We start from the raw sequence: 57671 nt of genomic DNA, 5'->3' as shown, positions 1-57671 counted from the left end.
TGCGTTGCGCATCGACGGTCGCCACTTTCACGCCATCCGGGCGGAACAGCAGCGCGTTACCGGGCAGCGTAAACGGTGCCGCGCCCGTGCCCAACGCGAAATGCACTTGCGCGTAGGCGCCCGGCAGCAAATCGCCATTTCGATTGTCGACATCGACCTCTACCAGCATCGTGCGTTGTTGCGGATCGACGGCGCCCGCGGTGCGCGCGACAGTGCCCGGATAATGTTTCGACGGCGTTTCGGTCAGCGTCAGAAACGCGTTCTGCTGCGCACGAACCTGCTGCGCGTACGCCTGCGGCACATTCACATAAACGCGCAACCGGTCCGCCTGCGCGACGTGGAACAGCTCCTTCGCCGGGCCACCGGAACTACCCGCGTCGATCAGCGCCCCAACATCCACATTGCGCGCCGTCACGATGCCGTCGAACGGCGCATAGACCTTCTGGAACGACTGCGTCTTCTCGAGCCGCGCCACGTTGAAGCGCGCGGCGTCGAGCGTGGCTTTCTTCGCGAGCATGTCGCCGACTTTCTCGTCGGTTTCCTGCTTCGAGACCGACTTGCTTTTCAGCATGTCGGTCCAGCGGTCGGCGGTGCTTTTCGCGAGCGCATAGTTGGCGTTGGCGTTCGCCAGATCGGCGCGGGCCGCGCGCAGTTGGTCGTCCACCTCGGGTGTATCGATTTCCGCCAGCAGCTGGCCGTTTTTCACGTGCGCGCCGATATCGGCGTACCACTTCTTCAGATAGCCGTTGGTGCGCGCGTAGATCGGCGTGTCGAGAAAAGCCTGCACGTTGCCGGGCAGCACGAGATCGAGTCCGGCCGTCGACTTCTGCGGCTGCACGACTTCGACGCTCGTCTGGCTCGTATGCTCGGCATCGCGTTCGAGCGCCGCGTGTGCGTCGTGGCGCGACCAGATACCTTGCGCCGCCAGCGCGATGACCGCCACGGCGACCGCGACGCCGATCCAGCGTGCGCGCTTCGCTTTGGCCGGATCGTGCGTGGTGCCGGAACGCTCTGGACGTTGTCCTTCCATCAAACTTCCCCTGTAGAGATGCGTGGGCAGTCCAGGCTGCCTCTTATACTGCCCGCCAATGCGTTCGCGATGACGAAGATGCTCTGCATCACGGCTTCCCCACCACGTGCTCAGCCGCGCGCAAGCGACGTGCCGCGAGACGGCGGTAGATCATCGAAAACACCACCGGCACGAAAATCAGCGTGGCCAGCGTGCCGATCGTCAAGCCGCCGATCACCGCGCGCCCGAGCGGCGCATTCTGCTCACCGCCCTCGCCGAGACCGATCGCCATCGGCACCATGCCGATCACCATCGCGAGCGCCGTCATCAGCACCGGACGAAAACGCGTGAAGCCCGCTTCGATCGCCGCGCGCGTCGCGTCGCCGTGTTCGAGCAACTGCTCGCGCGCGAAGCTGATCACGAGAATCGAGTTGGCGGTGGCGATGCCGATACACATGATGGCGCCCGTGAGCGCGGGAATCGACAGCGTGGTGTGCGTGAGAAACAGCATCCACACGATGCCCGCGAGCGCGCCCGGCAGCGCGGTGATGATGATGAACGGATCGAGCCAGGACTGGAAATTCACCACAATCAGCAGATACACCAGCAGGATCGCGAACACGAGGCCCGCGAACAGGCCCGAAAACGAATCGTTCATGGTCTGCACCTGGCCGCGCACTTCGATGGTCGAGGTTTTGGGCAGATCGGCCTTGGCGTCGTCGATGATCTTGCGGATGTCGTCGGACACGCCGCCCAGATCGCGGCCGTCGGCGGTGCCGAAAATATCGATGGTGGTCTGCGCGTTGTAGTGCGTGAGCGTCGCGTTGCCCGCTTCGCGCCTCATGGTGGCGAGCGAGCCAAGAATGTTGCTGCGGCCGTTCGCGTTCAGTGGAATGTTCGCGAGGGATTGCAGCGAATCGATCGTGTATTGCGGCGCTTCCGTGATCACGTTGTAGCTCACACCATTGCGCGGATTGAGCCAGAACGTCGGCGTGGTTTGCTGGCTGCCCGACAGCGTGATCAGCAGATTGCTTGCGATATCGCGTTGCGAAAAGCCGGCTTGCTGCGCGCGCGTGCGGTCCACGTCGATAAAGATGCGCGGCAAGTCGGCGGGCTGCTGGATGCGCGCATCGACGAGACCGGGCACCGTGCGCAGCCGATTCAGCAACTTCGCGGCGAATACGCGATTGCCGGCCACGTCACGGCCAACGATCTGAATATCGATCGGCGACGGCATGCCGAAGTTGAGCGTTTGACTCACGATATCCGCGGGCAGAAAAGCGAACTGCACGCCGGGGAATTCGTCGGTAAGCGTGCGTCGCAACGTGCGCACGTAGCGCGCGCTCGGATGATGATCGGGATTGAGGGTGATCAGCACGTCCGCATCCGAGGTGCCGATCACGCCGGTGTTGCTGTACGAAAGGTTGATGCCCGAGACCGGCAAGCCGATGTTGTCGATGATCGAATGCAGCTCGCCCGGCGGTATCAACTGACGGATTCGCATATCGACACGATCGGTCACCACGGCGGTTTCCTCCACCCGCATGCCGGTTTTCGCGCGCAGATGCAGCGCGATGGTGCCTGCATCGACCGCCGGAAAAAAGTCGCGGCCGAGAAACGGCATCAGCAACATCGACGCTCCGCAGCAGACCAGAAACAGAGTCACGAACAGGCCCGGCCGCGCGACGCGCGCTTCGAGAAACACGCGATAGCGCTCGCGCAAGCGCGCGAAGCCGCCTTCGAATGCGTAGTGCACGCGCATGAACGGATTGCGCGTTTGCGCCGGCGCGTGATGCAGATCCGCCGGCTTGTGGTGATAACGCAGCAGGTATTTCGCGAGCGTCGGCACGAGCGTTCGCGAGAAGAAGTAGGACGCCAGCATCGCGAACACCACTGCCTCGGCGAGCGGAATGAACAGATAGTGCGCGACGCCCGTCAGCAGAAACATCGGCACGAAGACGATGCAGATGGACAACGTCGACACCAGAGTCGGAATGGCGATCTGATGTGCGCCGTCGAGAATCGCCTGCTCGAGCGTCTTGCCCTGCTCGAGTTGATGGCTGATGTTTTCGATCGCCACGGTCGCGTCGTCCACCAGAATGCCGACCGCGAGCGCGAGCCCGCCGAGCGTCATGATGTTGATGGTTTCGCCGAGCAGGGACAGCGCGATGATCGACGTGATCATCGACAGCGGAATCGACACGGCGATGATCAACGTGGCGCGCCAGTTGCCGAGAAACAGCAGAATCATCAGACCGGTGAGGCAGGCGGCGATCAGCGCTTCACGCAGCACGCCTTGCACGGAAGCACGCACGAACAGCGACTGATCGGCAACGGGATCGATATTCAGCGAAGCGGGCACGAGATTGCGCAGCGTCGGCATCATGGACTTGATGCGGTCGACGATTTCGAGCGTGGACGTGTTGCCGCTCTTGTTGATGGTCAGCAGCGCCGCGCGCTGGCCGTTCACGCGCACGATATTGGTTTGCGGCTGGAAACCGTCGCGCACGTGAGCGACGTCGCGAATATAAACGGTGCCGTTGGCCGTGGATTTGATCGGGATATTGTTCAGGCCTGCCAGCGAATCCGGACTACCGTTCATTTCCACCGAGTATTCGGTCGAGCCAATTTTCGCGGTGCCCGAGGGCAGGATCAGATTTTGTGCGGTGACTGCGTTGACCACATCCATCGGCGAAAGATTGCGCTCCTGCAGTTTGCGCGAATCGATATCGACCATGATCTGGCGCTGCTTGCCGCCGTACGGCAGCGGAGCAGACGCGCCCGGCACGGTGGCGAGCTGCGTCTTCAGGAAGTTGTTGCCGAAATCGTATAGCTCCTGCTCGGTGAGCGACGCGGACGACAGCGCGAGTCGCAAGATCGGCACGGTCGAGGCGTTGTAGCGCAGGATGTTCGGCGGCGTGATGCCGGGCGGCAGCGAGCGCAATTGCGTTTGCGACAATGCCGTGACTTCCGCCAGTGCTTCGTCGATATTCGCGTGCGGCTGGAAAAAGATCTTGATGACGGCGATGCCGTTCAGCGAGGTCGACTCTGTGTGTTCGATATCGTTGACCGCCACCGACAGCCCGCGCTCGTAGTTCAGCACGATGCGCTTTTCCATCTCGTCGGCGGGCAGGCCGTTATACGACCAGATCACCGAGAGCACGGGAATGTCGATATTGGGGAAGATGTCGGTGGGGGTGCGCAGGATCGTCAACGGTCCGACGATCAGCAATAGCAGGGCCAGGACGACAAACGTATACGGGCGCCGCAGCGCGAGACGAACGATCCACATGACTAGTCGAGCCGCTCAAGGCCGCGCAAGGCTGCGCCATCCAGGTGACCGATGAGGTGAACAAGACGCGCACCCCAGCGGTTCGGGCAGGCCGGCGCGGCGGTCCGATCGAGCAAATGGTCTAGTTGGTGCACGTTTTTGATATCTCACCCCGGCAGGGTTTATGATGGTCTCGTTGCGACGCGTTACGCTCCGAATCATCGGTCCAGCGCGCTGTAATGGGAATAGGGCGAAACAAGGGGTAAAGAGCCTTGAGTTCGCGTTTTCCTCGGCCCCGCAAAACGGGAACAATAATTCGAACCTTTCACGCGTATCACGCGCAGCAGATTGGGTGCGTATGCAACGTTATCGGCGGAGCGACGCTTTTATCATCACATTGACCGGCGCGAAATCATAAAGCCGGCTATGGGAGAAACGGGGAAACATCATGCAAATCGGTTCGATTGTCCGATCGGTGCATATCGCGGTGCCACAAGGCGCGCGCGGGATCGTCATGCGCATTCTCGGCGACATGGCCATGGTGGCGTGGTATGCCGGCGAGCCCGGCGTTTCGCAGCACCTGAATACTGAACCCTTTTTCCTTGAAGACCTGATCGATACGGGCGAGCAAGTCCGACCGTCGAGCGCGCAGATCCATTGAAGGCAGTTTGAGTGCAAGCCGTGTGCAAGTTGTAAGCAGCGGGTCGTTCCCGCAGTTCGTTCCGCTTGTGAGCCGTCGCCCTCGTCTTTGACGGCGGCGCGGCGCACAATGCGGGCATGAACGACGACATCCTCGATCCACAGGACAGCGCGAACAGCGCTGTGCCTTTCGCCCGGCTCAAGCCGGAAATCGTGCTCGACGCGCTCGACAGCGCGCTCAGCACAGTCGGTGTGCGCACCGACGGCCGTATGCTCCCGCTCAATAGCTACGAGAATCGCGTGTACCAGGTGGGCGTGGAAGACGGGCCGCCCGTGGTCGCGAAGTTCTACCGTCCCGAGCGCTGGAGCGACGCTGCCATCCTCGAAGAACATGCTTTCGTTGCCGATCTCGCCGCGCGCGAGATTCCGGTGGTGGCCGCGCGTGCCCTCGATGGCCGCACGCTGCATACCTTCGACGGCTTCCGTTTTTCCATCTTCGAGCGGCGCGGCGGCCGCGCGCCGGATCTCGACCGGCGCGACACGCTCGAATGGCTCGGGCGATTCATCGGCCGAATCCATGCGGTCGGCCAGACGCAGAATTACGCCGAACGTCCCATGCTCGACATCCACACCTTCGGCTACGAACCGCGCGACTTTCTGCTCGCACACCGTTTCGTGCCGGACGATGTGCGCACCGCGTGGGAAACAGTGGTGAATCTCGCGCTCGAAGGCGTGGAGCGCGCGTTCGAACGGGCCGGTGACATCCACATGTTGCGCATGCATGGCGACTGCCATCCGAGCAATGTGTTGTGGACCGACGCGGGGCCGCACTTCGTCGATTTCGACGACAGCCGCATGGGACCGGCGGTGCAGGATTTGTGGCTGTTGCTGCCGGGCGAGCGCGTCGAAGCGTCGCGTGCGCTGGCGGATCTGCTTGCCGGTTATGAGGACTTCTGCGACTTCGAGCCGCGCGAACTTTATCTGGTCGAAGCGTTGCGCACGCTGCGGCTGATTCATTATCAGGCGTGGCTCGCGCGTCGCTGGGACGATCCGGCTTTCCCCGCGGCGTTTCCGTGGTTCAACACGCAGCGTTACTGGGAAGAGCGCATTCTCGAGTTGCGCGAGCAACTCGGCGCGATGCAGGAAGGGCCGCTCTGGCCCGTTTGAGCGCGTGCGTTCTGACGCAGGCGCTCACGGCGCCTGCGCAGCAACACTCGACGACTCCACCAGCGTCGATCTGACGATCACCTCCGCTCGCACGTCGCGCCCAATCGCTTCGATCGCGGGACGCATCTGCGCGAAGTCTTGGGGCGTGCAGACGTCGCTATCGAAATGCGTGACGCCCTCGCGGGTCATCGTGACGACGTTGCTGAGCGAATCGAACGTGTACTGCGACTGGAAATCGACGAAGCGATCCTGGGTCCGTTTCGCCTCCGGCATGTCGAGCACGCGAAAATTGGCGGGCAATTCGATGCGCGCGCGTTCGTGCAATGCCAGGTTGTGACAGACGAACGGCTGCGTGCGCTGACGCTCGCCGAGCCAGTAACGCGTATCCGCTGCGAAGCCGCCGGCCAGACTCGTCAATGCTGGAATCGACGCCGCCGCGCCCGGCACCACGAGACTTTCCAGCGTGCCTTTCATCGTAATGACGAGCGGGCCGTCGGCGACACCGAGGTCATTGGTGGTGAGCGTCGCGGTGCCACGCAGGTTTGCGCTGCGCAGTTCCGCCTGAATCGACTCCTCGCGTTGCGCGGGCGTCTGCGTGCGCAACATCGCGCGCGCCTGTTCAGCCGAAGCGCCCGCCGCTTCCAACCGGTACGTGAAGCTCGCCGAGCCATCCGGTTCGACCTTGATCGACAGATCGGTGCTGCGTGTCATGAACGCGGTTGCCGGCGTGCGCGAGAGCACGCCCTCGCCGACGAGCACGGTGGGCCGGTTCATATCGGACGACGGCAGAAAACCGAACTCGGTATTCGCGGCGGTCGAGTCAACGTATTGCTGCAAATCCGGCAGCCACGTAATGATGTGATTGATGACGCCGTAGCCCGGCACGCTCGGCAGCGTGTAGATCGTGCCGCTGCTGATCAAGGCCGGCTCGTTGCGCACCCCGGCCGCGTCGAGCAGCGCGCCATACAGCGCCACGTGATCCTTGCAATCGCCGTAGCGGTTCGCGAGCACCGCGCTCGCGCTGTGCGGCACGACCGCGCCGCGTCCGACGTTGATCGCCACGTAGCGCACGTTGCGGCGCACCCAGTCGTACAGCGTCTTGGCCTTGTCGCGCGGCGTGCGGTCCTGCGCGGTGAGTTGTTGCGCGAGACGCGTGACGGCGGCGTCGTGCGCGCTCGGGTCCACGGCCGATTCGCGGTAGGTCGCGGCGAACGCGGCGTAGTCGGGGAAGGTCGAGACCATCAGCCGGTCGCCATACGAAACGTATGCAACCGAGCCGCGCTCCAGCCGGCTGAAGTGCGCCTTGTCGTAGTGATATTCGTAGCGCGTGCGGCCGTCGCGCGTCACGGGTTGCACGACGATGAAACCACGCGCGTCGGCATAAAGCGGCTTGTCGGCGGGCAGATCGTAGATCAGACGGAAGTTGTGCGTCGGCGCGAGATCGGGTGGTGTGAAGTCGCTGAATTCGCCGGGCACGATCGGCTGCTTCTGCGTCTTGCGATAGGTGAGACGCACGCGCGCGCCCGGTTCGACGGCGGGGAACACGATCACCTTTTCCTGGATGTCCTGGAACATGGGCGCGTCGAACGAGCGTGCTTCCTGAACATTGCGGATCTGTTCGGGCTGCACGTCGTGACGCACGCCGTCGGCAGTGATCGTGTAGGCCTCGAGGATCTGCACATCCGCCATGTTGCGGTTGAACCAGACGTATTGCTGCGCGACCCGCGTGACGCCGGCCTCGTTATTCACGTGCAGCGTCATCGAAACGAGCTTGGTGAAGGAGCCGTCGGCGTTGACGGTGAAGGTTTGCATCTCGCCTTCGTTGGTGTACGGATCGTCCAGTTTGGCCGGAACGCCCGCGCCCGCGCCGTGGATGCCGGCAAGCCAGCCGAGAGATGCAAGACAGACCAGGAAGGAGAGGCGCATGGCAGGCTGGTATCCGAACGTAACGTTGACGGGATCGCCGGTTAGGGTCGGTTTGCGCCGCGTAGATGTCAAGCGGATGCCGCGCGTAGCGATTGAACAAAATTCAAACGCTACAAGCCGCCCCGCCGGAAGCCGCGATTTCGCGCGCCGCCTTCGCGCCTTCGACCTGAAGCAAGGTCGGCAGCGAAACGCCGTTCTTGGCCGCCGTCACCTCGGCGAGAATCGACACCGCGATTTCGGGCGGCGTGCGGCTGCCGATATAAATCCCGACCGGTCCGTGCAAGCGGGCCAGCTCCGTATCGTTCAGATCGAACTCTTTGAGACGCTCGCGCCGCGCCTGATTATTCCTTCGCGAACCCAGCGCGCCGACGTAAAACGCCGGCGTTTTCAGCGCTTCCATCAGCGCGAGATCGTCGAGCTTCGGGTCGTGCGTCAGCGCGATGACGGCGCAGCGTTCGTCGAGCTTCATCTCGATCACGGTGTCGTCGGGCATGGTGCGCACGATCTTCGTGCCGGGGATGTTCCACTCCTCGGTGTACTCCTCACGCGGATCGCAGACGGTGACCTGGTAATCGAGCCCCACCGCGATATTGCACAGATAGCGCGACAACTGTCCCGCGCCGATCACGAGCATGCGGTAACGCGGACCGTGAATAGTCAACAGACGCTCGCCGTCGAAATGCACGCCGTCGGTTGCCTGCGCGTTTTCGATCCGCGAGGCGCCCGTCGTCATATCCACTTCGCGGGCCACGAGCCGCCCGTTCTCCACCGCGTTGCAGAGTTCGGCGATGCCGCTTTCCGGTGTCAGCGGTTCGAGCACCAACTGGATCGTGCCGCCGCACGGCAGGCCGAAGCGATGCGCTTCTTCCGCCGTGATGCCGTACTTGACCGCTTCCGGCCGCGTCTGCTCGATACCGCGCTGCCGCACGCGGTCGATCAGGTCGTCTTCGATGCAACCGCCCGATACCGAGCCCACCACGAGTCCATCGTCGCGCACCGCGAGCATCGCGCCCTCGGGACGCGGCGACGAGCCCCACGTCTTCACCACCGTCACCAGTAGCGCGCGATGTGCTTCTTCCAGCCAGCGAGCGCTGGACTTCAGGACTTCGAGATCCACGCTGTCCATGATTTCTTCCTTTTCGTTGCGTCGCCGCCGGACTCGCCGTCCGTGGCCTCATTCGATGCTGTATTGTGCGGCACCGCTTCATCTGCTGCATTTTCCCCGGCGTCCGGGGTCGCAGCGCCCTCACTGCCGCCGCTGACGTGGGCGCCGAAGCGTTTGAAGAATTCACCTGCAATTTTACGCGCGGCGCCGTCGACGAGCCGCGAGCCTATCTGCGCGAGCTTGCCGCCGACCTGCGCACTCGCCGTGTAACTGAGCTTGGTAGCGGCCTCACCGTCGGCTTCGAGCGAGACGTGCGCGTTGCCCTTGGCAAAGCCCGCGGCGCCGCCCTGGCCTTCGAATACGATGCTGTACGAGTTTGGCGCCTCGATGTCGGTCAGTTGCATGCGCCCCTTAAAGCGCGCCTTGACCGGCCCGACTGCGGCGCTCAGCGCCACCACATAGGCGTTTTCGCCGTCGGGGTCGATGCTTTCGCAACCCGGAATGCAGGCGCGCAGGACCTCGGTATCGTTCAGCGCGTCCCATGTGCGCTGCTGCGAAACGGGCAGCGTATGGGTTTCGGTCAATTCCATGATGTCGCTCCTGCGGTGCCCATGACGCCGGCACTGCGACGTGGCGCGCGCGTGAGTTGCGCGAGGTCGCGGCCGAACGCTGTCAGGCTGTCTAGATTATGAACCGGACGATGCGCGTCGACATAGGGCAGGATCGCCTGCACGCCGCGCGCTTTCGGGGAAAAGCCGCTGAAACGCAGCAGCGGATTGAGCCATATGATGCGGTGTGCGAAGCGGCGCAGGCGGGCCATCTCGGCGTCGAGTACGTTGATCGCTTCGTGATCGAGGCCGTCGGTGACGAGCAGCACCGTGGCCCGTCCGGTCAGCACGCGCCGCGCCCAGCGGCGGTTGAATTCGGCGAGCGCCGCGCCGATCCGCGTGCCGCCCGACCAGTCGACCACCTGCTCGGTGAGGGTCGCGATCGCCACGTCGGGATCGCGCTCGCGCAGCGCGCGCGTCGCGTTGGTGAGCCGCGTGCCGAACAGAAACACCTGCAAGCGTTCGCGCGACTGCAGCAGCGCGTGGCAGAAATAGAGCACCGCGCGCGAATAACTGCTCATCGAACCGGAGATGTCGAGCATCAGCACGAGCGGCGGTTTGCGCTCGACCACCGCGCGATACTTCCACACGGTCCAGTCGCCGCCCGCGCGCACCGCGTGCCGGGCGCTCGCGCGCAAGTCCGCATGCGTGCCATGCGACGCGGCTTTCAGACGACGCGTCGGCTCGGTGGCGAGCGGCAGACGCTGGCCGCGAATCAGATGACGCAAGGTGCGCCATTCATCGGCGGAAAGGGTGTCGAAATCGCGATGACGTAAGCGCTCTTCCGCGCTGAAGGTGACGTGCGCGTGCAGTTCGTGTTGCTCGGTTTCCTGCTGCGCTTTGCTATGCGGTGAGTTCGGCGCGCGCACGGCGAGCGCGTCGGCGAGACGGTTGTTGCGTTTGGGTGGCGGCAGGCCGTCGCGGACTTTCGGCAGAAGCAGCGCGCGCAGCTTGCCTTCCCAATCGGGATCGCGCCAGAACAGGTCGAATGCCGCGTTGAACAGATCGCGCTCGTCGGGCGCGGAGACTAGCGACGCGGCGAGGGCGGCGCGCACGTCGTCGCGGCGGCCGAGGTCGATCCAGTGCAGCGCGGCGAGCGCATCGACGGCTTGCGCGGGCGACATCGGCAAACCGGCGCCGCGCAGCACGCGCACGAAGTGGACGACGTTGCGGGCGAGCGTGGGCGTGTCGCCGAGTGGCGAGGCGGCGGTCTCGCCAGACGAGGCCGCCGCCACAACCCGTTTGCCGGGCTGGCCGATGCGTGAGCGATCGCCAGAAGCGTCGCGACGGCCGGCGTCGAGCCGCGGGCTATGGCCCGAGGCGTCGTCGTTGCCCGCGTCGATGGAGTTCGTCATGCTGGCTATCGAGGCGCCGCAAGACACTGCGCGATTTGCCCGGCATCGACGCGGGCCAGATCGTCCTGATACTTGAGCAGCACGCCGAGCGTGTTGTGCACGGATTGCGGATCGAGTTCCGTCACCGATAACGCTTCCAACGCGCGGCACCAGTCGATCGTTTCGGCGATACCAGGTGCCTTGAACAGATCCATGCCGCGCAGCCGATGCACGAAATCTACCGCCCGCCGCTGCAATTCCGCCGACGTTTGCGGCGCGCGAGCGGCAACGATCTCCAGTTCGCGATCGCGCTCGGGGTAACCGATCCATTGATACAGGCAACGGCGCTTCAGCGCGTCGTGTACTTCGCGCGTCCGGTTCGAGGTCATCACGACGAGCGGCGGCTGCTCCGCGCGAACCGTGCCGTATTCGGGAATCGATACCTGGAAGTCCGAAAGCAATTCCAGCAGAAAGGCTTCGAACGGTTCATCGGCACGGTCGATCTCGTCGATCAGCAACACGCGCCGTGCACCGGGATGATTTTCATCCGGCATCAACGCTTGCAGCAACGGTCGCTTCAGCAGGAATTCGCCGCGATACAAGGTGTCGTTATCGGGACGTTCGCCGGCGGCTTCGGCGAGACGCAGCGCCATGATCTGCCGCGGATAGTCCCACTCGTAGAGCGCGCTTGCCGTATCGAGACCTTCATAACATTGCAGGCGCAACATCGAGGTGCCGAGCATGCCCGCCGCAGCCTTGGCGAGCTCCGTCTTGCCGACGCCCGGCTCGCCTTCGACGAACAACGGCCGCTCCATGCGCAGCGCGAGATACAGCGCGGTCGCCAGTTCGCGGCTGGCGAAATAGCTTTGGGCGGCGAGTTGAGCGAGAGTGTCGTCGATTGAAGCGGGCTGCATGGTGTTCCTGAATCTGCGCAATGAAGCGATGCCAACGAAGCCAAGCCGCAGTCACGCACGGGAGCAAATGCGGCTGATGTGACCTGCGAGAGCGCAGATCACATCAGCCGCGAACAGCGAGGAAACGCTAACCGTTCGCCTTCGTCACCGCGCGCGCGGCCAGCACCGGAATCAGATGCGCGCGATAGTCGGCGCTCGCGTGCATGTCGGTGTTCAGATCGGCAGCCGACACGGTCACACCGCGGGCGGCTTCCGGCGTGAAGTTGGCCGAAAGCGCGCTCTCCAGTTCCGGCACACGAAACACCGACGACGCCGCGCCCGTCACCGCCACGCGCACACCGCTCGCAAACTTCGCGACGAACACGCCGACCAGCGCAAAGTGCGAAGCAGGGTTGCGGAATTTCTCGTACGCCGCGCGCTCGGGCACTGGAAACTCCACCGCGACGATCAGCTCGTCGGGCGCCAACGCCGTTTCGTACATGCCGACGAAGAAGTCGCTCGATGCGATGCGCCGCCGATCCGTGACGATGGTCGCGTCCAACCCCACGGCTGCCGCCGGATAACACGCGGCCGGGTCGTTGTTGGCGAGCGAGCCGCCAAGGGTGCCGAGCGCGCGCACCTGGCGATCGCCGATGTGCGCGGCGAGATCCGCGAGGCCCGGCAAGACACGCCGAAGTTCCGCGTGATCCGCCACATCGGCGTGACAGACGGCGGCGCCGATCGTCACCGTTTTTGTGTCGACGGTGATCGACTTCAGCGCGGGGATGCGCGTCACGTCGATCAGTTGCGACGGCTGCGCGAGACGCAGCCGCATGGTGGGCAGCAGGCTTTGACCGCCGGCCAGAAACTTCGCGTCACTGTCGGCGGTGAGGCTGGCGGCGGCCGCTTTGGGATCCGTCGCGCGTTGATACTCGAATGAATACATGTCGAATGCTCCGCTCAGGATCTCAATGGGGTTGCTTGGCCGCGTGAATCGCGGACCACACGCGATGCGGCGTCGCCGGCATTTGCAGGTCGGTCACGCCGAGCGGCGCGAGCGCGTCGAGGATCGCGTTGATCACCGCCGGCGGCGAGCCGATCGCGCCCGCTTCGCCGCAGCCTTTCACGCCGAGCGGATTGTGCGTGCACGGCGTGCCCTTGACGGTTTCGACGGTGAAGTTCGGCAGATCGGACGCATGCGGCATCGCATAATCCATGTACGAGCCCGACAGCAATTGGCCGCTCTCGTTGTCGTACACGCAGCGCTCCAGCATCGCCTGGCCGATGCCCTGAGCGAGCCCGCCATGCACCTGTCCTTCGACGATCATCGGATTGATCACGTTGCCGAAATCGTCGACCGCGGTGAACTGCTGGATCCGGCACACACCCGTTTCCGGATCGACTTCGATCTCGCAGATGTACGCGCCGGACGGATAAGTGAAGTTGGTCGGATCGTAAAACGCGCTTTCTTCGAGGCCCGGTTCGAGCACGTCGAGCGGATAGTTGTGCGGCACGTAGGCGGCGAGCGAGATGTCGGCGAACGCCTTGGTGCGATCCGTGCCTGCCACGCGGAATACGCCGTCCTTGAACTCGATGTCTTCCGCCGCGGCTTCGAGCAGATGTGCGGCGATCTTCTTCGCCTTGGTTTCGATCTTGTCGAGCGCCTTCATGATCGCCGAGCCGCCGACCGCGATCGAACGCGAGCCGTACGTGCCCATGCCGAACGGAATGCGGCCGGTGTCGCCGTGGACGATCTCGACGCTTTCCAGCGCGATGCCCAGCCGGTCAGCCACCACTTGCGCGAAGGTCGTCTCGTGTCCCTGGCCGTGACTATGCGAGCCCGTGAACACGGTGACCGACCCGGTGGGATGCACGCGAATCTGACCGACTTCGAACAGGCCGGCCCGCGCGCCCAACGCGCCCGCTATATTCGACGGTGCGAGACCGCATGCCTCGATGTAGCACGAGTAGCCGAGGCCGCGCAGTTTGCCGTTCTTTTCGGATTCCTGTTTGCGCGCTGCGAAGCCTTTGACATCCGCGAGTTCGAGCGAACGGGCGAGGATGGTTTCGTAGTCGCCGGTATCGTAAGTGAGGCCGACCGGCGTCGCATATGGAAACTCGCGGATGAAGTTGCGGCGGCGAATCTCCGCCGGATCGAGTTTCATCTCACGCGCGGCCGTTTCCACCAAACGCTCAACGACGTATGTCGCTTCGGGGCGGCCCGCGCCGCGATAGGCATCGACGGGAACGGTGTTGGTGAAGACCGCTTTTACTTCCGCGTAGATCGCGGGCGTGGCGTACTGACCGGCGAGCAGCGTGGCGTACAGAATGGTCGGCACGCTCGACGCGAACGTGGACAGATACGCGCCCATGTTGGCGGTCGTGTGGATACGCATGCCGAGGAACTTGCCGTCCGCGTCCATGGCCAGTTCGGCCTTGGTCACGTGATCGCGGCCGTGCGCGTCCGAGACGAACGCTTCTGAGCGCTCGGCTGTCCATTTCACCGGACGGCGGATTTTCTTCGACGCCCAGGTCAGCGCGACGTCTTCCGCGTACAGGAAAATTTTCGAGCCGAAGCCGCCGCCGACGTCCGGCGCGATCACCCGCAGTTTCGATTCCGGCAGCGACAGCACGAACGCGGCCATCAGCAGGCGCTCCACGTGCGGATTCTGATTCGCGACGTAGAGCGTGTAGCTGTCGTCCTGCACCGAATAGCTCGCGTTGACCGCGCGCGGTTCGATCGCGTTCGGGACCAGACGGTTATTGACGATGTCGAGCGTGGTGACGTGCGCGGCTTTGGCGAAGGCGGCGTCGGTGGCGGCTTTGTCGCCGTGGCCCCAGTTGTAGCAGATGTTGTCCGGCACTTCGTCGTGCACGGCCGGTTGACCGGCGTCGGCCGCATGCGCGGTGTCCACCACGGCCGGCAGCACGTCGTAATCGACTTCGATCAGTTCGGCAGCGTCTTTCGCGGCCTTGATCGAATCGGCGATCACGAGCGCGACCTGATCGCCGACGTGACGCACTTTCGTGTGCGCGATGATCGGATGCGGCGGCTCGTTCATCGGCTTGCCGTCGGTGCTATGGATCAGCCACCCGCACGGCAGGCCGCCGACGTTGTCCGCCGCCATGTCCGCTCCAGTGAAGATCGCGACCACGCCGGGCGACTGTTTGGCCGCGGCGGTGTCGATGCTGTTGATCTTCGCGTGCGCGTGGGGCGAGCGCAGGAATATCGCGTAAGTCTGCTGGGGCAGGACGATGTCGTCCGTGTACTGGCCGTTGCCGGTGAGGAAACGATAGTCTTCCTTACGTTCGACGGAAGCGCCAATCAGGTGAGTGTCGGGTGCGTTCATCGTCGGCTCCTCAGGCGTTGGCCGGTGCGGTGGCTTGCGCGTTGGCATTTGCCGCGTCGGCGGACTTCATGCCCTCGGCGCCTTCGAGCACGGCTTTCACGATGTTGTGATAACCCGTACAGCGGCACAGATTGCCGTCGAGTTGGGCGCGCACGTCGTCGCCGGTGAGATCCGGTTGGCGTTGGACCAGTGAGACCGCGCTCATCACCATGCCGGGCGTGCAGAAGCCGCACTGCAGGCCGTGGCAGTGTTTGAAGGCCGTCTGCATGGGGTGGAGTGCGCCGTCTTTGGCGAGCCCTTCGATGGTGGTGATTTCCGCGCCTTCCGCTTGCACCGCGAGCATGTTGCAGGATTTGATCGCGCGTCCGTTCAGGTGGACTGTGCATGCGCCGCATTGGGCCGTGTCGCAGCCGATGTGCGTGCCTGTCAGGCGGAGTTGGTCGCGAAGGAACTGGACTAGCAGGGTGCCAGGGTCGATTGACGCGCTGATGGGCGCGCCGTTCACCGTCAGACTGATGCTGATCGCCATGAAGTTGTCTCCTTGATGGGGTGAGACCGGACCTTTTGCTTTTTCTTTTGTTGCCTGTTTCGCGGGGTCCGATTGGGGTGCTTCGGTTTTTTATAAGGCTGCCGAAAAGTAAAGCACAAATTGGGCTGGGGCGCTATGAGGGGTTTTTTGCGCGGGGCGCTTTTTGGTTGTGATTCTAGGGTGTTGGCCTTTCCTTGAATTCTTTGAGGCGTATTAGCGTTGCCCCTGTGCGAGGCAATGCTAATAGATCCCACTGGTGCCCGCCGACGTCCACCCAAAAACCGCAAACCCCACTGTCGCCTTGCCTGCAAACTAGCTCGACGAACGAAGCCTAAGTTGGTAGAGCGCCACCGTGCAAACCGGAAACCGGACTTGCCTATCCCGGCAGTTTTTCCGAGACAACCCACACAACCGGATCGGACATCGAGCACTCCACCGAGCCGGCCCGGCTAGATGTGATGACTTCGATCGACCGTCCGCCGTGCTCGTGAAACGTAATGTCATAGACATCACGCCAAAGACCTTTGCCGATCTTCTCCGAGGCAACGCGAACCGCATGGGTTTTCGATTCGTCCAGCCTGGCCGGATCGGTTATCCCCGCGTTTTTCAGATACACGATTGCGACATTAGTGGGCCAGCTCTTGCATCCGAGGGGCGAGCCCGCGAAGCAGAGGGCGGGGGCCGCCAGTGCGAGGGCGGCAACGAACGGAAGTATCTTCATTGCGTTACGATCAGCGTGTGATCGCCGCTCGCCCATATGTGTTGACGGTTGTTCATGCCGGCAATGATGCAGCCATTTGAAGCCTGTCCCGGATGGACGCTACTATCGCCGTGAATCAGAAAACCCGAGCGGCCGAACGTGACCGTACCCGTTTGTGGGGACAGCCGCAGTGTGTAAGGTCCGGCATGCGGGTGCGTGAACGGCGGGCCTATTGTCCATGCGCCGCGAGGAATCGGGCCGATACCTTCCTGCATTTGCGCAGAGGGATTATTTTTTCCCGGCCCGACCCCAGAGTATGCGGCGGGCGTTAACGAGTTTCCATCATGAGATATAACGCCAGTCGCCTGGCTGTACTTCCACGCCATTTGCCAGCCTCATTTTCAAGTGAAAGTCGCGATACTACTGGCTCTGGCGTCTCAAAAATGCAATTAATCCAGAATTTGGCGGTTAGCAATGCGTGGGCGTATTTAAGATATGCCATTTGATTCAATCATGAGCCACGCGTCGATTAAACGGTTAGCCGCATCAATCGATGCTCCAGCGTTCACACCCGGTTACGACTGCTGGCCTTCTCATTCTCGTGTAACGCATTTAGACGAGCTATGAAAAGGCCGCCACCCGAAAACAAGAAAACCGTCTCCCGCGTGGAGTGAACAAAATCACTTACTCAACTTGGAGTGCCGCCGAGAATAGCCAAAATAAATCACCATCCCAACCAGCAACCAAACCACAAACGCGACCCACGTAACAGCCTGAAGATTAACCATCAAAAACAGACAGGCGGCCACCGCCAAAACCGGCACAACCGGCACCCCAGGACACCGAAACGCCCTCGGCAAATCGGGGTGCGTTTTCCGCAAAACGAGCACCGCGATCGACACCATCGAAAACGCGGCCAGCGTGCCGATATTGATCAGCTCAGCCAACACATTCAACGGCACGAGCGCCCCGATCAACCCAAAGAAAATCCCAACGAGCCACGTAGTAAAAAACGGCGTAGCAAACCGCGGATGCACCCGCGACAGCCGCTCAGGCAACAACCCATCCCGCGACATCGCGAAAATCACCCGTGTCTGCCCGTAAGCCATCACCAGAATCACCGTCAGCATGCCCAGCACGGCGCCAAGGTCGATAAACCCCGCGACCCACTTCTCACCAGCAACCTGCAACGCATACGACACCGGATGCGAAATATTCGCAAATTGCGCCGACGGCACGATGCCAGTCACCACCGCGGCCACCGCTACATACAACACTGCGCAAACGCCCAACGACGCAATGATCCCGATCGGCAGATCGCGCTTCGGATCTTTCACCTCTTCCGCGGCGGACGACACCGAATCGAATCCGATGAACGCGAAGAACATCACCGCCGCTGCGCCGAACACGCCGTTCCAGCCGTTCGGCATGAACGGATGCCAGTTGGCCGGTGTGACGTGAAACACGCCCACGCCGATCACCAGCAACACCACCACGACCTTGATCGCGACCATGATGTTGTTGATCCGCGCCGACTCGCGCACGCCGACCGACAACAGCGCGGTGATCGCCATCATCACGAGGAAGGCGGGCAGGTTGAAGAGCGTGTCATGACCGGGCAACGCGCCCGGCGCCGCCGTCAGCGCGACCGGCAAGGACACGCCGAAGCCGGACAGCAACGATTGCAGATAGCCCGACCAGCCCACCGACACCGCGGAGGTGGCCAGCCCATACTCGAGCATCAAGTCCCAGCCGATGATCCACGCGGCCAGTTCGCCGAGCGTCGCATACGAATAGGTGTAGATCGACCCGGCCACTGGGATCGTCGAGGCGAATTCGGCGTAGGCGAGCGCGGCAAAGCCGCAGGCGATCGCCGCGATCAGGAACGAGATCATCAGCGCCGGGCCGGCCTGCACGGCGCCCGTGCCGGTCAGCACGAAAATGCCGGTGCCGATAATGGCGCCGACTCCAAGGAAGGTCAGGTCGAGCGCGCCGAGCGCTTTTTTCAGGCCGGCGTTCTGAGCACTCGCGGCGATCATGTGCTCGACGTTCTTTTTGCGGAACAGGGACATTGGCGGGGTCTCCAGTAGTGCACGCGTGTTGCGCGCCGAATGTCGGGAAAACCCGCGATTTTAACGGATGCATGCCCTTGCACCGTGCTGGGACGTGCATTTCAGGGCCGATGCGCCGGGCTGAAAATCTCCGGCAAAGATGATCCGCGCGGCGCGTTCGTCCGCGGGACGGGCAATGGCCGCAAAGCTTTCGCTCGATGCGCGGTCAGCCGGGCGGGAATCGCTTCCTGGCGGTGAGTTCCGGTAAGGGCAAGCTATTCGGCGACACAACGTCGCGCCGATGGCGAACGGCTGTCAGCCCGCCATCGCCGGATTCAGATCGATGAGCCGGTTGCTCATCACATAGAACGTCAGTTCGGCGTTATTGCGCAGCTTCATTTTCTCGAGCAGCCGGGTGCGGTACACGCTGACCGTTTTCACCGACAGCGAGAGCGCGACGGCAATATCCGTCAGCCGCTTGCCCGACGCGAGCATGCACAGCGTCTGATATTCGCGGTCGGAGAGCTTTTCGTGCGGCAACTGTTCGCCGTCGAAGGAAACGTAGTCGGCGAGCGCCTCGGCCATCGCCGGGCTCACGTATTTGCGGCCCGCCGCTACCTGCTTGATCGCGCTGATCATCTGCGCGGCGTCGACGGTTTTCGACAGGTAGCCGGCGGCGCCAGCCTTCAGGGCGCGCACGGCATACTGGTCCTCGCGGTACATGGAGAACATCAGCACGGCCGCGCGCGGCGCCTTGCGCTTCATGCGTTTGAGCACTTCGACGCCGTTCATGTCGGGCAGCGAAATGTCCAGCAGCACCACGTCGTAGGCGTGCCGGGCGGCGGCGTCGAGCGCTTCGGCGCCGCTTTGCGCTTCGGTGACTTCGCGCGCCACGCCGCGGTCGAGCAGCAACTGGCGGACGCCCTGGCGAACCACCGCGTGGTCGTCGGCGAGCAGAATGCGCAGACTCATGATGGCGTACTCACGATTGCAGCGCGTGCCGGGCCGCGCGTGGCGCGTGCGCCAGCATCGCGTCCCAGGCAAAACGCGCGCGAACGAGGGTGCCGCGCGACGCCTTGCCGTTCTCGTTGTTCTCGCTGCGCTCCGAACCGGCGCGCCGGGCGCTCACGCGCAGCGTGCCGTCGAAAGCCGCGCAACGCGCCTGCATACCGCTCAGGCCGAAATGGCGGAAATGGCTAAGGCGGCTGCCGGCGTTACGCGTGACGCCGACACCGTCGTCGCTGATGATCAGCGTGAGGTGACGGCGGCTGGTTTCGATCCGCACGTCGGCGGATTCGGCGCGCGCGTGCTTGGCGATATTGTTCAGCGCTTCCTGCGCGACGCGGAACACGGCCAGCGCGGCGTCGGCGGGAAGCCGCGTGAGACGCACGTCGGCGGCGCACACAAAGCTCGTGCGCAATTGCGTGCGTGCGGCGAAGTCGCCGGTCCAATGGGCCAGCGCGCCGACAATGCCGGACTCGAGCGACGGCGCATGCAATTCCGCGACAGCCTGGCGGCTGGCCTCGCACACGGCGTCGAGCGACCGGTTCGCCACGGCGAGCGCGGCGGCGCACTGCGGCGGCGCGTCGGCGGGCAGCCAGGTTTCGACGCCGGCAAGCGCGAAACGTGTCGCCGTCAGTTCGGCGCCGACGCCATCGTGCAACTCACGCGCCACGTGCCGGCAAGCGGCTTCCTGCGCCTGAACCAGCTCGGCCGAGAGTTCGCGCACCCGGGCGCGCAGCCGCGCAAGTTCCCGATCGGCCGGCGAAGTCAGCGCAACCGGCTCGGCCGCGGCGCGCGCGTCGAATCCGTCACGTGCCGGTGACGAAGCAAGAGGGGCGGTGAACGCGACAACAGTCGACGTATCCATGACTTTCCCTGTCAGGAAGCGCTGTGGACAGCGAAACGGGTGCGCATTAGCGGCGCGAAGACGAAAGAACGCATGTGGGTCTCTAGCCTCCAGGTGCAGGCCGTCGCACTTAGGGCGCAACGGCCGAATCGCTACAGTGTGACGTAACGAAATTTACATTCAGTAACATGGCGGTTAGGCCACGGCAGGCGGGTCAATTCGACTGATGATGCGCCGCGATGATATCTCATTAAAAGAAAAAATGCAGGCGTACCAAGGGTTAGCGCCCACATTTCACGCAATGGTTGATGAATTGCAACGCCCGACTTGTAGGAAGAATACCGACACCGAATGTCAGTCTGGCGACGCCAAATTGTAACTGGGCAAAAAAAAGGAGCCCGAAGGCTCCTTTTGCTGATTTGGCGGCGGCGCGCCGCGAAGATCGGAACGTGACTCAGCCGACGAAGGCCTTTTCGACCACGTAGTGACCCGGCGAGTTGTTGCTACCTTCCTGGAAGCCCGCGTCGTCGAGCAGCTTGCGCGTGTCGCGCAGCATGTGCGGGCTGCCGCAGAGCATGACGCGGTCATTTTCAAGCGAGAAGCCCGGCACGCCGAGGTCGGCGAACAGCTTTTCGGTTTCGATCAGTTCGGTGATACGGCCGCGGTTCTGGAACGGTTCGCGCGTGACGGTCGGGTAGTACAGCAGCTTTTCCTGAACCAGCTCGCCCAGATGCTCGTGCGCCGGCAAGTGATCCGTGATGTATTCCTTGTACGCCAGTTCGTCGACGAAACGGCAGGTGTGCGTGAGCACGACGCGCTCGTAACGCTCGTAAATGTCCGGATCCTTGATGATCGACATGAACGGCGCGAGCCCGGTGCCGGTGGACAAGAGCCACAGCGTCTTGCCCGGCAGCAGGTTGTCGGCCATCAGCGTGCCGACCGGCTTCTTGCCGATCAGGACTTCGTCGCCGACCTTCAGATGCTGCAAACGGGACGTGAGCGGGCCGTCCTGCACCTTGATGCTCAAGAATTCGAGGTGCTCTTCGTAGTTCGCACTCGCGAGGCTATAGGCGCGGATCAGCGGCTTGCCGTCGACTTCGAGGCCCACCATCGTGAACTGGCCGTTTTCGAAACGGAACCCCGGGTCGCGCGTGCAGGTGAAGCTGAAAAGCGTATCGGTCCAGTGATGGACGCTCAGGACGGTTTGTGAATTCAGGTTGCTCATGGCTTCTTGGATAGTGCGAAAACAAGGGCGGCCAGTCGTTTTGAGCCGGCCGGCACGGCAAGGGCGATGCTGCGCTCACCCATAAGGGAATCACGCGCAATCCGCTATTTTACCGCGCCCGCTGCCTGTGGGCTGCGGCGCGGCGGTTGAGCGTGGTAATGCGGGTTACCGGACCTGGAAGCGTCGGCGCCGGATGTCTTGGCGATCGGCGCCGCGGGATACGTTGGCGTGGTGCGGCTACGCGCTTCAGCAGGGGTGCGGCGATGGGCGAATGCCGCGCAGGGCGGCTGCCACCGGTTGTCCGGGATGCACCGGGTAGGCGCGCCGCACGGGCAACATTTTCAGGATCATACCGAAACCCGCCGTGCGCTGCAGCATTGACCCTGCTGATAAAACTGGCAAAAGCGTCACGAACGGTGAGGAAAAGGATCGTGGCGGGACACTCGAAGGGGGCGTGACGAGGCTTTTCCCAAGATGTTTTTGACCGTGCCGAGTTGGTACACAAGGGCGCGTTAGCGGCCGTCCGGTACGCCGAAATCCTAGTTGGAGTAAGGATTCGGCTGTTCGCCGTTTTAATTACTCCGAGATACGAGAAAGTGAAGCAACAAAACGGCGCCGCCCTCCAAGCCGTCACGCCGCCATTTCAAATGGATCAGCCAAGCCGCGCGCAATCGGTGCCAATCACGCCGGAGCCGCGACCCGTTTTTTCCCGCGCTGCTTCAACACGCGAGCCTGCAACACGATCACCAGCAGGAGGAACACGCCGCGAATCACCGACTGCCAGTACGCCGACAAGCTGATAAACCCCAGCCCGTTCTCGAAGTTCAGCAGGTTGAACACCAATCCGAGCAGCAGCACGCCGGCAATCGTCATCGCGATCGAGCCTTCGCCGCCGCTGAGCAATGTGCCGCCGAGCACGACCGCCGAGATCGCGAACAGCTCCCAGCCGACGCCTTCGTTGGGTTGTCCCGCGCCGAACTGCGCGGCGAGGATGACACCCGCCATGCCGGCGAGCAGGCCGCTCACCGCATACGCCATCACGAGAGTGCGGTCGACGTTCAGGCCCATTAGCCGCGCGGCTTCCTCGCTGCCGCCGATCGCGAGCGAATGCCGGCCGAAGCGCGTGCTGCGCAGCGCAAGCCAGCCGGCCACCGCCGCCACCACGGCGACGATGCCCGGAATCGGCAGTCCGAACAGATCGCCCTGGCCGAAGTTGCCGAAGTTCGACTCGGCGGCAATCGACACCGCATCGTTCTTGCCGAGCAGCAGCGCGACACCGTGCGCGCCGAGGCTTGTCGCGAGGGTGACGATAAACGGCAGGATTTTCAGGCGCGTGATGATCAGCCCATTGAGCACGCCGACCGCGAGTCCCGCTGCGCATCCCGTCAGCACGGCAACCCAGCCGCCGTACACGCTGGTCAGCGCGGCGACGACGCTCGCCAGCGCGGCCACCGCACCCACTGACAGGTCGATGCCGCCCGTGATGATCACGAACGCCATGCCGACCGAGATGAGCGCGAACATCGAGTTGTAGCGCCAGAACGACGTGATGTTGTACGCCGAGCCGAAATGCTCGTAGCGCACGAGGCCGAATACGACGAGCGCGGCCAGCGCGAGCAGGATAGGAAGGTTCTTTTTCATCGCTTCGAGTCCGGGATTTTCTCTGAGGCGCGTGATTTAGCGCGACTTAGCGCGAGCGCCGCTGCACATAAACCGCCGCGACGATAATTCCGGCCTTCACCACCAGCGCCGCGGCGTCGGGAATGCCGTGTGCGAGCAACGTGTAGCGCAGCAACTGGATAATCAGCGCCCCGATCAGGGTGCCGCCGATATACGCCTTGCCACCCGTCAGCGCCGTGCCGCCGACGGCAACCGCGGCAATCGCATCGAGTTCGACACCGAGTCCCACCACGTTCGCATCCGAGGACGAATTCACGGAGATCGAGATCAACCCTGCGAGTCCCGCGAGCGCCGCACAGAGCGTGTAGGCGATCAGCTTCACGGTGGCCGTCGGCACGCCGCACAGATAGGCAGCCTTTTCGTTGCCGCCGGTGATCAGCAGATACTGGCCGAACAGCGTCTTGCGCACGACCCACGCGAACAGGACGACCAGCGCCAGCATCAGCAGCACCTGAAACGGCACGCCCGCGACCTTGCCGAGCGCGATCCACTGGAAGGCGGGCGTATTGAACGCTTGCAGGCTGCCGTCGGTGACCACTTGCGCGATGCCGCGTCCGGCGATGAACAGCACCAGCGTCGCGACAATCGGTTGAACGGATAACCTCGTCACCAGCAAACCGTTGAACACGCCGCATAGCGCGGCGGCCAGCACCGGCAGCACGAACGCGAGCGCGATGCCGCCTGGGCCGGCAATGTTAAGGAATAGCATGGGTGCGAGCGCACCGGAGATCGCCATCGACGCGCCCACCGACAAATCGATGCCACCCGTTGCCACCACCAGGGTCATGCCGATGCCGACGATCACGATCGTCACCACCTGCGTCATGTTGACGTTGAAGGTTTGCAGCGACCAGAAGTGTGGCGTGAAGATCAGGTTGAAGAGCACCATCGCGAGCAGCACGATCACTTCGCGCTGCATGGCGAGATGACGCCATTTACGCACCGTCGTTGCCGCGGCGGCGGGCGGCGCGGCCGTCATCTGCTGGGCGGTTTCGCCGAGGCGCGGCTCGGTATGCAGCGATTCGGTGGGCAACTTAAGCGCCATGACGGTCGCCCCCCAACGCGTCTTCAATGTGTGCGGCATTTGCCGTTTGCGCGGCTTCGGCCAATTGCGAATGACCATCGCTGCCATAGGCGATGGCGTCCATGATCGCGGTCTCGCTCATGTCGGCGCCGTTCAGTTCGGCGACCGTGCGGCCGTCGCGAATCACCACCGCGCGATCGGCCACGGCCGTCAGCTCTTCCAGTTCGGAAGCGGACAGCAGCACGGCGAGGCCCGCATCGCGTAACTCGCGCACGATCTTCGCCACATCCGCTTTGGCGCCGACGTCGATGCCGCGCGTCGGTTCGTCGAGCAGCAGCAGCGAAGGCTCGGCGGCCAGCCAGCGCGCCAGCAGAACCTTTTGCTGATTGCCACCCGACAGTTCGCGGATCGGCTGATCGGCGGAACGCAGCTTGATGCCGAGCGACGCAATGAAGCGATCGACGATCGCCTGCTGCTTCTTCACGTCGACCACGCCGTTCTTCGCCAGGGTGCGCAGACAGACGAGCGTGAGGTTGTCGCGCACCGAGAGTTCGGGGACGATGCCCTCGGCCTTGCGGTCTTCGGTGAGATACGCAAGACCGCGCGAGATAGCGTCCTGCGGAGACTTCAATGCCACTGTCTCGCCGCCGATCGACAGCGAACCTTGCTCCAGCGGATCGGCGCCGAACATCAGACGCATGGTTTCCGTGCGGCCCGAGCCGAGCAGGCCCGCGAGACCCACGGCTTCTCCGGCGTGAACTTCGAGCGAGACGTCGCTCACCTTCGGGTGCGCGCTGAGCTGCGTGGCCGCGATCATCTGCTTGCCGCGCCGCGCGAGGTTCGCTTCGCGCGCCTCGGCGTCGTCCTGCACGACGGCGGCGAGCGTGCGGCCGAGCATCGTCGTGACGAGTTGCAGTTTGTCCATGTCCGCCATCGTGCTTTGCGCGACCGTTTGGCCGTCGCGCATCACCGTAACGCGGTCGCACAGCGCGTAAAGCTCGTCGAGCCGGTGCGACACGAAGATCACCGCGCGGCCGTCGTCGCGCAGCTTGCGCACCACGGTGAACAGCAACTCCACTTCGCGTTCGTCGAGCGATGAAGTGGACTCGTCCATGATGACCATCTTCGCGTCCGACGACACCGCGCGCGCGAGCGCCACCATCTGCTGGATCGCGGTCGAATAGCGGCCGACGGGCTTCTTCACATCGATCTGCAAACCGAACGATTCGAGCAGCGCGGCGGCGCGTTGCTGCACCGCGCGCCAATCGATCAGCCCGAAGCGGCGCGGCTCGCGGCCAAGGAAAATGTTCTCCGCCACCGAGCGGAACGGCACCAGATTGATCTCCTGATAGATCGTGCTGATGCCGGCTTCGCGCGCCTGTTTGGGCGTGCGGAAATCGACTTCGCGGCCTTCGAAGCGCACGCTGCCCGAACCGCGCCGATACGCGCCCGTCAGGATCTTGATCATGGTCGACTTGCCCGCGCCGTTCTGGCCGATTAGTGCATGCACTTCGCCGGCGGCGACGCTCAGATTGGCGCTGCGCAATGCGGGGACGCCGCCGAAGCTGATGCCGATGTCCTGCATCTCGAGTAGCGGCGAACGGGTAAGGGGAGAATGTGGCGTCTCTTTGCCGGATTCCGTCACGGATGTCCTCCTGATGCTGCCTGATTTGCCGCGTGCGCGCCACGCGCTGCACGTGCGAGCCAGTGTGGCCCTTCGTTCGGGCTCTGATGCAGGCGGTGTCGTCGAACCATGTTACGCCGCATAAAAGCGGAGCGACGGTTCGTGCTGCCACGAACGCGTCGCTCCGAACCCTTCCCGTCGCCCGCCCCCCGAGGAGACAGATTCGGGGCGGGGACGTCCTGCAAGGCAATCCCCAATCCCGATGTCTTAAGCAGGACTTGCTTCGAGGCGGGGGACTTCCTTCTTCGGGGCGCCGCCGGAGCGGGTAAGCGCTGCGCTACGGCACAGCGCTCAAACTTTAAAACCGCGCACGCGGCGCTGCTTCGCGATCAATAGCCGTACTGCATGTTCTGCTGCACGTTGCTCTTGTCGTAGAACTTGTCGGACACCTTGACCCACGTCGGGATCTTTTCGCCCTTCGCGTAACGCTGTGCGACGTCGCACGCGAGCGGGCCGAAGAACGGGCTCGACTGCACGCTCGCGCCGAGTTCGCCGGCCGCGATCGCGTCCATGCCGCCCTTGGTGCCGTCGATGGTGACGATCTGGATGTCCTTGCCCGGCTGCTTGCCGGCGGCCTTGATTGCGGCAATCGCGCCGAGCGCCATTTCGTCGTTGTGCGCGTAGACGGCGGTCACGTCCGGATGCGCCTGCAGCAGCGTTTCCATGACCTGGCGGCCCTTGTCGCGCGCGAAGTCGCCGCTTTGCGAAGCGATGATCGTCATGCCCGGGTTCTTCGCGATGATCTCGTCGAAACCCTTCTTGCGATCGTTCGCGGCTGACGCGCCGGTGGTGCCTTCGAGTTCGATGATCTTTGCCTTGCCGCCCGTCGCCTTGACGAGCCAGTCAGCGGCGCGGTGCCCCTGATCGATGAAGTCCGAGCCGATGAAGGTGATGTAGTCACGGCCTGCCTTGGCGACCGATTGATCGACATCGCGGTCGACCAGGATCACCGGAATGCCGGCCTTTTTGGCTTGCAGCACGACCGGCGCAAGCGGTTTTTCTTCGCGCGGCGGGAATACCAGCAGATCGACATGCTGCGCGATCATGTTCTGGATGTCCGACACCTGCTTGGAGTTCGAACTGTTGGCGTCGGTCATGACCAACTGCCAGCCGCACTTCGCGGCGATGTCCTTGAAGCTCTTGGTTTCCGCCAGACGCCACGGATTGTTGCTTTCGGTCTGCGCGAAGCCGACCTTCAGCGGAGTCTTGCTGGCCAACTTCGGCAGCGCGTCGTCGGCGTGCGCGGTGGCGACGCCAAAACCGATTGCCAGAGCCAGCAGCGAACCCGCCAGCGGACGAATCTGCTGCTTGCGCACGTGCCTGCGCGACTGCGTGTTGAGCGACGCCATGTCTTCCTCCAGTACCTGGTGAGGTAGGTGTATTTGCTTTTAATTTATTCTGCCGGCTGACGATGACCTGCCCTACCGGACGTGCCGATTATTCCACCCGGAATTATTATCGGTCAATCACTAATAATATTAATTATTGGCTTTTTTGCCTCGGTAATTACCCTCACCGAGCCGCGTTCGACGAGCGGACCGTCGAGCTTTACCATGCGATGCCGCACCGGCGCACCGGCGGCGCGGTTGTGTTCTTCCTGCAGCAAGGTCTCGACGGCCCAGCGTCCCAGTTCGTAGTTCGGCAGTACGACAGTCGAGAGCGGCGGATGTGTGTGGCGAGCGATTTCCTGGTCGTCGTAGCCGAGCACCGAAACGTCTTCGGGCACGCGCAGGCCGAGCTGCTTCAACGCTTCGATCGCGCCGATGGCGGTGAGGTCGTTGGCGCAGAAAATCGCGGTCGGCGGATTGGACTCGCGCATCAGCGAGAGCGTCAGTTCGAAGCCGAGGCCCGAACTCCAGTCGCCGTCGCGCACCATCTCCGGGGCGAAGGGTAAATCGGCGGTCGCGAGCGCGGTGCGGTAGCCTTTGAGGCGGTCCTTCGACGCGTCCTGCCAGGGTTCGCCATTGATGTAGCCAATGCGCCGATGTCCGGACTGCAGCAGATAGTCGGTGGCCAGATGGCCGCCGGCCACCTCGGCCGGCACCACCGACGAAAACCCGCCTTCGCCCGTGTAGCAGTTCAGCAGCACGGTAGGCACCTGCGACAGCGCCGCCGGCGGCGTCACCTTGCGCGTGTAGACGGTCGCGTAGATCACGCCGAACACGTGCGGATTCGACAGCGTGGTGTCCAGCACCTGCTTCTCGATGTCGGCGTTGCCGTGCGTCGAATAGACCGCCAGCATCTTGCCGCTTGCATAGGCGGCATCGCGCGCGCCGTCGATGTTGACGACCGGATGCGGACTCGTGGAGATCTCGTCGGCGAGATAGACGATCAGATTGCGTTCATCGGCCGAGGCCGACACCGGCTCGCGCAGCGAGAGCCGGTAGCCGAGATCGTGCGCGGCCTTCAGCACCTTGTTGCGGGTAGTCTCCGAGAATTTTGCGCCGGTCGCGTTGTTCAGCACCAGCGAGACAGTCGATTGCGACACGCCAGTGAGCTTGGCGATGTCGGTCATGGTCGGACGGCGTTGAGTCGATTTTTTCATTGTGCGGGCCGCGCTGCAGCGGCGCTAAAGCTGGGGCATGCCAAGGGCATTCTTGTGCCTGACGGTACCACTAATAATATGCGCGCGGCAACGCGCGGTAACCCGTCATTTGGGAGCCTTTCATCGTTGTCTGCGTGACGCTTATTCGAGAAATTTATTACTAATAATATTGACGGCCGTACTTTGGCGTGCGATTCTCGGTCGCGCGGATTCTGACAGGCCGCCGGCCGCGCGCAGTGTGCGGCACTTCACAGGAGACCCCGATGCGCGTTCATGCCGCCATCCGCCCGAGGCACCGCCTTTTCTGATCATGCGCGACGTTTCCTTGAATTCGATCCGGCCGTCTGCGACCGGACTCATGTGGCTCGACGATCCCGCTGTGGTCGCCACGGTCGTCACACTCTCGGCCGGCGCGCTGCGTGCCTTGATCGCGCCCGAAGTGGGCGGCGCGCTGGCAGCCTTCTACGAAACGACGCCCGACGGCCCGTTGCATTGGTTGCGGCCGGCCTCGGCTGCGGCGTTCTCTGAACGCAATCCGCTTCGCATGGCGAGCTTTCCGCTTTTTCCCTACTGCAACCGGATTCGCGACGCGCGTTTCGAATTCGACGGCCGCACGATCGATCTTGCCGGCAACGACACGCGTTTCGCCCACGCGTTGCATGGGAATGCGTGGCGGCATCCGTGGCAAGTGGGCGCGCGTACTGAAAGCTCGGTCGAACTGCACTTCGAACACGAACCGGATGCGCGCATACCCGGCGACTGGCCGTTTCGCTTTCGCGCGCGGCAGCGTATCGAGTTGAGCGGTGGCGCATTGCGCATCACGCTGTCCGCGCAAAACCTTCACGATCGGCCGATGCCGTTCGGCATGGGGCATCACCCGTACTATCCGCGGACCGCCCAGACTCGCGTGTACGCCGAAGTGGAAGCCATGTGGCACGCGGACGCCGACGTATTGCCGACGCATCTCGGCCCGCATCCCGCGGTGAATGCGTTGAGCGAAGGCATGTCGCCGGACGCGTTCGATCTCGACAACAACTTCGCGAACTGGTCGCGCGAGGCAAGCATTGCGTGGCCCGACGAGCACCGTCGATTGACGATGACCGCCGACGCCCCGTTCGATCACATGGTGATATTCGCGCCCGCCGACGACCCGCAATTGTGCGTGGAACCCGTGACGAACACCACGGATTGCTTCAACGCGGTCGGCCCGCATGAGCATGTGGGCGGCTGCGTGTTGCAGCCGGGCGAAGAGATCGCCGCGACGGTGAAATGGACGCCGCACAAGGACTAACGTGCGGCGTGTGCGCTTGTGTTTGCGTCTATTCGACCCGCAGGCGCGCCATATACGGCAAGTGATCCGAGAGCCACGCGGTTTCCTGCGTAGGCTGGATCCATTCGATCGGCTTCATGCCGCGCACGAACATCTTGTCGAGCGCGAGTGCGGGCGAGAAAGCCGGAAAAGTGCGGCCCGACTCGCCGAGCAGCGTGGCCACTTCCTGCAAACCATGTTCGCCGAAGAGCGGCACGGAATCGTTGCGCCAGTCGTTGAAGTCGCCGGCGAGCACCAGCGGACCGTCAGGCGCTTCCTTTACGATCCAGTGCGCGATCCAGTTCATCTGACGCAAGCGGGCTGAGCGCGTAAGCGCGAGATGCGCGCACAGCAGCGTGACCGAGTGACCGCCGAAGGTCGCGCGCGCCACCAGCAAACCGCGCTTTTCGAAGCGATGCGCGGAGATGTCCCAGCGTCCGCCGAGATCGAGTGGATGCGGCGACAGGATCGCATTGCCATGCCGCCACGATGGTTTGAAGACGTTCGGGCCGAGCGCGATTTCGAGTTCGAGCGCGCGCGCGATTTCAGTAGCCTGGCAATGCCAGACATCGCTCAACGGATCGGCGAGCGGCGAGCCGAAACTGCTCGCCAATACCGGCGACGGCATGCGCCGCGCCATCGCTTCCTGTAAAAAATAGGCGTCCGCGTGGGTCGATTGCACCCAGCGCTGCATGGCCTGCCAGGCCTGAAAGCCGAGCGGTGTGCGGCCTTTATGCAGGTTCCAGCTCACCGCAACGAAATCTTTGGGCGCTACGCTCTCGCGGATCAATTCTTCGGGGTTTCGCATGCCGCGTTGTCCACGTGTTCTGGTTGGGGGCGTCGGTTAGTCGCGTGCTGTTTGCGTGTTCGCTTGCGTGTGATTTGCATCAGATCGATCAGTTTGCCGTGGTTGCGCTGTCCGCGAGGCTTGCACGCACGCGGTAGACCAGGTTCGGGTCTTTGTCGACGATGGTCCAGGTGGCCCATTGCCCCGTCGCCACCTTCAGACCCGGATGGCTCGCGCTCACCTTTCGCGGTTGCGGCGGCAGCTTGCAGCCGGTGTCGGTTTGCCGCGCGGCGTTTTCCTCGAACGTTTCCTGCGCGTCGATCGACATGGTGACGCTGCTCGCATCCGCCTGCAGCGGCGAGACGGTCAGCGTGCGCGCCAGATCGATACTGCCGGCGGGCCGATCCTTGCAGCCGACGTTATGCTGCACCATCTTATGATGCGTGTCCGTGCGCGCCTGGCCGACGGTGGTGGTGCCGTCGAACGCGTCGATTTGCTGGCCGTCGCGCATGACCTGCAACTGCCATTGCACGACCTGCTGCGCCGGCCGCTGTGGTGCGCTTTGCGGTGTGCTCTGTGATGCGCTTTGTTGTGCATTCGCAAGCAACGAAGTGCCGAGCAACACGGCCACGATACTGGTTTTCCACATAGAAAAATTCTCCGGTCACGAGATCCGGCCGCTTAATCAGAAGGCCATCTTACCCCTGATGGGCGCAACGCCTTTCTGACACTTCAAACGGGGCCGGGTTCAGCATCAATCCATTTCAGGTAAGGCCAGGAATCGCCAAAAACAACCCGCTATTAGCAGCAGAGTAGCGAGACTGCTGGCTTGCACGCGAATATGTCCTCGTTACACTGGACTTGAAACGGCGCCATACAAGGAGCCGCAGCAGCAAGACCAGCCAGACGGGGTGAGCGATGACAACAGCAATGGTCAAACAAGAAATCGCCGTGGCGTCTTTCAGCAGGGTGTACGACCTCGATCAGGTCGAGACCGCGCTGAACGACCTCGGTGAAGGCGCGAACGAGGCACTGCGCGCAACCTACGAAAAGATGCTGAAGACCGGCAATATGCGCTTTTGCGTGAAGCCGAACCGCATGCCGTCGATCGACGATCTGATCGATGCGCTGCCCAACTTTTCCGCGCCGCTCGACGACATTCGCAAGCAGGTCGCCTTATGTCTCGAGACGGAAGACCGGCTCGAACTGATGCCGATCCTCCTGCTCGGCGACCCCGGCATCGGCAAGACTCACTTCGCCAAGCAGTTGGCGCGCCTGCTCGGCACCGCGTATCAATACGTGGCGATGAGTTCGCTGACGGCAGGCTGGATTCTGTCGGGCGCCTCGTCGCAATGGAAGAACGCGAAGCCGGGCAAGGTGTTCGATGCGCTCGTGAACGGCAGCTACGCGAACCCGGTGATCGCCGTCGACGAAATCGACAAGGCCACCGGCGATTCGCAATACGATCCGCTCGGCGCGTTGTATGCGCTGCTGGAGCACGACACGGCGCAGACCTTCATCGACGAGTTCGCCGAGATTCCGATCAACGCCGGGCATGTAATCTGGATCGCGACGGCGAACGACGAACGCTCGATTCCCGAACCGATCCTGAACCGGATGAACGTGTATGAGATCCCGCCGCCGGATCGCGACGGCGCGCGCCGTATCGCGCAGGCAATCTACGACGAGATCCGCAGCGCGCACAACTGGGGCCTGCGCTTTCCCGAGGTGCTGGGCGGCGACGCGCTCGACGCGCTGATGCGGGCGTCGCCGCGTGAAATGCGCCGCGCGATTCTCAACGGCTTCGGCGCGGCGCGTATCGACGGACGGAATCATGTTGAAGCGGGCGACATTCGCCTGGACCACGGAAACCGGCGAAAACCCATCGGTTTTTGAGCATTCTTGCCACTTTTTTGTAGCGAAGCCGCCTTTGGGCGGCTTTTTGCTGGCCAAAGACACGACTCTGTACTCGAACACAATGAATGCCGCGGCAATTGTTGCTATTAGCGAGATGCAGCCTCAGCGGCGCCTCGCCTTCGTCCCACATACGAAGAAGCGAGCGCCGCGCCCCCCGACGGCGTACACTAATTAAGTCCGGCCGCTATGTATGAGACCCGCTCAAGACCGCATGCCCGCAGTCATTACCGACTGCGGGCATTTGTGTCTGTGAGGCGTCGTACAATTTTGCGTAGCGGTTGCGAATGGACAGGTACGTTCGGCAGCGAGCGGTGTAAGGCACGCGAAAGCCGCACCCTGTCTTCATCTTGATCGGGTGAACGAGGTAGCGCGCGGCGACGTTGGCCGCGTCAAGGGACATGGACCAAATCGAATGTGTAGTGATCGGCGCCGGCGTGATCGGTCTCGCGGTGGCGCGCGCACTGGCGGCGCGGGGCCGCGACGTCATCGTGCTGGAAGCGGCCGAAGCAATCGGCGTGGGCACCAGCTCGCGCAACAGCGAAGTGATTCACGCGGGCATCTATTATCCGCGTGGCTCGCTCAAAGCCGCGCTTTGCGTGCGCGGCCGCGAGATGCTCTACGACTACTGCGTCGAGCGCAACGTGCCGCATTCACGCTGCGGCAAATTGCTGGTCGCCACTTCGCGAAACCAGATTCCTCAGCTCGAAAGCATCATGGCCAAGGGCCGCGACAATGGTGTGCTCGACCTCATGCGAATCACGGGCGACCAGGCGCAAGCGCTCGAACCCGCGCTCGAATGTGTCGAAGCGGTGTTTTCGCCGCAGACGGGTATCGTCGATAGTCACCAATTCATGCTGGCGCTGCAGGGTGACGCCGAACGCGACGGCGCGGTCTGTGCGTTTCATGCGCCCGTCAAAGCGATCGAAGCGAGCAATGGCCGCTTCATCATCAACGTGGGCGGTGGCGCTCCGACCACGATCAGCGCAGCGTGCGTGATCAACAGCGCCGGTTTGCAGGCGAATGCGCTGGCGCGCAGAATCCGTGGACTCGACGCGCGGCATGTGCCGCCGCTCTATCTCGCTCGCGGCAACTACTTCAGCATCTCGGGGCGCGCGCCATTCAGCCGCCTGATTTATCCGATGCCGAACGAGGCTGGCCTCGGCGTGCATCTGACCATCGACCTCGGCGGCCAGGCGCGCTTCGGTCCCGATGTCGAATGGGTCGATGCGATCAATTACGATGTCGATCCGCGTCGCGCGGAATCGTTTTATGCGGCGATTCGCGCCTACTGGCCCGCGCTTCCAGACGATGCATTGCAGCCCGCGTATGCGGGGATTCGTCCGAAGCTATCCGGTCCCGGCGAACCCGCTGCCGACTTCGTGATTCAAGGTCCGGCTGCACATGGTGTGCGTGGACTCGTCAATCTGTTCGGCATCGAGTCGCCGGGATTGACGGCGTCGCTCGCGATCGCGCAGCGAGTGTGCGAGTTGAGCGGGCGCGCTTGATTCGCGGGTGATTCGCAGGCACGGTTTCACGGCGAGCGGTCGACTCGTACGCCGTGCGCGGTTCGCGCGCTTCACCGCGAGCGCTCACCTCCGTCTGCGATCGATTCGCATTCCGCGCGACATTCAGCCGCGCAGCCGTACCAGTTCGGTTATCTCTATCATTTGGACCGTCACACGCGACGGCTTCATTGCTATCCTTGGGGACCGCTGTCATAAGAACGGCGATCAGTTCAATATAAATGGAGTGAGTCCCCATGAAACCTTCCCGTCGTACGTTTTTGATCACCAGCATTGGTGTAGCGTCCACCTTCGCGCTGTCGCGCCAGGCATTCGCCGACGCACCGAAAGTCTCCGAAACCGATCCGACCGCGCAAGCACTCGGCTACAAAGAAGACGCTACGAAAGTCGACAAGGCGAAATTCGCCAAATACGCAGCAGGCCAGGACTGCGGCAACTGTAGCTTCTACCAAGGCAAGCCGACCGACGCCTACGCCGGCTGCCCGATGTTCGCCGGCAAGCAGGTCGCGAGCAAGGGTTGGTGCAGCGCATATAACAAGAAAGCCTGATTACCCATCAGCGGCACCCGCCCTCAGTGTTGCGCGAAATGCGCCGCAACATGGCAGGGCACATTCGAAGTCCCATCATTCAGACGTCTGCCACCCCGCGTGGCAGACGTCTTTTTGCTGCTTGAAAACCGCTTGTGCGCTCTTTACACTCCAATGCGACTTCTACGGCTCGCGCTCCTTTTTCTCGCTCGCGCTAATACGGCATTGCATTAAAACGACGCACTACAGGACACTTTTGGCAGGCTGGAGATCCGAATGACACCAGCGTCAAGGAGCCTTCATACGCGAGCCGTCGTCGCGGCTGTGATCGGCAATGCACTCGAGTGGTACGACTTCACCGTGTTCGGTTTTCTGACGGTGGTGATCGCCCAGTTGTTCTTCCCGGCCGGCAACGACTATTCGTCGTTGCTCCTCGCCACCGCGACCTTCGGCGTCGCGTTCGTCATGCGGCCGATCGGCGGCATCGTACTCGGACTCTACGCGGATCGCGCGGGACGCAAAGCGGCGTTGTCGCTCGTCATCGCGCTGATGACGCTCGGCATTCTGCTGCTGGCGATCGCACCGCCGTATTCGGCGATCGGCATCGGCGCGCCGTTGATGATCGTAGTCGGACGCTCGCTGCAAGGCTTTTCCGCCGGCGGCGAGTTCGCCAGCTCGACGGCGTTGTTGATTGAAGCAGCGCCGTTTTCCAAACGCGGCTTCTACGGCAGCTGGCAGATGGCAAGCCAGGCGGCGGCGCTGCTGCTCGGCGCGCTGGTGGGCGCTGCGATCACGCGCGGACTGTCGCCCGAGGCGTTGAAATCCTGGGGCTGGCGCGTGCCGTTCATTCTGGGTTTGATCATCGGGCCGATCGGCTTTTATATCCGCCGGCGTCTCGCGGATTCGGAAGCGTTTCTGCTCGCGCAAAAAACCGCGCGGCGCGCAACGCTCGGCGAAGTGTTCAGAACTCACACCCGCGACGTGCTCTGCGGACTCGGCTCGGTGATCGCACTCACGGTGACGATTTACGTGCTGATCAGCTATCTGCCGACCTTCGCGGTCAATCAACTCAAGTTGCCCTACGCGCAATCCTTTTACGCGGTGATCGTCGGCAATCTGCTGTTGACGGTGCTGTCGCCATTGGCCGGCGCATGGTCGGACCGGATCGGGCGCAAGGGGCTGTCGCTGTGGTCGCTGGTGACTACGCTCGTGATTATCTATCCGCTGTTCGCGTGGCTCGCGGCGGAGCCGAGCGTGTCGAAATTGATTCTCGTGCAGGCGCTGCTGTCGATCACGCTGTCCGGCTATTACGGACCGTTCGGCGCGCTGATCGCGGAGCTGTTTCCGGCGAACGTGCGTTCGACCGGTTTATCGCTCGCCTACAACATTGCGGTGATGGTGTTCGGCGGCTTCGGGCCGTTTGTCGTGACGTGGCTGATCGACACCACCGGCTCGCCGCTCGCGCCGACTTACTACGTGATGGGCGGACTGGCGCTGTCGATCGTCGCGGTGGCCTGCATTCCGGGTATGCGCCACGCGGATCTCGACGCGCATCGCAAACCGGCCTGAACGGCAGCGCGGTTTGCGTGGAGCTTCGCGATGCAAGACCGCGGGCTCGCGTGGCCGGCTCACTTCTCTACGGCACTGTCCGTCGCCACCATCAGTGTGTTCGTTCGCCTAGTTGCGTGCCTGCATCAACGGCGGCCGTTTGTCGAACCACGGCCGTGCCGTTTCGAGTTGCGCGGCCAGACGCAGAAGCGTCGTTTCGCCGCCGACGCGCGCCGCGAATTGCACGCCGATCGGCAGCCCTCGCGCATTCCAGTAGAGCGGCACCGACATGGCAGGCTGGCCACTCAGATTGAATAATTCCGTGCAACCTGCCCACGTGAACGCCTTGTTCGAGGCTTCCGCCAGCACCTTCTTCAGCAGCGCTTCGAGCGGCATGGTGGTGACGGCGCGCATCTGCATCCGTTCCGCCGAGGTGGGCTGCATCTCGCCTATCTTGATCGGCGGCGCGGCGAGCGTGGCGCACAAAATCACGTCGTAGCGATTCAGCAGATCGGTGAGCCGTTCGGTGATGCGGCGCTGTTCTTCGAGGGCGGCGGGCAGGCCGCGTTCGCCGAGTTTGCGGCCCACATGTGCCATCGTCCACGTCGAAATTTCGAACTCGGCGCGCAACGGTTTGCGGCCGCTGATGCGCTCGGCGTTCAGCACCAGGTCTTCTGCCGTGACGGACCAGAGCGTGAGGAACGCATGACGAACCGCCGCGAAGTCGATGCCGAGCGACACCGGTTCGATGTTATGGCCGAGCGAGCTGGCGAGTTGCGCGGCGTCGTCGAGCGCGGCGCGCGCGTCGGCGGAAAGCGACGGCGCCAGCATCGGCTCGGTGACGTACGCGATATTCAGCGACTTGCACGGCTCGCGGCTCGCGCTCAGAAACGTGCCCGGCGCGCCGAGCGGCCGGTCGACATTGCCGCCAAGCAGGTCGAGCAGCAACGCACTGTCGCGCACGCTGCGCGACACCGCATGATCGACGCCGAGTTCACCGGCTGCCACTGCCGCGGTCGCGCGCGGCACGCGTCCGCGTGACGGTTTGAGGCCGAAGAGTCCGCAGCATGACGCGGGAATGCGGATCGAGCCGCCGCCATCCGACGCATGCGCGAGCGGCACGATACCGGCAGCTACCGCCGCCGCCGCGCCGCCGCTCGAGCCGCCAGGCGTATGGTCGAGATTCCACGGATTGCGGCACGCGCCGAACAGTTCGGGCTCCGTATAAGGCATCTGGCCGAGCTCGGACGTGCTGGTCTTGGCGAAGATGTTGAGGCCGGCCGCTTTCGCCAGTGCAACGACAGGCGCGTCTTCGGTGGGAATGAAATGGCGGTAGTGGCGGCTGCCCATGGCCATGCGCAGTCCGGCGACCGGCGCGCCGAGATCCTTGATCAGATACGGCACGCCGGCCAGCGCTGTTTGCACGCTGACGCCGTCGGCATTGCTTGCGCCGTTTGCACGGCTCGCATCGTCGCGTGAAGCGCGTTGACGGGCTGCATCGTAGTCCTTCAGGACAATCGCATTGATCGCAGGATTGACTGCTTCGGTACGTGAAATCGCGATGTCGAGCAACTCGCGCGCGCTTGCTTCGCGCTTGCGTACCAGTTCGGCGAGGCCGGTGGCGTCATGGGCGAGATAGTCTGAATGCACGACGAATGAGCCCTCATTATCGAGTATTGAATCGGCCAGCAGTCCATGCGCGCGATGACCCGCGCCGCGAGGCTTCGTCGCCCGGATTGATTGCCGCATATGGAAAAGACGGCGTGCCACTGACACGCCGTCTTTGAGAGAGTAACTGAGTTACGCGTGCGAGTTACTGGCGTCAATGAAAAGCGCCGACAAAAAGCGCAGTAGGCGCACGCAATCAGTTGACGCGAACAGCGGCGCACAGAAACGCGCGCCGCTAAAACCGCCCGCCGCTAAAACCGCGCCAACTGAAAAAACCGCGCTTTACAGACGTTCGCCGAGGAACGTCAGCGTGCGGCCATGCGCCAACGCGGCGGCGCGCTGGTTATACGACGCGCGGTCCGAACAGTTGAAGCCGTGGTCCGCGTTCGGATAGATGTGGAATTCGGCGTCGGTGCGGCCGGCGAAGCGTTCCTGAATCTCACCAACAGCCGACACCGGGATATGCGCGTCGAGCTCGCCGTAGTGGAATTGCATTGGCACCTTGATCTTCGCGGCTTCGTCGAGCTGGTTCTGGATGCCGCCGCCGTAGTAGGCGACCGAGCCGTCGAGCGTGCCTTGCGCCGCGGCCAGATACGCGAGCCGGCCGCCGAAGCAGAAGCCGATCGCCGCGACCTTGCCCGTCACTTCCGGCATCGCGCGTAGCGCCGCAGCCGCTGCGCCGATATCGGACACGGCTTCGTCGACCTTGAGTTTCTGCATCAGTTCGATGCCTTTCTCGCGATCGGCGCCGTCGTACGTCAATTCCACGCGCGGTTGCACGCGCCAGAACACGTCTGGTGCGAGCGCCACGTAGCCGTCCTGCGCGTACTGATCCGCGACCGAACGGATATGGCTGTTCACGCCGAAGATTTCCTGAATGATGATGACGGCCGGTCCCTTGCCGCCTTTGGGCAACGCCAGGTAGCCGCCGAAACTGTCGTTGCCGGCGGGAATGTCGATCCAGCGGGAAGTGGTGCTCATGTTGCTCTCCATTGACTCGCGCGCGGCTGCGCGAGGTCGGTCCGGGTGAAGGCCAGAGGCCTGAATGCCTGAAGCGGGGCGGTCAGTTTGCCACCAAAAGAAACGCCGTGCAGCGCGGCCCCGTGAGGCGAAAATCTCGTAAGGCGATTGAAACGTTCTCGATAATTCATTTTTCCCGCACGGGCCGCCTCGGTACATTGAAGCGCGCTGGCTCGCTCATATGGCGAGCGCATTGACGGGAAAGGAATCCATCATGAGTGAAGGCAGTTTTGTGACGCCGTTTGCGGAGCGTTTCGCGTTGCGTGTGCCGGTCGTGCAGGCACCGATGGCGGGCGCGACGACGCCGGCAATGGTGGCCGCGGTATCGAATGCCGGCGGTCTCGGTTTTCTGGCGGGCGCGGCGCTCTCGCCCGAGAAGATCGCGAGCGAAGTCGCGGCGATTCGCGCGCTGACGGATCGTCCGTTTGGCGTGAATCTGTTCGTGCTCGAACCGGCCACGCCCGACGACGCGACCGTGCGTACCGCGCTCGAAGCCATCGATCCCTTGCGCCACGATCTCGGTTTGCCGCCGGGCGCTCCGCTTGAACGCTACGCGCCGGATTTCCGCGCTCAACTGAACATGCTGATCGAATTGCGTGTGCCGCTGGCGAGCTTCACATTCGGCTTGCTTCCGGCCGACGACGTCGCCCGTTTGCACGCGAACGGTCTATATGTAATAGGCACCGCGACGCACGCCGCCGAAGGTGTGGCCTGGCGCGACGCGGGCGCCGATGCGATTGTCGCGCAAGGCGCGGAGGCGGGTGCGCATCGCGGCACATTCATCGGCGCATTCGAAGATGCGCTGGTCGGCACGCTCGCGCTCGTGCCGCAACTCGTCGACGCCACCGGGCTCCCGGTGCTCGCCGCCGGCGGCATCATGGATGGACGCGGCATCGTCGCTGCGCTTGCGCTCGGCGCGCAAGCCGCGGTGATGGGCACCGCGTTCCTCACCTGTCACGAAAGCGCGATTCCGGAGATATGGAAAACCCGCGTGCGGTCCACCTCCGATACGTCGACTTCGGTCACGCGCGCGATCACCGGCCGCCATGCCCGCGGCATACGCAATCCGTTGATGCAGCGCTTGAGCGAAGCAGCGCAGAAGATCGCGCCGTACCCGGTGCAAAACGCGTTGACCCAGGAACTGCGGCAAACCGCGAGCCGCGCGGAAAACGGCGACTATCTCTCGCTATGGTCGGGCCAGGGCGCGCCTTTGGGCCGCGCCCGCCGCGAAGGTATCGGCGCCGCCGAACTGATGGGTCAGCTCGAACACGAATGGCGCGAGGCGACCGCGCGCATCGCCGTGTTAAAACGCTGATCAACACGATCCGGACGGCGTCCGGACGTGCCTCTTTTTCAAGCACGAAGCCTATGCGGATGATTAACGGTTTAATACGCTAAAAGCTTTAGGCCGTGCTGTTGGACGAAAGCCTCACATAGCGGAAACCCGCATGGGCTGGTGCTTTCCAGTCACTCTCTCCAGTCTGGATCGGTGCCTGTTGGATAAACGCTATTAGTGTTCATCCCACTTCCTCAAAAAAGCCCCACAAATTAATTTGATGGCCTACACTTGCGCGCAAGTACGGTTTGCCGCCTGCCACAAACAGTCCGGTGAGCGTGCTGGCCAAGTGCATGAACGATGCAACCGGCGTGGTCGTCCACGGGACTGAGCGACACGTGTTGGGGAAGCGGGGGCACAGGGCGATTACGTTGTTTTTGGGACCGAAACTGGAGACTTACATGAACATCAAGATTCAAAAGCTGTTGCCGATCAGCGCTGCGGCGATGCTGTTCGCGACGTTGGCAACTTCGGCTGCAGCCGACACGGTCGTCAAGATCGGTCACGTTGCACCGCTGACTGGCGGTATCGCTCACCTGGGTAAAGACAACGAAAACGGCGCGCGCCTGGCAGTTGAAGAAATCAACGCCAAGGGCCTGACGATCGGTGGCCAGAAAATCACGCTGCAACTCGATCCGCAAGACGATGCAGCTGACCCGCGCACGGCAACTCAAGTCGCCCAGAAACTGGTCGACGACAAGGTCGTTGCAGTGGTTGGCCACTTGAATTCGGGCACGTCGATTCCGGCTTCGAAGATCTATAGCGATGCAGGCATCGTGCAGATCTCGCCGTCGGCAACGAACCCGGCCTACACGCAACAAGGTTTCAAGACGACGTACCGCGTCGTGGCGACCGATGCGCAACAAGGTCCGGCACTGGCTAACTACGCAGCGAAGGGTCTGAAAGTGAAGAGCGTCGCGATCGTCGACGACTCGACCGCTTACGGCCAGGGTCTGGCAAACGAATTCGAAAAGACGGCGAAATCGCTGGGCCTGAACGTGATGTCGCATGATGCGACGAACGACAAGGCTGTCGACTTCCGCGCGATTCTGACGAAGATCAAGGGCGAGAACCCGGACGCGATCATGTACGGCGGCATGGACGCCACCGGCGGCCCGTTCGCCAAGCAAGCCAAGCAGCTCGGCCTGCGCGCGAAGGTGCTGGCAGGCGACGGCGTGTGTACCGACAAGCTGTCGGACCTGGCTGGCGACGCAACCGACAACATCGTCTGCTCGGAAGCCGGTATGGCGCTCGAGAAGATGGCTGGCGGTTCGGCGTTCCTCGCCAAGTATCAGAAGCGTTTCGGTCAGCCGATCCAGATCTACGCTCCGTTCACGTATGACGCTGTGTACATCATCGTCGACGCTATGAAGCGTTCCAACTCGACCGATCCGGCGAAGATCCTGGCAGCAATGCCGAGCACGGATTACAAGGGTGTGATCGGCGAAACCACGTTCGACTCGAAGGGCGACCTTCAGCACGGCGTGATCTCGCTGTACAACTACAAGTCGGGCAAGAAGACGCTGCTCGACGTAGTGAAGATGTAAAAATCGCGTGATCGAAGGCAGCGTGTTGTCTGTCTTCGGTTGCATGGTTTAAAAGGCACGCGCGCCGCAAGGTCCGCGTGCTTTTTCTTTTGCGGATCCGCTTGTTGGGAGTGACTGCCGTGACCTCTGTGCCCCGTTCGTTCGACGACGCATGGCGCCGCTGGATCGCTGAAAATCTGCTGCTCGACGCGCCGTCATCCGCGTTGCATGGCGCGCTGGTCGGTCACGGTTTCGACGCGGCCGATGCCACGCGAGAAATCGACGCGGCGCTCGCGAGTCCTTATTTTCACGGTGCAACGCGTCTGCGCAATCGTTTGCGCAAGCGCGAATGGATTTTGTCGGTGTACGGCGAGCTCAATCGCATGCGCGCGGCGAGCGGTGTGGTTGAACGGCGCGAACGTTTATCGCGCGACGCGTTCTTTGAGCAGTACTACTTTCAAAACCGGCCAGTGATCATCACCGGCGCATTCGATTTCTGGCCTGCGCGTTCGCGGTGGAATTGGGACTACCTTCGCGAGCGGTGCGGCGAGCGTGAAGTGGAAGTGCAGTTCGGCCGCGAATCGGACGCGAATTACGAAATCAATCAGCCCAGGCTCCGGCGCACGATGCGCTTTGCCGACTATGTCGACCTCGTCGAGCAGAGCGGGCCGACTAACGATTTCTACATGACGGCCAATAACACCTCGCACAATCGCGCGGCGCTCGCGGCGTTATGGTCCGACGTGCCGCCGATCGACGAATATCTCGACGCTACATCGCCCGATACCGGTTTCTTCTGGATGGGACCGGCTGGAACCAAGACACCGTTTCACCACGACCTGACCAATAACTTCATGGCTCAGGTGATTGGCCGCAAACACATCAAACTCGTCCCGCTGTCGGACACGCCGTTTATGGCGAACCATCTGCATTGCTATTCCCAGGTGGACGGCGCGGCGATCGACTACGACAGCTTCCCGTCGATGCGGCAAGCGCAGTTGATCGAATGCACGCTCGCGCCCGGCGAACTGCTGTTTCTGCCGATAGGCTGGTGGCATTACGTGGAAGGACTTGACGCATCGGTGACGATGACGTTCACCAACTTTCTGCGTGGTAACGAGTTCTCGCGTCACTACGATACGTATCACGAACTGTGACGCGCGGATAAAGCGACTCGGCTCTTCGGCGCTGCGTCATAAGAGTGTGGCTCGCGCAGCCAGACGCGCCGACAAAAAAAACGGCGAGCCGGTTGCCCGGCTCGCCGCCCCCCTCGACGCCGGTTTTTATCGCGTCGTTATGTGCAGTCGTTGTTCTTGTTCGTCATTTCTTTGAAGCGATGCCGCCCAGACCGCCGAGCAAGCCGCCGCCGGTCGTGCCGCCGGCGGACGTTGCCGCGCCGCTCAAGGTGCCGGTGACGGTGCTCAACAGGCCGGTGATCGGCGCGAGCGGGTTGCTGCTTCCGCCGCCGCTGCCCGATCCCGTGGCCGAGCCCAGCGCGCCGGTCAGCGTCGACACGACCGAGGTCACCGGTGCGAGCGGATTGCCGCCGCTGCCCGTTGCGCCGCTCAATGCGCCCGTGACCGAGCTCACGACCCCGGTCAGCGGCGCAAGCGGACTGCCCGAACCTGCTCCGCCGAGACTGCCGGTCAAGGTGCTGACCACATTGGTCAACGGCGCGAGCGGGCCGCCGGCGCCGCTGCCGCCCGTCAGGCCGCCGCTCAAGGTGCCGGGCAGCGCGGTGAGAATGCTGGTCAACGGCGCGAGTGGCGAGCCCGTGCCGCCGCCGCTGCCCGGATTCAGAATGCCTGTGATGCCGCCGAGCGGATTGCCGCTGCCGGTGCCCCCCGCCGTCAGCAGGCCGCCTGCGGACGTGACCGTGTCGCCGAGCTTGGTGACGACGTTGCCAAGATTCTCACCGATCGGATTGCCGGTCGCGCCGCTGAGTTTGCCGCCGGCGCTGTCGAGGCCATGGCCGACCGTCGAGAGCAGGCCGTTCAGCGGTGCGCCGAGACCGGTCGTGTCGCCGACGGTTTGCGTCGTCTGCGCGAGCGTGCTCGTAATCGGCGTGATCGCGGTGTTGATCGTCTGCGTGACTTGCTGGATCGGGCCGTTCGTCAACTGCGAGCCGAGTTGCGTACCCAGCCCGCTGACGGCGTTGCCCACCGTCGAGACCGCGCTGCCCAGCGGTGTTGTCAACGGACTGAGCGGCGCGGTAGGTCCGCTGCCGAGACTCGTCACGAGTTGGCCGGCGCTGTTGACGGACTGGCCCGCGTTGTAGACCAGGTTGCCGCTACTGGCGAGCGTCGCGCCGAGCGGATCGGTGGAATTGCCCAACTGGCCCAGGCCGCTCGCTACGCCCGTGCCGACCGCGGTCACGCCGCTGCCGAGATTCGACACGACATTGCCGAGCGCCGTGGCGGTCGCCGGATTCGCGCCCGGAATCGGCGTGAGGCCGATCTGGCTGCCGACGGCGGAGACGGTTTGGCCGACGGCGCTGACGACGTTGCCGCTTTTTTGCACGACGACGCCGACGGGGTTGGCGCTGGTGGGCGTCGGAGTTGGCGTGGGCGTCGGTGTCGGAGTTGGTGTGGGAGTTGGCGTCGGCGTAGGTGTGGGCGTAGGCGTCGGCGTGGGAGTCGGCGTGCCGCCGCCCGCTCCGCTCCCCCCGCCTGGCCTGTTCAAGGTGCTTCCGCATCCCGTCAGGACGATCATCGACGTGACGCACATGGCGATCGCCGTCAGCTTGAATTTGCGATTCATGGTCTGCTCCCCCGTAGTTTGGTCATTACTTGGGGGAACTAACTGCAAGGCCTATGCCATTTCGACCTGCCTGGCTGTGGCATGCAATAAATGCATATGAATCAATGTGTTGGAGGTGCGGGAGCCGCGGGCGGCCAAGCTTCATTCAACCGATGTGTCGCGGAACACCTCAGCGCGCGGCCCATGCGTAACGTAACGTGCGTCGAGCGTGTTTAGTATGCCGCCGCACGCAATGACGCAGCAGCGGCGCGCTTTTGCATCAGATCTTCAAACGCCGCAAAACCCTCGGACCGACCAGCGCAATCAACGCGGAACAGAGCGCCACCACCGACAACCCGATCGGCAAACCGGTCACCTGGGTCACCGCGCCGATGATCACCGGCCCGAGCAGCAGCCCGAAGTACGCCAACCCGGCAACGTGCGCGAGTCCTTCCGCCGGATGAATGCCTTTGACGCTCGCGGCCGCCGCGAACAGCACAGGCATCATGTTCGCGAGCCCGAGACCCATCAGCGTGAAGCCGATTAGCGCCGCAACCGCATTCGGCAGCAGCAGCGCCCCGACCATCCCGACGCAGGCGAGCGCTGCGCTTGCCATCACCAGTTGCGGTGCGCCGAAGCGGGCGCGCACGGCGTCGCCGCCGAACCGCGCGGCCGCCATGCCGCCCGAGAACGCCGCGTAGGCCGCGCTCGCGAGCGCGGGCGTGGCCAGCACGACGTCGCGCATATAGACGGTGGCCCAGTCGTACATCGCGCCTTCGGCGATCAGCGCGACCAGCGCCATTGCACCGAGCGCCCACAACGCCGGCGAGCGCCAGCGATTCGCGCGCGGCGTGGCGAAGTCGGGATGATCGGCATGCGGCACGTGCGGCAGCACGGAAGGACAGGCGGCGATCAGCACGAGCGCGCTCACCGCGGCAGCCAGCGCGAGATGCACCGCCGGCGCCATGCCGCGCGACAGCAGCGCCCCGCCGACCGCCGCACCGAACATCCCGCCGACGCTGAACATGCCGTGCAACGACGACATGATCGGCTTGCCAAGCGCTTTCTCGACGGCGCTCGCCTCGGCGTTCATCGCGACATCCAGCGTGGCCATGCCCGCGCCGAAGGTGGCCAGCACGACCAGCAGCATCCAGTAAGCGGGCACGACCAGAATCAGCGCTGCGCACACCGCCATCACCAGGCCGCCGGCGAGGCAGGCGCGGCGCGTGCCGACCCGCGCGATCCACGAAGCATTGGCCGCCATCGCGCCGATCGAGCCGCCGGCGACAGCCAGCAATGCAAACGAGAGCAGCGCCGCGTTCAGATGAAAACGGTCGCGCACCGTCGGCACGTGCACGCCCCACGACGCGTACATCATGCCGGCAATGAAGAACACCGCCATCGTGGCGAGACGGGCGCGCTGCCTGGCGGTATCGGAGAGGTCGCGGTGAGCAGCTGGAAGGGCGGCGAATTCGGAGGAGCGGTCTGACACGGAAATCTCGAGGAGGGGTGACGCGCGAGAAAGCGCGTTGAAAGCGAATTCCCGATTCTAACGAAGCATGCTGTCTTATGCTTGGAAGGCGGAATCCGCATATTGGCGATTATTCAGTTCGGAGGCGCCAGCGTTGTGCGGTCTGCTTACCGGCGTTTGTGATTCGTCGCATATCTATCGAGGAACGCGCACTTGAATATTCCCGCTCACGCTCCGCTGCATCTGCTGCATACAGCCGCCGTCGGCACGCTCGCCACTCATGCGCGCCAGCCAGAAGGTTTTCCTTATCCGTCCGTGCTGCCGTTCGCGCCGGACTTGCAGCATCGTCCGACGATCCTCGTGAGCCGGCTCGCCGAGCACACCCATAACCTGCACGCCGACCCGCGCGCCGGTTTTCTCGCCGTCGACGCCCCCGACGGCGACGTGCTGAGCGGCCAGCGCGTCACCTTGCTCGGCACCTTCGAGCCGGTCGACTCGACGCCCGAGGTGGTGCAACGTTATCTGCGCTATCACCCCGACGCAGAGCGCTATCTCGTACTCGGCGACTTTACTTTCTGGGCGATGAGGCTCGAGCGGCTGCGTTATATCGGCGGCTTCGGCGCAATGGGGTGGCTTGCCGGCGATGAACTCGATCCATTGCCGCCACTCGGTTTCGATGAAGAGAACGCGTTGATCGCGCAATTCCCCGCTCGGTCCGGCAGTAAGGGCGAGTTTCAATTGCTCGGCGTCGATCGATATGGCGTGGATGTGAAATTCAACGGCGGACGCAGCCGTTTTCCCTTCGACGATGCCAAACTCAATACCGAAACCTTGCGCGCCGCGCTAGAAGATTGCATGCAGCGCTACATGAATTAGATTTTTACCGATGTTCGGGGAAACCACTCATGCGTAATAACAGCGCAGGCGGTCTGTCGCAATATGTTACGACGTTTCATGTTGAAACTCTCATGGCATGAAATGTTGGCCTTGAATCGAGATCTTAAATTTCATTTTTTGATAGTTAATCCCATAATTACTGATGCCAACTGCGTTTTTCAGCAAAAAGCGAAATCAGCTATTTGAAAGGAAGGGATGTAGCGCGGTGGCGGCTGGAAATTTTTTGAAACGAATTCGGATTAATTTTGTGCCCTCGCTTTTGTAATCTTTCTATTTTGTGTTAATCTCGCCATCAAATTCCGAGGCATGATCCATCTTCAAAGGGCAAGCTGGCTTAAGACTGGCAGTCATTTATCCAAACCACAAAGGGAACCTATGTCTTCCTACAAGGAACTACTCGCCCAGCGCGAGAAGCTCGAAAAGCAGATCGAAGAAGCGAAGTCGCGCGAATACGCTGAAGTGTTGAATGAAATCAAGCAGAAAATGACCGACTACGGCATTTCTCTGACAGAACTCGGTGGCGGTCGTGCCGCTAAGGGTGCCAAAGCCGCGCGTCCGCGCGCAGGTGTCGCACCCAAGTATCGCGACCCGGATAGCGGCAGCACGTGGTCGGGCCGTGGCAAGCCGCCGCGCTGGATCGCAGGCCTGGATCGCGAGAAGTTTCTGATCGAGAAGTAATGCTTTGGCCAGCAGCTTTTGCTCGCGGCTTTTGCGGGCAACTAATGCTTTGGTCATCAAGTCATACGAATAGCTTCAATCAGATGCAGTTATAGCGTCTGCCGTTGCGAAAGAGAACCGCGTACCGTCGAGGACGCGGTTTTTTATTGCCGCAATCGATGTCGTGGTTTTTGTCGCACGTACACCGGTCAACTGGAACGCGAATGCTTTTCGTTTAGATAAGCGGCTGATTTAAAAGGAATTTTTTAGACGCCGCCAGCGCGTTTCGAGAAGCGCCGGGTAGAATGCAAGAAGTGAACTTTCATTCCACTTCTGACATGCCTGCCGCTGCCGCCGCCGAATCCGCCGAAAAACATCGCATTGCGCGCAAAAGTACCTTTGTCAGTATTGCGCTCAATACGGTGTTGATGACGCTGCAAATCGTGATCGGTGTGTTTGCGCATTCGCAGGCATTGGTCGCCGACGGTGTTCATTCCCTCGCCGATCTGATTTCCGATTTTGTCGTGCTGATTGCCAATCGGCACAGCGGCGCAAAGCCCGACGCGGATCACAATTACGGGCATAGTCGCTATGAAACCGTGGCGTCGTTATTTTTGGGCGCGCTTCTGATCGCGGTGGGCTGCGGCATGTTATGGCGCGCCGGAACGCGTCTCGCCGATTTGCAGAACATTCCTGGCGTGCATATGAGCGCGCTCGCGGTCGCCGTGCTGGTTCTGATTTCCAAAGAGAGTTTGTTTCGCTACATGCTGCGGGAGGCGCAACGCGTGCGTTCCGCCATGCTGATCGCCAATGCCTGGCACGCGCGTTCCGACGCGGCCTCGTCGCTGGTGGTCGCGATCGGTATTGTCGGCAGCCTCGCCGGCTTGCGGCTGCTCGATCCGATTGCCGCGGCGATCGTCGGCTTCATGGTCGCGCGCATGGGCTGGATGTTCGGCTGGGACGCGTTGCAGGATCTCTCCGACCGCGCGCTCGACGATGCCGCTACCGCCGACATGCGCGCGCTGTTGCTGTCTACGCCCGGCGTGCGTGACGTGCACGAAATGCGCACGCGCAAGATGGGCGACTTCGCGCTCGTCGACGCGCACATTCTCGTCGATCCGCTGATCTCGGTATCGGAAGGGCACTACATCGCCGAGTCGGCGCGTTTGCGCGTGCTGACGGACAACCGTGTGCTCGACGCGCTGATTCATGTCGATCCCGAGAACGATGCGCTTGCGCATCCGCCCTTCGATATGCCTACTCGCGAGCGGGTGATTGCAGAGGTGAACGCCGCGTTGGCGTCTCACGGCCTGAAGGCGGCGGCGGTGAATATCCACTACTTGAGCACGGGGCTGGATGTCGAAGTTGTGCTGCCGGACGCGTTGTCGTCGCGCGTGCTGGACGGCGGAACGCAACGGCTTGGGCGGGTGGATCTGGCGGCGCTCAAGGCTCGCCTGGGCGCGCGCAAAGTGGAACTGCTACAGGCATTGGATGCGACGTCCGCCGCGGAAGCCGATCGGCAGGCGCTCGGTGCAAAAGGCGGCGTGGCCACTTAGGAACGCACGAAGGCGACGGAACCGCACAGCGCCGCTGATACCAACGGCGCGGCGCGAGCATGCTGCCGCGTGGCGTCCTGCCGTCCTGGCGTCGTTAAGCCATCAGGATCACAGCGGCAGTTGCGTATCGAATTTGATCTCGCGCAGCACCACGCTCGTGCGAACCTGCGCGACAGCGGGAATCTTGAAGATGCGCTCGTGCAGAAAGCTGTCGTACGCCTTGATGTCCGGCGCGACGATCTTTAGGATGTAGTCCGATTCGCCGGTCGTGCTGTAGCACTCCGTGACTTCCGGGCAGGTGGCGATTTCCCGCTCGAACTGTTCCACGCCGCCTTCGGTGTGCCGCGTGAGATGAATATGCGCGAGGGCGCACACGTGCAGCCCGAGCTTTTCCCGATCCAGCAACGCCGTGTAGCGCTGGATGACCCCCGACTGTTCCATGTCCTTGATGCGCCGCCAGCACGGCGTGCTCGACAGGCCGACCTGGTCGGAAATTTCTTGCACCGAGCGGCGCGCGTCGAGCTGCAATAGGCGCAGGATTTTTTGAGAGAACGTATCGAGTGTCAACTGCGCCTCCGTTTGCGTCGCCGTATCAACGCATGGTAGAGGGCGCGAAAACGAAACGCAATGTAAAACGGGTTCGATGAGGGAGATTACCTAATTTGTCGGTTCCTCAGTGGTGTTTTGTCCTGTGCCGTCCCCATCTTTACCCGCTGCGAGGGTGATCGCCTGACTTGCGCGCAGATCCTTCAACATGTTGCAGAAAAGCGCGCCTTGTTCGATCGCGTCGTCCAGCGCGACATGCGTGTGCGGATGTTCGTCGAACCAGTGCTTGGGAAAGCGCGGCTTGATGTTCTTGCGGTACGGCAGGCCGGTCATGGCGAAGGCCAGCGTCTTGATGTCGAGCGCCGACCAGGAAAACGGGCAGCGGCCGACGAACCGCATCATGTACCAGAACATATAAGTGAAGTCGAAGCCGGCCGGCATCGCCACGAACACCGGTTTGCCCGGCAAGGCTTCCACCCAGTCGACATACGCCGTCAACGCGGCCACGGGCGTCTGCAAGTCCTTGCGGCACGCTTCCCATGCTTCGGGCTGGGTCTTCCACCACGCTTCCTGCACGGGATGCGCCTTGGCGCCGTCGAGCAACTCGAGGTTTGCCGAGAAGGTGGCGATCAACCGCTTGTCCTCGGTGTAAGCGGCGGAGGCGAAACTGAGCATGGAATGCGGGCCGGGAATCGGGCCGTCCGCTTCGACATCGGTGCTCACGTAGATTTCGCTGCTCATGCCTCGACTCCGTCGGCGACGTACGGATTGGTGCGGCGTTCGGCGCCGAACGTCGACGTGGGGCCGTGGCCCGGAACGAAGGTGATGTCGTCGCCGAGCGGCCAAAGTTTTTCACGGATCGAGCGCACGAGATCCGCGTGATTGCCGCGCGGAAAATCCGTGCGCCCGATCGAGCCGGCGAACAGCACGTCGCCCACCAGCGCCAGCCGATGCGCGCGGCTGACGAACACCACATGGCCCGGCGTATGGCCGGGGCAGTGATAGACCTCGAGCGTTTCGTCGCCGAACTGCACGCTCTCGCCGTTCTGCAACCAGCGATCCGGTTCGAACGCTTCGGCGGCCGGAAAGCCGAAGCGCGTGCTTTGATCCGGCAGCTTGTCCAGCCAGAAGCGTTCGTCGGGATGCGGGCCTTCGATCGGCACGCCGTAGTGCGTGGCCAGCGTCTTCGCGCCCGCGCAGTGATCGATGTGGCCGTGCGTCAGAAAAACTTTTTCGACCGTCACATTCTGCCGCGCGATCTCGCCCTGAATGATGTCGAGGTCGCCGCCCGGATCGACGACGGCCGCACGTCCGGTTGCCTCGCAAACGAGCAGCGAACTGTTCTGCTGGAACGGCGTGACGGGGATCAAGGTGACTTTCATGGATGACGGCGCCGCTGGAAAAACGTTGATTGTACCGGCCTCTCGTCCACCTTCGCCGAGGGCGCTGAAGCCCCGGCGCAGCTGGCCTCGCGCTGCTCATTTTTGCAGCAGGTGTGAAAATTCATCAAGGTTTTCAGTCGCTTGCCAACCCGGAATTCTGTTTTGGGTATAATGCACTCCATGCACAGGGAACTGTGCATGCCACAAGGCGATGCGTCCCCATCAAAAATGGGCACGCGGATCGCCACTCAAGTATGGGCTGTCGCACTTTTGGACGGCCATCAAGTATCGATGCTTTCGATGCACACGTCTTGCCCAGCCAGGCGCCGCGCGCCTGCTACGGACTTAACTGCCGTGACGCTGGGTGGGGCCTACGCCGCCGTTCCTGCGCGCTGAGTTTCGCGCGCAAGAACGTGTTTGCCACGTTCGATGGCGGCATGTGGGGTCTGGTCAGGCTGCCGGGGACAGGTTGCGCCAGACGTGAAAATTAACCGTGCGGTAGCGGCTGAGTGAGTCGCATCCGGGCTTTGACGTTCTGCGCTTGTCTGCGCGGCGCGTTGTCGTCCATTGCCGCCGGAGTCGCAGGCAACACGCTCAACTTTCGCGTGATGCGGCTCGACAATGTGATTGCACGTCTTATGAAAACTCGGTTATCCCGTGGTCTGGGGACTCTTTTTGCCTTTTTTGTGCTGGCGGGTTGCGCCACGCCTCCGGGCGCCGGCAACACGTCGGAAAGCGGCGTGCCGCAACGCACGAAATTGACGCAGGCGGGCTCCTTCGGACCGCAAGCTTTCGGTAGCGCGCCGGCCTCCGACGCGACCGCCCAAGGCTCGTCGCTGGCCGATGCAAAGCCGCTCACCGATGAAGGTTCCGGCATTTCGGACTTTCATCAGACCGGTCGCGCTTCGTGGTACGGCCGCGGCTTCCATGGCCGCCGTACCGCCAATGGCGAACGCTATGACATGCACGCGCTGACCGCGGCGCATCGTACGTTGCCGCTCGGCTCCTATGTGCGCGTGACCAATCCGGCCACGTCGCGCTCGGTGGTCGTGCGTATCAACGACCGTGGTCCGTATGCGCGTGGCCGCGTGATCGATCTTTCCATGGCTGCGGCGTCCGCGTTGAACATGCGCCATGCCGGTACGGCACGGGTGCAGATCGAAGGTCTGACGCAGCAGGAAGCACGCGACGCGCGTAATGAAATGCTGGCGTCGAACTCGGATTCGACCGCCCAGAAGTGATATGACGGCGGCGAGCGCGGCTAAGGCACGCTCCTTGTAGCGCCGCGTCGGCGGCCTTACGGGTTGTCTGCAGAAGAACAAAGGGCCGCATTGCGCGGCCCTTTTCGTTTGTCCGCCAGCTTTACTCTTCGTCTTCTTTCTTCAGCGTCAGCGCACGCGTGTACAGCGCGTTGCGCGATGCTCCGGTGATGGCCGCCGCCACTTTCGCCGCGCTGCTCACCGTCAACTCCTCCAACAGGATGCCTAGCAACGTGTCGTGATCGTGCTCGCCGGCGGCTTCCGGTTGCGCGCCTTCCACGACCAGCACGAATTCCCCGCGTTGCCGGTTCGGATCGGCGGCGAGCCACGTTGGCCCTTCGGCCAGGGTGCCACAGTGCAGCGCTTCATGTAACTTCGTCAATTCCCGTGCGATGAGCAGCTTGCGTTCGCCGCCGAATGCGTCGGCCAGCGCCTGCAGCGTTTCGACGATCCGGTGCGGCGCTTCGTAGAACACCATCGCGTGAGGATGGGTGGCGAGAGGTTGGAGCGTCGCGGCACGGGCTTTTGCCTTCGGCGGCAGGAAGCCGAGGAACGAGAACGTTGCGACCCAGTCGCCGGCCACGCTCAGCGCGGTCGCGAGCGCGCTCGCGCCGGGCAGGGGGATGACTGGAAAGCCGGCTTCGCGGACCGCGTCGACGAGTTTCGCGCCGGGGTCCGAGATGCCCGGCGTGCCCGCATCGGACACGTAGGCCACGCGTTCGCCCGCTTGCAGATGCTCGATCAGACGCAGTGCCGCAGCCCGCTCGTTGTGCTGATGCACGGCGACGAGCGGCTTTGAGATGCCATAACGCGCGAGCAACTGACCCGTGTTGCGGGTGTCTTCGGCGGCGATGCGATCCACCAGCCCGAGCACATGCAACGCGCGCAGCGTGACGTCGGCGATGTTGCCGATCGGCGTGGCCACCACATACAGCGCGGCAGTCGGGTACTGCTGCCCTTGCGCGAGTTCGGAGAGAGGAGTCATGAGGCAGAAGACACAGACAGACGGAACGAGGCCGCCATTGTGCCACGCAGTGTCAGGCGATCCGCGCGGCGCGCCGGCCGAGAGGGCGGCGGCGCCGAGCCGCGCCTTCACCACGCCGCACAACTTTTCGGGACTCGTCGGGTCCAAACTCGTCGGCGCGGCTTTCGAGTTGCGTGCGCAGGAATTTTTGCAGCGCCAGCGTTTGCGGTTCGTCGCGCGCAATGTGTCGTGCCGCGGCGGCGAGATCGATCTGGTGATGCGCGAACGTGACGGCGCGCTGGTGTTCGTCGAAGTCCGCGCACGTGCGCAGCGGCGCTACGGCGGCGCGGCGGCGAGTGTCGGCTGGCAGAAGAAACAGCGTATCGTGCGCGCCGCGCAGCATTTTCTGGTGACGCATGCCTCCCGCTGGCGCGATCAGCCCGCGTGCCGCTTCGACGTGATTGCGTTCGAAGCCGGCCGTCTCGTGTGGTTGCGCGATGCGTTCCGTGCCGACGAAGTCTGACGCGAGGCGCGGAGAACGCGCGTGAGTGCGATAAACTTGCGCTCGCGTGCAGGCCACGGGGCAACGTCGACAACGCAGCAAGCAACGCAATAAGCGATGGTTTGCGCGCCTGCACTGCGTTGCCGGCCAGGTTCATCGAAGCGGCACGACTTCGCAATACGACTTCACAACACGGCTGCGCAGTGCGGCCCATTCGCGGTAGAAGATAGAGACTCGATGTCAGTCGAACGCATTCAACAACACTTCCGCGACAGCGCGGCAGTCAAACTCGAAGCCCTCGAAACACTGTCGATGCCGATCGCCGCTGCGATCGACACGATGTTCGCCGCGCTGGCCAACGGCAATCGCATTCTCGCGTGTGGCAACGGCGGCTCGGCGGCCGACGCGCAACACTTCGCCGCCGAACTGATGGGCCGCTTCGAGCGCGAGCGGCCCGGCTTGCCGGCAATCGCGTTGACCACGGACACCTCGGTGTTGACCGCCATCGCCAACGACTATTCGTTCGAGCAGATTTTCTCGAAGCAGGTGTGGGCGCTCGGCCAGCCGGGCGACGTGCTGCTGGCAATCACCACGTCCGGCAATTCCGCCAATGTGCTTGCCGCGATCGAGGCCGCGCACGAGCGTGAAATGATCGTGGTCGCGCTGACCGGCAAGGGCGGCGGACGCATGCAGGAAGTATTGAGCGATACCGATATCCACGTGTGCGTACCGTCGGATCGCACCGCGCGTATTCAGGAAGTGCATTTGCTGACCATCCATTGTCTGTGCGACGGCATCGATGCCATGTTGCTGGGCGAAGACTGAGATTGATTCCGAAGGAGAGCTAGTTGATGAGCGTATTCCGCGTCAAGAAGACACTGGTGAGAACCGTGCTGGTGGTTGGGTTCGCGGCGGGGCTGTCCGCAACGTTGCAGGGTTGCTTTCTCGCCGTTGCCGGCGCGGCGGGCGGTAGCGCGCTGGTGGCGACCGACCGGCGCACGCTCGGCGCGCAGACCGAGGATCGCGAGTTGCAGGTGAAGGCGCTCTCGCAGATCAGCCAGAACTTGCCCGACAACGCGCACGTCAACGTGACCGTGTTCAATCGTCGCGTGCTGCTGACCGGTGAAGTGGCGGGGGACGTGTCGAAGCAACGCGCGGAGACCATCGTGCGTGGCCTGAACAACGTCAGCACAATCGTGAACGAACTGACGATCATGCCGGCCAGCTCGTTCTCGTCGCGCACCAATGACACTTACCTCGAGACGCGTGTGAAGACCGCGCTGATCGCCGAGAAGAACATTTCGGCGAACAACTTCAAAGTGGTGGCCGAGCGCGGCTCGGTTTATCTGATGGGCCTCGTCACCATGGACGAAGGTAATCGTGGCGCCGATGTCGCGAGCCGTGTGCCGGGTGTGGTGCAGGTCGTGAAGGTGTTCCAGTACATTCAGCCGGCGGAAGCCGCGGCTGCCGCCGCAGCGGCGGGGACGGCGCCCGTAGCAGCGGCTTCGCAACCGGACGCGAGCGCGCCGACCGTCGGCGCTATTCCTGATTCGTCAGTGAGTTCGCGGCCGCTCGAACAGCAGGCGCCCGCGCCGGTCACCAATTCGAACGCCGTGCATCCAGGTAACCCGAAGGCGACGACGCCATGATGCGCGGTGTTGCTTCGGTGATCAGCGCGCTGATGTTCGGCGCGCTGGCGGGTGCCGTTGCACCGGTTGCGCGTGCCGCCGATGCGCCGCGCGGTCAGCTGGTCGCCAACGCGAATGCTTGTATGGGATGTCATGCGGTGGACCGCAAACTGGTCGGCCCGTCGTTCCAGCAGATCGCCGTGAAGTACAAGGGCGACGCGCAAGCGCCGGCGAAATTGTCGCGCAAGGTGAAGGAAGGCGGCTCTGGCGTGTGGGGCATGATTCCGATGCCCGCGCATCAGTCGATGAGCGATGCCGATATTCGCGCGGTGGTGGATTGGGTGCTTGCGGGTGCGCCTTCCAGGTGATGGGTTGCTGGCGTTTTGCCGGCTCTGGCGGGCTTGGCAAAACGGAAAATGCTTGTGCTAGAATTATTTGCACGTTGGGGGGGTAGCTCAGCTGGGAGAGCGTCGCGTTCGCAATGCGAAGGTCGGGAGTTCGATCCTCCTCCTCTCCACCAATAAAATCAAAGGGTTGCAGGTGATTTTCCTGTAACCCTTTTGTGTTTCTGTAGTCCCTGTAACCGCTGTGTAACCGGATTTGGTCAGCGTAAATCCATCCAGATCTGCGTGATGCTGTAGGCTACCGGCTTCGCGGCAACTGTAGATCATCCACAGCATGAGCGCCGACGCTTTCAAAAAATACAGCCAGTCGCCACAAAAGCGAATCGCGTTTCTTGAGCTGGTCGAGTACTACGTCAATCAGAGTCCGAGGTGGACCCCCGCTGACGGGGCACTGCTGGTTAACGGCCTTATTCCCTCCCCCCAAGGCAGCAGGGACATTCCAGAGTCTGAAGGCGAAGCGCGTCAGCTTGACGATCCCAATCTTCCTGCTACCCATCAGCAGCTACGAGGTGCGAAGCGCGTACTTGAGGATTACTTGGACCATGTCAGGGATGGCGATCTGCCGTCCAGTGATGAGGTGCTGTCTGATGATTTCCTGAAATGGTGTTACGACAGCGATCAAGCGCCTTGGCACGTGCCTAAGCTACCGGAGTTCCTGCGACACCTATATTTTCCAGGCTCGAAGGAGCATCCATTCGCGCCATCGGTTGCGGACGAACTGGCGTCTTTGAAACTCGCAGTCAAAGAGGACGCTGCCAGCCGGATATATAAAACGAGTGGGCCCGGCAAACGCCCAGGACTCTACACGGAGATCCTCCTCGCTCAAGACGAAGCCCGGCAGAAGGGGCTCGATCAAAGCGACCCTGATGTTATCTGGGGCATCTTGGATAGGATGAGCAATGACCCCGGCTCAAAGAGCCCCCGGTTGCGGGGCAGCGATCGAGACGGGATCAAATACGTCTCCGCCGAGGGGCCAAAGACCTATACATACAAAGCACTGAAGAAGTATCTAAGCCGTAAGTAATTGACCCGTTACCCTCCGATATTTCCCGATACTCCCCGCTAGATCGACCAGCAGACCGACAGTCTTTACCTTGCACTCACACTTTGTTGAGCCGCATGGATAGACGCTGCTGAAGCCATGTTCCAGAGCGGCCCCACGAAGTGCATTTCCACCTTCTTGCACTGATCGGAGGCCCTAATGGCAACTGAGCTTGACGGCAACACGTCGTTTCTCGAAAACCACACCGCGTACCCTTGGCAAACCAAGACGTTTGCCGCGCACAACCATATCGAAGAACAAACCGCACGCAAGCGCTACTGCCAAACTGGCAGCTACTTCGGCGTCGTACCCCGGAAGCACGCGAATGGTCGTCTCTTGTGGCCCGCAGTGATCGTTACAAAGCATGGTGTGATGGCAGCGAATGACCACGCTGCCGTTGGCAGGGGTGGTGTCGCATGAACGGCGTGTCAATAGATCCGAATGGCGTGATACCAGAGGTGCTCGGCCAGACATGTCGCTGCTGTGGCAATACCCCTAAAGATGCGGCGATTCCGGGCGGTGTGCTTGATCGGATGGAGTCCCGCCCGCGTCTGCGTCCTGCAGTTAAGAGAGGGGGCGTGTAATGAAGGTTCCACACTATCCCTACGACGCATTGCCCAGCCTGTTGGGTGATGTGTTGCAAGAGCGCTCAAAAACTCCCAAGGACGATGCCATCGGTGCTTCGGTGCTGGAAGCCGTCAGTTCTCTCGTTGCATCGGGGCTGGCGGTGTATGAAAAGCCCGAGGGCGGAACCGCGCCACTTTCGTCGTTTGGAGTCTTGCTGGCGTCTTCGGGCGCCGGCAAGAGCTTCCACTATGCGCCGCTTACCGAGGCTATCACGCGATGGTGCGCCAGGCATGCTGCGCAGACCCCG

52 protein-coding genes and 1 tRNA gene (2 of these 53 cut by a window edge) are annotated in these 57671 nt (G+C 62.8%); 22 read left to right on the top strand and 31 right to left on the bottom strand.

The genetic code is table 11. The features are described from left to right. Positions 1-1030: the 5' portion of an efflux RND transporter periplasmic adaptor subunit gene (locus tag B0G75_RS07480; RefSeq protein WP_106302678.1), read on the bottom strand. Its footprint begins 176 nt before the window's first position; 1030 of the gene's 1206 nt are visible here — the first part of the coding sequence; its start codon is at positions 1028-1030; its stop codon lies beyond the left edge, outside the window. Positions 1031-1118: 88 nt separating this feature from the next. Further along, positions 1119-4301 (bottom strand): efflux RND transporter permease subunit, encoded by a 3183-nt coding sequence (locus tag B0G75_RS07475; protein ID WP_106302675.1) that lies wholly within the window; start codon positions 4299-4301, stop codon positions 1119-1121. Positions 4302-4728: 427 nt separating this feature from the next. Here B0G75_RS07475 and B0G75_RS07470 point away from each other — a divergent pair, with 427 nt between their 5' ends. After that, a complete protein-coding gene (locus tag B0G75_RS07470; protein WP_012431429.1) occupies positions 4729-4941 on the top strand; it encodes a hypothetical protein in 213 nt (70 codons plus the stop codon). A gap of 116 nt (positions 4942-5057) precedes the next feature. Beyond that, positions 5058-6086, top strand: coding sequence for a serine/threonine protein kinase (locus B0G75_RS07465; protein ID WP_106302672.1), 1029 nt, complete (start codon positions 5058-5060; stop codon positions 6084-6086). 24 nt (positions 6087-6110) lie between these two features. Here the strand turns inward: B0G75_RS07465 and B0G75_RS07460 are convergent, their stop codons facing one another. The 19 genes from B0G75_RS07460 to B0G75_RS07365 all read right to left on the bottom strand — a co-directional run bounded on the left by B0G75_RS07460 (position 6111) and on the right by B0G75_RS07365 (position 28559). Continuing rightward, on the bottom strand, positions 6111-8012 hold the full coding sequence (locus tag B0G75_RS07460) for a DUF3857 and transglutaminase domain-containing protein (RefSeq protein WP_106302669.1): 1902 nt from the start codon (positions 8010-8012) through the stop codon (positions 6111-6113). 103 nt (positions 8013-8115) lie between these two features. Further along, positions 8116-9138 (bottom strand): XdhC family protein, encoded by a 1023-nt coding sequence (locus B0G75_RS07455; protein ID WP_106302666.1) that lies wholly within the window; start codon positions 9136-9138, stop codon positions 8116-8118. Next, positions 9111-9707, bottom strand: a complete 597-nt coding sequence (locus B0G75_RS07450; RefSeq protein ID WP_106302663.1) for a CoxG family protein — start codon at positions 9705-9707, stop codon at positions 9111-9113. The genes B0G75_RS07455 and B0G75_RS07450 overlap by 28 nt, the downstream gene beginning before the upstream one ends. Next, positions 9698-11080 (bottom strand): VWA domain-containing protein, encoded by a 1383-nt coding sequence (locus tag B0G75_RS07445; protein WP_258194244.1) that lies wholly within the window; start codon positions 11078-11080, stop codon positions 9698-9700. The genes B0G75_RS07450 and B0G75_RS07445 overlap by 10 nt, the downstream gene beginning before the upstream one ends. 5 nt (positions 11081-11085) lie before the next feature. Then, the gene (locus tag B0G75_RS07440; protein ID WP_106302660.1) at positions 11086-11973 is read right to left on the bottom strand and encodes a MoxR family ATPase; all 888 of its coding nucleotides are present in this window, start codon (positions 11971-11973) and stop codon (positions 11086-11088) included. A gap of 127 nt (positions 11974-12100) precedes the next feature. Then, the gene (locus tag B0G75_RS07435; RefSeq protein WP_106302657.1) at positions 12101-12898 is read right to left on the bottom strand and encodes a xanthine dehydrogenase family protein subunit M; all 798 of its coding nucleotides are present in this window, start codon (positions 12896-12898) and stop codon (positions 12101-12103) included. Between the two features lie 22 nt (positions 12899-12920). Next, the gene (locus B0G75_RS07430; RefSeq protein WP_106302654.1) at positions 12921-15302 is read right to left on the bottom strand and encodes a xanthine dehydrogenase family protein molybdopterin-binding subunit; all 2382 of its coding nucleotides are present in this window, start codon (positions 15300-15302) and stop codon (positions 12921-12923) included. A 10-nt stretch (positions 15303-15312) separates the two neighbouring features. After that, positions 15313-15831, bottom strand: coding sequence for a (2Fe-2S)-binding protein (locus B0G75_RS07425; RefSeq protein ID WP_106302651.1), 519 nt, complete (start codon positions 15829-15831; stop codon positions 15313-15315). Positions 15832-16207: 376 nt separating this feature from the next. After that, on the bottom strand, positions 16208-16447 hold the full coding sequence (locus B0G75_RS07420) for a hypothetical protein (protein WP_258194243.1): 240 nt from the start codon (positions 16445-16447) through the stop codon (positions 16208-16210). 101 nt (positions 16448-16548) lie between these two features. Continuing rightward, positions 16549-16917: a tlde1 domain-containing protein gene (locus B0G75_RS07415; protein WP_106302645.1), complete on the bottom strand. Its 369-nt coding sequence runs from the start codon at positions 16915-16917 to the stop codon at positions 16549-16551. A gap of 294 nt (positions 16918-17211) precedes the next feature. Then, complete coding sequence (locus B0G75_RS07410; RefSeq protein ID WP_106302642.1) at positions 17212-18603, bottom strand: amino acid permease; 1392 nt, start codon at positions 18601-18603, stop codon at positions 17212-17214. A gap of 294 nt (positions 18604-18897) precedes the next feature. Beyond that, entirely contained in the window at positions 18898-19554 is a 657-nt protein-coding gene (gene rqpR / locus B0G75_RS07405; protein ID WP_012431442.1) for a response regulator transcription factor RqpR, read from the bottom strand. Positions 19555-19564: 10 nt separating this feature from the next. Beyond that, on the bottom strand, positions 19565-20452 hold the full coding sequence (locus B0G75_RS07400) for a sensor histidine kinase (protein ID WP_106302639.1): 888 nt from the start codon (positions 20450-20452) through the stop codon (positions 19565-19567). 433 nt (positions 20453-20885) lie between these two features. Beyond that, positions 20886-21656 (bottom strand): ferredoxin--NADP reductase, encoded by a 771-nt coding sequence (locus tag B0G75_RS07395; protein WP_012431444.1) that lies wholly within the window; start codon positions 21654-21656, stop codon positions 20886-20888. Between the two features lie 681 nt (positions 21657-22337). Beyond that, entirely contained in the window at positions 22338-23297 is a 960-nt protein-coding gene (locus tag B0G75_RS07385; RefSeq protein WP_106302636.1) for an ABC transporter permease, read from the bottom strand. A 46-nt stretch (positions 23298-23343) separates the two neighbouring features. Next, the gene (locus B0G75_RS07380) at positions 23344-24381 is read right to left on the bottom strand and encodes an ABC transporter permease (protein ID WP_181309197.1); all 1038 of its coding nucleotides are present in this window, start codon (positions 24379-24381) and stop codon (positions 23344-23346) included. Continuing rightward, positions 24371-25945: a sugar ABC transporter ATP-binding protein gene (locus B0G75_RS07375; protein ID WP_258194294.1), complete on the bottom strand. Its 1575-nt coding sequence runs from the start codon at positions 25943-25945 to the stop codon at positions 24371-24373. The genes B0G75_RS07380 and B0G75_RS07375 overlap by 11 nt, the downstream gene beginning before the upstream one ends. Positions 25946-26373: 428 nt before the next feature. Then, complete coding sequence (locus B0G75_RS07370) at positions 26374-27393, bottom strand: ABC transporter substrate-binding protein (RefSeq protein WP_012431449.1); 1020 nt, start codon at positions 27391-27393, stop codon at positions 26374-26376. 113 nt (positions 27394-27506) lie between these two features. Continuing rightward, positions 27507-28559 carry a LacI family DNA-binding transcriptional regulator gene (locus B0G75_RS07365; RefSeq protein ID WP_106302630.1) on the bottom strand — a complete coding sequence of 351 codons (1053 nt, stop codon included), beginning with the start codon at positions 28557-28559 and terminating at the stop codon, positions 27507-27509. A gap of 388 nt (positions 28560-28947) precedes the next feature. On the opposite strand from B0G75_RS07365, the gene B0G75_RS07360 reads away from it, so the two are divergent. Then, positions 28948-29880: an aldose 1-epimerase gene (locus B0G75_RS07360; RefSeq protein ID WP_106303661.1), complete on the top strand. Its 933-nt coding sequence runs from the start codon at positions 28948-28950 to the stop codon at positions 29878-29880. 28 nt (positions 29881-29908) lie between these two features. On the opposite strand, the gene B0G75_RS07355 is transcribed toward B0G75_RS07360, so the two are convergent. Next, positions 29909-30706, bottom strand: coding sequence for an endonuclease/exonuclease/phosphatase family protein (locus B0G75_RS07355; protein ID WP_106302627.1), 798 nt, complete (start codon positions 30704-30706; stop codon positions 29909-29911). 88 nt (positions 30707-30794) lie between these two features. Next, a complete protein-coding gene (locus B0G75_RS07350; RefSeq protein ID WP_106302624.1) occupies positions 30795-31334 on the bottom strand; it encodes a hypothetical protein in 540 nt (179 codons plus the stop codon). Positions 31335-31603: 269 nt separating this feature from the next. On the opposite strand from B0G75_RS07350, the gene B0G75_RS07345 reads away from it, so the two are divergent. From B0G75_RS07345 to B0G75_RS07330, 4 genes are all read left to right on the top strand, one after another. Continuing rightward, a complete protein-coding gene (locus B0G75_RS07345) occupies positions 31604-32581 on the top strand; it encodes an AAA family ATPase (protein ID WP_106302621.1) in 978 nt (325 codons plus the stop codon). 419 nt (positions 32582-33000) lie between these two features. Continuing rightward, the gene (locus tag B0G75_RS07340; RefSeq protein WP_106283896.1) at positions 33001-34107 is read left to right on the top strand and encodes an NAD(P)/FAD-dependent oxidoreductase; all 1107 of its coding nucleotides are present in this window, start codon (positions 33001-33003) and stop codon (positions 34105-34107) included. A 254-nt stretch (positions 34108-34361) separates the two neighbouring features. Then, positions 34362-34673, top strand: a complete 312-nt coding sequence (locus tag B0G75_RS07335; protein ID WP_106302618.1) for a high-potential iron-sulfur protein — start codon at positions 34362-34364, stop codon at positions 34671-34673. 255 nt (positions 34674-34928) lie between these two features. Then, the gene (locus tag B0G75_RS07330) at positions 34929-36221 is read left to right on the top strand and encodes an MFS transporter (protein WP_106302615.1); all 1293 of its coding nucleotides are present in this window, start codon (positions 34929-34931) and stop codon (positions 36219-36221) included. Positions 36222-36329: 108 nt separating this feature from the next. On the opposite strand, the gene B0G75_RS07325 is transcribed toward B0G75_RS07330, so the two are convergent. Together B0G75_RS07325 and B0G75_RS07320 are read right to left on the bottom strand one after the other, a co-directional pair. Next, positions 36330-37850 carry an amidase gene (locus tag B0G75_RS07325; RefSeq protein ID WP_106303658.1) on the bottom strand — a complete coding sequence of 507 codons (1521 nt, stop codon included), beginning with the start codon at positions 37848-37850 and terminating at the stop codon, positions 36330-36332. A 300-nt stretch (positions 37851-38150) separates the two neighbouring features. Next, positions 38151-38849 (bottom strand): dienelactone hydrolase family protein, encoded by a 699-nt coding sequence (locus B0G75_RS07320; RefSeq protein ID WP_106302612.1) that lies wholly within the window; start codon positions 38847-38849, stop codon positions 38151-38153. Between the two features lie 253 nt (positions 38850-39102). Here B0G75_RS07320 and B0G75_RS07315 point away from each other — a divergent pair, with 253 nt between their 5' ends. The 3 genes from B0G75_RS07315 (at position 39103) to B0G75_RS07305 (ending at position 42907) form a co-directional block, all read left to right on the top strand. Further along, positions 39103-40203, top strand: a complete 1101-nt coding sequence (locus tag B0G75_RS07315) for a nitronate monooxygenase family protein (protein ID WP_106302609.1) — start codon at positions 39103-39105, stop codon at positions 40201-40203. Between the two features lie 422 nt (positions 40204-40625). Further along, on the top strand, positions 40626-41771 hold the full coding sequence (locus tag B0G75_RS07310) for a branched-chain amino acid ABC transporter substrate-binding protein (RefSeq protein ID WP_106302606.1): 1146 nt from the start codon (positions 40626-40628) through the stop codon (positions 41769-41771). A gap of 119 nt (positions 41772-41890) precedes the next feature. After that, positions 41891-42907 (top strand): cupin-like domain-containing protein, encoded by a 1017-nt coding sequence (locus B0G75_RS07305; protein WP_106303653.1) that lies wholly within the window; start codon positions 41891-41893, stop codon positions 42905-42907. 163 nt (positions 42908-43070) lie between these two features. On the opposite strand, the gene B0G75_RS07300 is transcribed toward B0G75_RS07305, so the two are convergent. Both B0G75_RS07300 and B0G75_RS07295 read right to left on the bottom strand, forming a co-directional pair. Next, positions 43071-44510, bottom strand: a complete 1440-nt coding sequence (locus B0G75_RS07300; protein ID WP_106302603.1) for a collagen-like triple helix repeat-containing protein — start codon at positions 44508-44510, stop codon at positions 43071-43073. A gap of 259 nt (positions 44511-44769) precedes the next feature. Next, entirely contained in the window at positions 44770-45981 is a 1212-nt protein-coding gene (locus B0G75_RS07295) for an MFS transporter (protein ID WP_106302600.1), read from the bottom strand. A gap of 192 nt (positions 45982-46173) precedes the next feature. On the opposite strand from B0G75_RS07295, the gene B0G75_RS07290 reads away from it, so the two are divergent. The 3 genes from B0G75_RS07290 to B0G75_RS07280 all read left to right on the top strand — a co-directional run bounded on the left by B0G75_RS07290 (position 46174) and on the right by B0G75_RS07280 (position 49070). Next, positions 46174-46836 carry a HugZ family protein gene (locus B0G75_RS07290; RefSeq protein ID WP_106302597.1) on the top strand — a complete coding sequence of 221 codons (663 nt, stop codon included), beginning with the start codon at positions 46174-46176 and terminating at the stop codon, positions 46834-46836. Positions 46837-47232: 396 nt separating this feature from the next. Further along, positions 47233-47535 carry an H-NS family nucleoid-associated regulatory protein gene (locus B0G75_RS07285; protein ID WP_106283886.1) on the top strand — a complete coding sequence of 101 codons (303 nt, stop codon included), beginning with the start codon at positions 47233-47235 and terminating at the stop codon, positions 47533-47535. 317 nt (positions 47536-47852) lie between these two features. Beyond that, the gene (locus tag B0G75_RS07280; RefSeq protein WP_106303650.1) at positions 47853-49070 is read left to right on the top strand and encodes a cation diffusion facilitator family transporter; all 1218 of its coding nucleotides are present in this window, start codon (positions 47853-47855) and stop codon (positions 49068-49070) included. Between the two features lie 108 nt (positions 49071-49178). Here the strand turns inward: B0G75_RS07280 and B0G75_RS07275 are convergent, their stop codons facing one another. The 3 genes from B0G75_RS07275 to B0G75_RS07265 form a co-directional block, all read right to left on the bottom strand. Further along, positions 49179-49637, bottom strand: coding sequence for an Lrp/AsnC family transcriptional regulator (locus B0G75_RS07275; RefSeq protein ID WP_012431468.1), 459 nt, complete (start codon positions 49635-49637; stop codon positions 49179-49181). 90 nt (positions 49638-49727) lie between these two features. Further along, on the bottom strand, positions 49728-50357 hold the full coding sequence (locus B0G75_RS07270) for an exonuclease (RefSeq protein WP_106302594.1): 630 nt from the start codon (positions 50355-50357) through the stop codon (positions 49728-49730). After that, the gene (locus tag B0G75_RS07265) at positions 50354-50998 is read right to left on the bottom strand and encodes an MBL fold metallo-hydrolase (protein WP_106302591.1); all 645 of its coding nucleotides are present in this window, start codon (positions 50996-50998) and stop codon (positions 50354-50356) included. The genes B0G75_RS07270 and B0G75_RS07265 overlap by 4 nt, the downstream gene beginning before the upstream one ends. 638 nt (positions 50999-51636) lie before the next feature. On the opposite strand from B0G75_RS07265, the gene B0G75_RS07255 reads away from it, so the two are divergent. Continuing rightward, a complete protein-coding gene (locus B0G75_RS07255) occupies positions 51637-52239 on the top strand; it encodes a septal ring lytic transglycosylase RlpA family protein (protein ID WP_374956881.1) in 603 nt (200 codons plus the stop codon). Positions 52240-52360: 121 nt separating this feature from the next. Here B0G75_RS07255 and rsmI read toward each other — a convergent pair whose 3' ends face one another. Beyond that, a complete protein-coding gene (rsmI, locus tag B0G75_RS07250) occupies positions 52361-53242 on the bottom strand; it encodes a 16S rRNA (cytidine(1402)-2'-O)-methyltransferase (protein WP_106302585.1) in 882 nt (293 codons plus the stop codon). 37 nt (positions 53243-53279) lie between these two features. On the opposite strand from rsmI, the gene B0G75_RS07245 reads away from it, so the two are divergent. The 8 genes from B0G75_RS07245 to B0G75_RS07210 form a co-directional block, all read left to right on the top strand. Then, on the top strand, positions 53280-53744 hold the full coding sequence (locus B0G75_RS07245; RefSeq protein ID WP_106302583.1) for a YraN family protein: 465 nt from the start codon (positions 53280-53282) through the stop codon (positions 53742-53744). 216 nt (positions 53745-53960) lie between these two features. Continuing rightward, entirely contained in the window at positions 53961-54548 is a 588-nt protein-coding gene (locus B0G75_RS07240; protein WP_106302579.1) for a phosphoheptose isomerase, read from the top strand. Positions 54549-54574: 26 nt separating this feature from the next. Continuing rightward, complete coding sequence (locus B0G75_RS07235) at positions 54575-55372, top strand: BON domain-containing protein (RefSeq protein ID WP_012431475.1); 798 nt, start codon at positions 54575-54577, stop codon at positions 55370-55372. Beyond that, positions 55369-55719: a c-type cytochrome gene (locus B0G75_RS07230; protein WP_374956876.1), complete on the top strand. Its 351-nt coding sequence runs from the start codon at positions 55369-55371 to the stop codon at positions 55717-55719. Before B0G75_RS07235 ends, B0G75_RS07230 begins: the two co-directional genes overlap by 4 nt. A gap of 76 nt (positions 55720-55795) precedes the next feature. Beyond that, positions 55796-55871 (top strand) — tRNA-Ala (locus B0G75_RS07225). A 158-nt stretch (positions 55872-56029) separates the two neighbouring features. Then, positions 56030-56779: a hypothetical protein gene (locus B0G75_RS07220; RefSeq protein ID WP_106302576.1), complete on the top strand. Its 750-nt coding sequence runs from the start codon at positions 56030-56032 to the stop codon at positions 56777-56779. 177 nt (positions 56780-56956) lie between these two features. Then, complete coding sequence (locus B0G75_RS07215) at positions 56957-57217, top strand: hypothetical protein (RefSeq protein ID WP_106302573.1); 261 nt, start codon at positions 56957-56959, stop codon at positions 57215-57217. A 163-nt stretch (positions 57218-57380) separates the two neighbouring features. Beyond that, positions 57381-57671 carry the 5' portion of a DUF3987 domain-containing protein gene (locus B0G75_RS07210; protein ID WP_106302570.1) on the top strand. The gene runs 1131 nt beyond the window's last position, so only the first 291 of its 1422 coding nucleotides appear in the window; it begins with the start codon at positions 57381-57383; the stop codon falls past the right edge of the window.

Source organism: Paraburkholderia sp. BL18I3N2 (genome assembly GCF_003001875.1).
Classification (GTDB): Bacteria; Pseudomonadota; Gammaproteobacteria; order Burkholderiales; family Burkholderiaceae; genus Paraburkholderia; species Paraburkholderia phytofirmans.
The sequence above is the reverse complement of the archived record's forward strand: the minus strand, read 5'-3'. Positions and strand labels throughout refer to the sequence as shown.

Coding starts and splice junctions, on each gene's coding strand:
- B0G75_RS07380 (WP_181309197.1), bottom strand. CDS start 24,381: ATGGCGCTTAAGTTGCCCACCGAATCGCTGCATACCGAGCCGCGCCTC.
- B0G75_RS07395 (WP_012431444.1), bottom strand. CDS start 21,656: ATGAGCAACCTGAATTCACAAACCGTCCTGAGCGTCCATCACTGGACC.
- B0G75_RS07335 (WP_106302618.1), top strand. CDS start 34,362: ATGAAACCTTCCCGTCGTACGTTTTTGATCACCAGCATTGGTGTAGCG.
- B0G75_RS07450 (WP_106302663.1), bottom strand. CDS start 9,707: ATGGAATTGACCGAAACCCATACGCTGCCCGTTTCGCAGCAGCGCACA.
- B0G75_RS07470 (WP_012431429.1), top strand. CDS start 4,729: ATGCAAATCGGTTCGATTGTCCGATCGGTGCATATCGCGGTGCCACAA.
- B0G75_RS07270 (WP_106302594.1), bottom strand. CDS start 50,357: ATGAGCAGCGAAATCTACGTGAGCACCGATGTCGAAGCGGACGGCCCG.
- B0G75_RS07465 (WP_106302672.1), top strand. CDS start 5,058: ATGAACGACGACATCCTCGATCCACAGGACAGCGCGAACAGCGCTGTG.
- B0G75_RS07240 (WP_106302579.1), top strand. CDS start 53,961: ATGTCAGTCGAACGCATTCAACAACACTTCCGCGACAGCGCGGCAGTC.
- B0G75_RS07340 (WP_106283896.1), top strand. CDS start 33,001: ATGGACCAAATCGAATGTGTAGTGATCGGCGCCGGCGTGATCGGTCTC.
- B0G75_RS07360 (WP_106303661.1), top strand. CDS start 28,948: ATGTGGCTCGACGATCCCGCTGTGGTCGCCACGGTCGTCACACTCTCG.
- B0G75_RS07220 (WP_106302576.1), top strand. CDS start 56,030: ATGAGCGCCGACGCTTTCAAAAAATACAGCCAGTCGCCACAAAAGCGA.
- B0G75_RS07350 (WP_106302624.1), bottom strand. CDS start 31,334: ATGTGGAAAACCAGTATCGTGGCCGTGTTGCTCGGCACTTCGTTGCTT.
- B0G75_RS07375 (WP_258194294.1), bottom strand. CDS start 25,945: ATGCAGGACATCGGCATCAGCTTCGGCGGCGTCCCCGCATTGCGCAGC.
- B0G75_RS07425 (WP_106302651.1), bottom strand. CDS start 15,831: ATGGCGATCAGCATCAGTCTGACGGTGAACGGCGCGCCCATCAGCGCG.
- B0G75_RS07430 (WP_106302654.1), bottom strand. CDS start 15,302: ATGAACGCACCCGACACTCACCTGATTGGCGCTTCCGTCGAACGTAAG.
- B0G75_RS07400 (WP_106302639.1), bottom strand. CDS start 20,452: ATGGATACGTCGACTGTTGTCGCGTTCACCGCCCCTCTTGCTTCGTCA.
- rqpR (WP_012431442.1), bottom strand. CDS start 19,554: ATGAGTCTGCGCATTCTGCTCGCCGACGACCACGCGGTGGTTCGCCAG.
- B0G75_RS07280 (WP_106303650.1), top strand. CDS start 47,853: ATGCCTGCCGCTGCCGCCGCCGAATCCGCCGAAAAACATCGCATTGCG.
- B0G75_RS07415 (WP_106302645.1), bottom strand. CDS start 16,917: ATGGCGTGGAAGTACAGCCAGGCGACTGGCGTTATATCTCATGATGGA.
- B0G75_RS07460 (WP_106302669.1), bottom strand. CDS start 8,012: ATGCGCCTCTCCTTCCTGGTCTGTCTTGCATCTCTCGGCTGGCTTGCC.
- B0G75_RS07355 (WP_106302627.1), bottom strand. CDS start 30,706: ATGCGAAACCCCGAAGAATTGATCCGCGAGAGCGTAGCGCCCAAAGAT.
- B0G75_RS07310 (WP_106302606.1), top strand. CDS start 40,626: ATGAACATCAAGATTCAAAAGCTGTTGCCGATCAGCGCTGCGGCGATG.
- B0G75_RS07320 (WP_106302612.1), bottom strand. CDS start 38,849: ATGAGCACCACTTCCCGCTGGATCGACATTCCCGCCGGCAACGACAGT.
- B0G75_RS07370 (WP_012431449.1), bottom strand. CDS start 27,393: ATGGCGTCGCTCAACACGCAGTCGCGCAGGCACGTGCGCAAGCAGCAG.
- B0G75_RS07230 (WP_374956876.1), top strand. CDS start 55,369: ATGATGCGCGGTGTTGCTTCGGTGATCAGCGCGCTGATGTTCGGCGCG.
- B0G75_RS07255 (WP_374956881.1), top strand. CDS start 51,637: ATGAAAACTCGGTTATCCCGTGGTCTGGGGACTCTTTTTGCCTTTTTT.
- B0G75_RS07285 (WP_106283886.1), top strand. CDS start 47,233: ATGTCTTCCTACAAGGAACTACTCGCCCAGCGCGAGAAGCTCGAAAAG.
- B0G75_RS07345 (WP_106302621.1), top strand. CDS start 31,604: ATGACAACAGCAATGGTCAAACAAGAAATCGCCGTGGCGTCTTTCAGC.
- B0G75_RS07385 (WP_106302636.1), bottom strand. CDS start 23,297: ATGAAAAAGAACCTTCCTATCCTGCTCGCGCTGGCCGCGCTCGTCGTA.
- B0G75_RS07435 (WP_106302657.1), bottom strand. CDS start 12,898: ATGTATTCATTCGAGTATCAACGCGCGACGGATCCCAAAGCGGCCGCC.
- B0G75_RS07475 (WP_106302675.1), bottom strand. CDS start 4,301: ATGTGGATCGTTCGTCTCGCGCTGCGGCGCCCGTATACGTTTGTCGTC.
- B0G75_RS07330 (WP_106302615.1), top strand. CDS start 34,929: ATGACACCAGCGTCAAGGAGCCTTCATACGCGAGCCGTCGTCGCGGCT.
- B0G75_RS07365 (WP_106302630.1), bottom strand. CDS start 28,559: ATGACCGACATCGCCAAGCTCACTGGCGTGTCGCAATCGACTGTCTCG.
- B0G75_RS07300 (WP_106302603.1), bottom strand. CDS start 44,510: ATGAATCGCAAATTCAAGCTGACGGCGATCGCCATGTGCGTCACGTCG.
- B0G75_RS07440 (WP_106302660.1), bottom strand. CDS start 11,973: ATGCAGCCCGCTTCAATCGACGACACTCTCGCTCAACTCGCCGCCCAA.
- B0G75_RS07315 (WP_106302609.1), top strand. CDS start 39,103: ATGAGTGAAGGCAGTTTTGTGACGCCGTTTGCGGAGCGTTTCGCGTTG.
- B0G75_RS07265 (WP_106302591.1), bottom strand. CDS start 50,998: ATGAAAGTCACCTTGATCCCCGTCACGCCGTTCCAGCAGAACAGTTCG.
- B0G75_RS07235 (WP_012431475.1), top strand. CDS start 54,575: ATGAGCGTATTCCGCGTCAAGAAGACACTGGTGAGAACCGTGCTGGTG.
- B0G75_RS07445 (WP_258194244.1), bottom strand. CDS start 11,080: ATGACGAACTCCATCGACGCGGGCAACGACGACGCCTCGGGCCATAGC.
- B0G75_RS07215 (WP_106302573.1), top strand. CDS start 56,957: ATGGCAACTGAGCTTGACGGCAACACGTCGTTTCTCGAAAACCACACC.
- B0G75_RS07455 (WP_106302666.1), bottom strand. CDS start 9,138: ATGGACAGCGTGGATCTCGAAGTCCTGAAGTCCAGCGCTCGCTGGCTG.
- rsmI (WP_106302585.1), bottom strand. CDS start 53,242: ATGACTCCTCTCTCCGAACTCGCGCAAGGGCAGCAGTACCCGACTGCC.
- B0G75_RS07410 (WP_106302642.1), bottom strand. CDS start 18,603: ATGTCCCTGTTCCGCAAAAAGAACGTCGAGCACATGATCGCCGCGAGT.